Source organism: Curtobacterium oceanosedimentum (assembly GCF_020297365.1).
GTDB lineage: Bacteria > Actinomycetota > Actinomycetes > Actinomycetales > Microbacteriaceae > Curtobacterium.
Genome location: NZ_JAIXIG010000021.1, coordinates 1 through 54,926 on the forward strand (window position 1 = coordinate 1; position 54,926 = coordinate 54,926).

General features: G+C 72.6%; 59 protein-coding genes (1 of these 59 running past the window's edge). 31 read left to right on the forward strand and 28 right to left on the reverse strand.

Features of this window, described 5'->3' with window-relative positions:
• Window positions 1-88 precede the first annotated feature (88 nt).
• The 3 genes from LEL83_RS10590 to LEL83_RS10600 all read left to right on the forward strand — a co-directional run bounded on the left by LEL83_RS10590 (window position 89) and on the right by LEL83_RS10600 (window position 2,622).
• Window positions 89-973: a S26 family signal peptidase gene (locus LEL83_RS10590; protein WP_225558779.1), complete on the forward strand. Its 885-nt coding sequence runs from the start codon at window positions 89-91 to the stop codon at window positions 971-973.
• Entirely contained in the window at window positions 970-1,821 is an 852-nt protein-coding gene (locus LEL83_RS10595; protein WP_225558780.1) for a LamG domain-containing protein, read from the forward strand. The genes LEL83_RS10590 and LEL83_RS10595 overlap by 4 nt, the downstream gene beginning before the upstream one ends.
• 231 nt (window positions 1,822-2,052) lie before the next feature.
• Window positions 2,053-2,622 (forward strand): manganese efflux pump MntP, encoded by a 570-nt coding sequence (locus LEL83_RS10600; RefSeq protein ID WP_198657138.1) that lies wholly within the window; start codon window positions 2,053-2,055, stop codon window positions 2,620-2,622.
• 64 nt (window positions 2,623-2,686) lie between these two features.
• Here the strand turns inward: LEL83_RS10600 and LEL83_RS10605 are convergent, their stop codons facing one another.
• Window positions 2,687-3,010: a DUF4190 domain-containing protein gene (locus tag LEL83_RS10605; RefSeq protein ID WP_198657137.1), complete on the reverse strand. Its 324-nt coding sequence runs from the start codon at window positions 3,008-3,010 to the stop codon at window positions 2,687-2,689.
• A 91-nt stretch (window positions 3,011-3,101) separates the two neighbouring features.
• Here LEL83_RS10605 and LEL83_RS10610 point away from each other — a divergent pair, with 91 nt between their 5' ends.
• The 5 genes from LEL83_RS10610 (at window position 3,102) to LEL83_RS10630 (ending at window position 7,197) form a co-directional block, all read left to right on the forward strand.
• Entirely contained in the window at window positions 3,102-3,458 is a 357-nt protein-coding gene (locus LEL83_RS10610; RefSeq protein ID WP_225558781.1) for a hypothetical protein, read from the forward strand.
• A 112-nt stretch (window positions 3,459-3,570) separates the two neighbouring features.
• Window positions 3,571-4,293, forward strand: coding sequence for an SDR family NAD(P)-dependent oxidoreductase (locus LEL83_RS10615; RefSeq protein ID WP_225558782.1), 723 nt, complete (start codon window positions 3,571-3,573; stop codon window positions 4,291-4,293).
• 97 nt (window positions 4,294-4,390) lie between these two features.
• On the forward strand, window positions 4,391-5,083 hold the full coding sequence (locus LEL83_RS10620; protein WP_225558783.1) for a DUF6766 family protein: 693 nt from the start codon (window positions 4,391-4,393) through the stop codon (window positions 5,081-5,083).
• 129 nt (window positions 5,084-5,212) lie between these two features.
• The gene (locus LEL83_RS10625; RefSeq protein WP_225558784.1) at window positions 5,213-6,556 is read left to right on the forward strand and encodes a sensor histidine kinase; all 1,344 of its coding nucleotides are present in this window, start codon (window positions 5,213-5,215) and stop codon (window positions 6,554-6,556) included.
• The gene (locus LEL83_RS10630) at window positions 6,553-7,197 is read left to right on the forward strand and encodes a response regulator transcription factor (RefSeq protein WP_225558785.1); all 645 of its coding nucleotides are present in this window, start codon (window positions 6,553-6,555) and stop codon (window positions 7,195-7,197) included. The genes LEL83_RS10625 and LEL83_RS10630 overlap by 4 nt, the downstream gene beginning before the upstream one ends.
• Before the next feature lie 82 nt (window positions 7,198-7,279).
• Here the strand turns inward: LEL83_RS10630 and LEL83_RS10635 are convergent, their stop codons facing one another.
• Window positions 7,280-7,708: a MerR family transcriptional regulator gene (locus tag LEL83_RS10635; protein ID WP_225558786.1), complete on the reverse strand. Its 429-nt coding sequence runs from the start codon at window positions 7,706-7,708 to the stop codon at window positions 7,280-7,282.
• A 64-nt stretch (window positions 7,709-7,772) separates the two neighbouring features.
• On the opposite strand from LEL83_RS10635, the gene LEL83_RS10640 reads away from it, so the two are divergent.
• Together LEL83_RS10640 and LEL83_RS10645 are read left to right on the forward strand one after the other, a co-directional pair.
• Entirely contained in the window at window positions 7,773-8,474 is a 702-nt protein-coding gene (locus LEL83_RS10640; protein WP_225558787.1) for an SDR family oxidoreductase, read from the forward strand.
• Between the two features lie 120 nt (window positions 8,475-8,594).
• Complete coding sequence (locus LEL83_RS10645) at window positions 8,595-9,617, forward strand: matrixin family metalloprotease (RefSeq protein WP_225558788.1); 1,023 nt, start codon at window positions 8,595-8,597, stop codon at window positions 9,615-9,617.
• A gap of 76 nt (window positions 9,618-9,693) precedes the next feature.
• Here LEL83_RS10645 and LEL83_RS10650 read toward each other — a convergent pair whose 3' ends face one another.
• On the reverse strand, window positions 9,694-10,344 hold the full coding sequence (locus tag LEL83_RS10650; RefSeq protein ID WP_225558789.1) for an NAD(P)H-binding protein: 651 nt from the start codon (window positions 10,342-10,344) through the stop codon (window positions 9,694-9,696).
• Between the two features lie 197 nt (window positions 10,345-10,541).
• Between LEL83_RS10650 and LEL83_RS10655 the strand changes: the two genes are divergently transcribed.
• Both LEL83_RS10655 and LEL83_RS10660 read left to right on the forward strand, forming a co-directional pair.
• Window positions 10,542-11,027 (forward strand): DUF4126 family protein, encoded by a 486-nt coding sequence (locus tag LEL83_RS10655; protein ID WP_225558790.1) that lies wholly within the window; start codon window positions 10,542-10,544, stop codon window positions 11,025-11,027.
• A gap of 133 nt (window positions 11,028-11,160) precedes the next feature.
• Window positions 11,161-12,132, forward strand: a complete 972-nt coding sequence (locus LEL83_RS10660) for an NAD-dependent epimerase/dehydratase family protein (RefSeq protein ID WP_225558791.1) — start codon at window positions 11,161-11,163, stop codon at window positions 12,130-12,132.
• Window positions 12,133-12,143: 11 nt separating this feature from the next.
• On the opposite strand, the gene LEL83_RS10665 is transcribed toward LEL83_RS10660, so the two are convergent.
• From LEL83_RS10665 to LEL83_RS10680, 4 genes are all read right to left on the reverse strand, one after another.
• Window positions 12,144-13,337 (reverse strand): MFS transporter, encoded by a 1,194-nt coding sequence (locus LEL83_RS10665; RefSeq protein ID WP_225558792.1) that lies wholly within the window; start codon window positions 13,335-13,337, stop codon window positions 12,144-12,146.
• Window positions 13,334-13,591, reverse strand: a complete 258-nt coding sequence (locus LEL83_RS10670) for a hypothetical protein (RefSeq protein WP_225558793.1) — start codon at window positions 13,589-13,591, stop codon at window positions 13,334-13,336. Before LEL83_RS10670 ends, LEL83_RS10665 begins: the two co-directional genes overlap by 4 nt.
• 118 nt (window positions 13,592-13,709) lie before the next feature.
• Window positions 13,710-14,588 (reverse strand): helix-turn-helix transcriptional regulator, encoded by an 879-nt coding sequence (locus LEL83_RS10675; protein ID WP_198657125.1) that lies wholly within the window; start codon window positions 14,586-14,588, stop codon window positions 13,710-13,712.
• Window positions 14,589-14,643: 55 nt separating this feature from the next.
• Window positions 14,644-15,801, reverse strand: coding sequence for a PQQ-dependent sugar dehydrogenase (locus tag LEL83_RS10680; protein WP_225558794.1), 1,158 nt, complete (start codon window positions 15,799-15,801; stop codon window positions 14,644-14,646).
• Window positions 15,802-15,926: 125 nt separating this feature from the next.
• Between LEL83_RS10680 and LEL83_RS10685 the strand changes: the two genes are divergently transcribed.
• Entirely contained in the window at window positions 15,927-16,598 is a 672-nt protein-coding gene (locus LEL83_RS10685) for an SDR family NAD(P)-dependent oxidoreductase (protein ID WP_225558795.1), read from the forward strand.
• Window positions 16,599-16,719: 121 nt separating this feature from the next.
• On the opposite strand, the gene LEL83_RS10690 is transcribed toward LEL83_RS10685, so the two are convergent.
• From LEL83_RS10690 to LEL83_RS10720, 7 genes are all read right to left on the reverse strand, one after another.
• Window positions 16,720-19,539, reverse strand: a complete 2,820-nt coding sequence (locus LEL83_RS10690) for an FtsX-like permease family protein (RefSeq protein WP_225558796.1) — start codon at window positions 19,537-19,539, stop codon at window positions 16,720-16,722.
• A complete protein-coding gene (locus tag LEL83_RS10695; protein ID WP_198657120.1) occupies window positions 19,536-20,264 on the reverse strand; it encodes an ABC transporter ATP-binding protein in 729 nt (242 codons plus the stop codon). Before LEL83_RS10695 ends, LEL83_RS10690 begins: the two co-directional genes overlap by 4 nt.
• Window positions 20,261-20,845 (reverse strand): PadR family transcriptional regulator, encoded by a 585-nt coding sequence (locus LEL83_RS10700; RefSeq protein WP_225558797.1) that lies wholly within the window; start codon window positions 20,843-20,845, stop codon window positions 20,261-20,263. Before LEL83_RS10700 ends, LEL83_RS10695 begins: the two co-directional genes overlap by 4 nt.
• Window positions 20,846-20,995: 150 nt before the next feature.
• Window positions 20,996-21,877 carry an aldo/keto reductase gene (locus tag LEL83_RS10705; RefSeq protein WP_225558798.1) on the reverse strand — a complete coding sequence of 294 codons (882 nt, stop codon included), beginning with the start codon at window positions 21,875-21,877 and terminating at the stop codon, window positions 20,996-20,998.
• 74 nt (window positions 21,878-21,951) lie between these two features.
• Window positions 21,952-22,539, reverse strand: a complete 588-nt coding sequence (locus LEL83_RS10710; RefSeq protein ID WP_225558799.1) for a YdeI/OmpD-associated family protein — start codon at window positions 22,537-22,539, stop codon at window positions 21,952-21,954.
• 86 nt (window positions 22,540-22,625) lie between these two features.
• Entirely contained in the window at window positions 22,626-23,168 is a 543-nt protein-coding gene (locus tag LEL83_RS10715; RefSeq protein WP_225558800.1) for an acyl-CoA thioesterase, read from the reverse strand.
• A 130-nt stretch (window positions 23,169-23,298) separates the two neighbouring features.
• Entirely contained in the window at window positions 23,299-23,532 is a 234-nt protein-coding gene (locus tag LEL83_RS10720; protein ID WP_198657116.1) for a hypothetical protein, read from the reverse strand.
• Between the two features lie 110 nt (window positions 23,533-23,642).
• Here LEL83_RS10720 and LEL83_RS10725 point away from each other — a divergent pair, with 110 nt between their 5' ends.
• A complete protein-coding gene (locus tag LEL83_RS10725) occupies window positions 23,643-24,629 on the forward strand; it encodes an aldo/keto reductase (protein WP_225558801.1) in 987 nt (328 codons plus the stop codon).
• A 164-nt stretch (window positions 24,630-24,793) separates the two neighbouring features.
• On the opposite strand, the gene LEL83_RS10730 is transcribed toward LEL83_RS10725, so the two are convergent.
• From LEL83_RS10730 to LEL83_RS10750, 5 genes are all read right to left on the reverse strand, one after another.
• Window positions 24,794-25,276, reverse strand: a complete 483-nt coding sequence (locus LEL83_RS10730; protein WP_198657114.1) for an FBP domain-containing protein — start codon at window positions 25,274-25,276, stop codon at window positions 24,794-24,796.
• 197 nt (window positions 25,277-25,473) lie between these two features.
• Window positions 25,474-26,178, reverse strand: coding sequence for a class I SAM-dependent methyltransferase (locus LEL83_RS10735; RefSeq protein ID WP_225558802.1), 705 nt, complete (start codon window positions 26,176-26,178; stop codon window positions 25,474-25,476).
• A gap of 31 nt (window positions 26,179-26,209) precedes the next feature.
• Window positions 26,210-27,121, reverse strand: a complete 912-nt coding sequence (locus LEL83_RS10740; RefSeq protein WP_198657112.1) for a helix-turn-helix transcriptional regulator — start codon at window positions 27,119-27,121, stop codon at window positions 26,210-26,212.
• 91 nt (window positions 27,122-27,212) lie between these two features.
• On the reverse strand, window positions 27,213-28,487 hold the full coding sequence (locus LEL83_RS10745) for a hemolysin family protein (RefSeq protein ID WP_225558803.1): 1,275 nt from the start codon (window positions 28,485-28,487) through the stop codon (window positions 27,213-27,215).
• A 144-nt stretch (window positions 28,488-28,631) separates the two neighbouring features.
• Entirely contained in the window at window positions 28,632-29,762 is a 1,131-nt protein-coding gene (locus tag LEL83_RS10750) for a M23 family metallopeptidase (protein WP_225558804.1), read from the reverse strand.
• Between the two features lie 161 nt (window positions 29,763-29,923).
• On the opposite strand from LEL83_RS10750, the gene LEL83_RS10755 reads away from it, so the two are divergent.
• Together LEL83_RS10755 and LEL83_RS10760 are read left to right on the forward strand one after the other, a co-directional pair.
• Window positions 29,924-30,418 carry a hypothetical protein gene (locus LEL83_RS10755; protein WP_198657109.1) on the forward strand — a complete coding sequence of 165 codons (495 nt, stop codon included), beginning with the start codon at window positions 29,924-29,926 and terminating at the stop codon, window positions 30,416-30,418.
• A gap of 177 nt (window positions 30,419-30,595) precedes the next feature.
• On the forward strand, window positions 30,596-32,806 hold the full coding sequence (locus tag LEL83_RS10760; RefSeq protein WP_225558805.1) for an NADP-dependent isocitrate dehydrogenase: 2,211 nt from the start codon (window positions 30,596-30,598) through the stop codon (window positions 32,804-32,806).
• A 121-nt stretch (window positions 32,807-32,927) separates the two neighbouring features.
• Here LEL83_RS10760 and LEL83_RS10765 read toward each other — a convergent pair whose 3' ends face one another.
• Both LEL83_RS10765 and LEL83_RS10770 read right to left on the reverse strand, forming a co-directional pair.
• Window positions 32,928-33,383 (reverse strand): DUF3817 domain-containing protein, encoded by a 456-nt coding sequence (locus LEL83_RS10765; RefSeq protein WP_225558806.1) that lies wholly within the window; start codon window positions 33,381-33,383, stop codon window positions 32,928-32,930.
• Between the two features lie 79 nt (window positions 33,384-33,462).
• A complete protein-coding gene (locus tag LEL83_RS10770; protein WP_225558807.1) occupies window positions 33,463-34,908 on the reverse strand; it encodes a DUF4832 domain-containing protein in 1,446 nt (481 codons plus the stop codon).
• Window positions 34,909-35,049: 141 nt separating this feature from the next.
• Here LEL83_RS10770 and LEL83_RS10775 point away from each other — a divergent pair, with 141 nt between their 5' ends.
• Window positions 35,050-35,826 carry a ThuA domain-containing protein gene (locus tag LEL83_RS10775; RefSeq protein ID WP_225558808.1) on the forward strand — a complete coding sequence of 259 codons (777 nt, stop codon included), beginning with the start codon at window positions 35,050-35,052 and terminating at the stop codon, window positions 35,824-35,826.
• On the forward strand, window positions 35,823-36,980 hold the full coding sequence (locus LEL83_RS10780; RefSeq protein WP_225558809.1) for a GAF domain-containing protein: 1,158 nt from the start codon (window positions 35,823-35,825) through the stop codon (window positions 36,978-36,980). Before LEL83_RS10775 ends, LEL83_RS10780 begins: the two co-directional genes overlap by 4 nt.
• A gap of 29 nt (window positions 36,981-37,009) precedes the next feature.
• Here the strand turns inward: LEL83_RS10780 and LEL83_RS10785 are convergent, their stop codons facing one another.
• A complete protein-coding gene (locus LEL83_RS10785) occupies window positions 37,010-37,453 on the reverse strand; it encodes a hypothetical protein (RefSeq protein ID WP_198657104.1) in 444 nt (147 codons plus the stop codon).
• Between the two features lie 195 nt (window positions 37,454-37,648).
• On the opposite strand from LEL83_RS10785, the gene LEL83_RS10790 reads away from it, so the two are divergent.
• From LEL83_RS10790 to LEL83_RS10825, 8 genes are all read left to right on the forward strand, one after another.
• Window positions 37,649-38,548, forward strand: a complete 900-nt coding sequence (locus tag LEL83_RS10790; RefSeq protein ID WP_198657103.1) for a phosphotransferase — start codon at window positions 37,649-37,651, stop codon at window positions 38,546-38,548.
• A gap of 37 nt (window positions 38,549-38,585) precedes the next feature.
• A complete protein-coding gene (locus tag LEL83_RS10795; RefSeq protein WP_198657102.1) occupies window positions 38,586-39,191 on the forward strand; it encodes a DUF6197 family protein in 606 nt (201 codons plus the stop codon).
• A gap of 208 nt (window positions 39,192-39,399) precedes the next feature.
• Window positions 39,400-40,047 (forward strand): ABC transporter permease, encoded by a 648-nt coding sequence (locus LEL83_RS10800; RefSeq protein ID WP_198657101.1) that lies wholly within the window; start codon window positions 39,400-39,402, stop codon window positions 40,045-40,047.
• On the forward strand, window positions 40,034-41,305 hold the full coding sequence (locus LEL83_RS10805) for an ABC transporter ATP-binding protein (protein WP_198657100.1): 1,272 nt from the start codon (window positions 40,034-40,036) through the stop codon (window positions 41,303-41,305). The genes LEL83_RS10800 and LEL83_RS10805 overlap by 14 nt, the downstream gene beginning before the upstream one ends.
• On the forward strand, window positions 41,302-42,066 hold the full coding sequence (locus tag LEL83_RS10810; protein WP_198657099.1) for an ABC transporter permease: 765 nt from the start codon (window positions 41,302-41,304) through the stop codon (window positions 42,064-42,066). The genes LEL83_RS10805 and LEL83_RS10810 overlap by 4 nt, the downstream gene beginning before the upstream one ends.
• Window positions 42,063-43,079: a glycine betaine ABC transporter substrate-binding protein gene (locus LEL83_RS10815; protein WP_225558810.1), complete on the forward strand. Its 1,017-nt coding sequence runs from the start codon at window positions 42,063-42,065 to the stop codon at window positions 43,077-43,079. The genes LEL83_RS10810 and LEL83_RS10815 overlap by 4 nt, the downstream gene beginning before the upstream one ends.
• A gap of 156 nt (window positions 43,080-43,235) precedes the next feature.
• On the forward strand, window positions 43,236-43,964 hold the full coding sequence (locus tag LEL83_RS10820; protein WP_225558811.1) for an ABC transporter ATP-binding protein: 729 nt from the start codon (window positions 43,236-43,238) through the stop codon (window positions 43,962-43,964).
• Window positions 43,961-45,238, forward strand: coding sequence for an ABC transporter permease (locus LEL83_RS10825; RefSeq protein WP_225558812.1), 1,278 nt, complete (start codon window positions 43,961-43,963; stop codon window positions 45,236-45,238). Before LEL83_RS10820 ends, LEL83_RS10825 begins: the two co-directional genes overlap by 4 nt.
• Before the next feature lie 33 nt (window positions 45,239-45,271).
• On the opposite strand, the gene LEL83_RS10830 is transcribed toward LEL83_RS10825, so the two are convergent.
• The gene (locus LEL83_RS10830; RefSeq protein ID WP_225558813.1) at window positions 45,272-45,547 is read right to left on the reverse strand and encodes a hypothetical protein; all 276 of its coding nucleotides are present in this window, start codon (window positions 45,545-45,547) and stop codon (window positions 45,272-45,274) included.
• Window positions 45,548-45,650: 103 nt separating this feature from the next.
• Between LEL83_RS10830 and LEL83_RS10835 the strand changes: the two genes are divergently transcribed.
• Genes LEL83_RS10835 through LEL83_RS10845 form a run of 3 tightly spaced genes read left to right on the forward strand, consistent with a single transcriptional unit; the run spans window position 45,651 to window position 48,253 of the window.
• Entirely contained in the window at window positions 45,651-46,319 is a 669-nt protein-coding gene (locus LEL83_RS10835) for a hypothetical protein (protein ID WP_198657094.1), read from the forward strand.
• A 39-nt stretch (window positions 46,320-46,358) separates the two neighbouring features.
• A complete protein-coding gene (locus tag LEL83_RS10840) occupies window positions 46,359-47,804 on the forward strand; it encodes a phytoene desaturase family protein (protein WP_225558814.1) in 1,446 nt (481 codons plus the stop codon).
• A 5-nt stretch (window positions 47,805-47,809) separates the two neighbouring features.
• Window positions 47,810-48,253, forward strand: a complete 444-nt coding sequence (locus LEL83_RS10845; protein WP_198657092.1) for an SRPBCC family protein — start codon at window positions 47,810-47,812, stop codon at window positions 48,251-48,253.
• A 133-nt stretch (window positions 48,254-48,386) separates the two neighbouring features.
• Here the strand turns inward: LEL83_RS10845 and LEL83_RS10850 are convergent, their stop codons facing one another.
• Entirely contained in the window at window positions 48,387-49,205 is an 819-nt protein-coding gene (locus tag LEL83_RS10850; protein WP_225558815.1) for a shikimate 5-dehydrogenase, read from the reverse strand.
• Between the two features lie 93 nt (window positions 49,206-49,298).
• Between LEL83_RS10850 and LEL83_RS10855 the strand changes: the two genes are divergently transcribed.
• Window positions 49,299-50,225, forward strand: coding sequence for an NADP-dependent oxidoreductase (locus LEL83_RS10855; RefSeq protein WP_225558816.1), 927 nt, complete (start codon window positions 49,299-49,301; stop codon window positions 50,223-50,225).
• Window positions 50,226-50,276: 51 nt separating this feature from the next.
• Window positions 50,277-51,683, forward strand: coding sequence for an L-serine ammonia-lyase (locus LEL83_RS10860; RefSeq protein WP_225558817.1), 1,407 nt, complete (start codon window positions 50,277-50,279; stop codon window positions 51,681-51,683).
• Window positions 51,684-51,810: 127 nt separating this feature from the next.
• Here LEL83_RS10860 and LEL83_RS10865 read toward each other — a convergent pair whose 3' ends face one another.
• The 4 genes in view from LEL83_RS10865 to LEL83_RS10880 are tightly spaced (each overlapping or abutting the next) and all read right to left on the reverse strand, a layout consistent with a single transcriptional unit that may run on beyond the window.
• On the reverse strand, window positions 51,811-52,647 hold the full coding sequence (locus LEL83_RS10865) for a class II fructose-bisphosphate aldolase (RefSeq protein ID WP_198657089.1): 837 nt from the start codon (window positions 52,645-52,647) through the stop codon (window positions 51,811-51,813).
• A complete protein-coding gene (locus tag LEL83_RS10870; protein ID WP_225558818.1) occupies window positions 52,644-53,642 on the reverse strand; it encodes a 1-phosphofructokinase family hexose kinase in 999 nt (332 codons plus the stop codon). Before LEL83_RS10870 ends, LEL83_RS10865 begins: the two co-directional genes overlap by 4 nt.
• Complete coding sequence (locus LEL83_RS10875; RefSeq protein ID WP_225558819.1) at window positions 53,639-54,760, reverse strand: N-acetylglucosamine-6-phosphate deacetylase; 1,122 nt, start codon at window positions 54,758-54,760, stop codon at window positions 53,639-53,641. Before LEL83_RS10875 ends, LEL83_RS10870 begins: the two co-directional genes overlap by 4 nt.
• A protein-coding gene (locus tag LEL83_RS10880) for an ROK family protein (RefSeq protein ID WP_225558820.1) crosses the window boundary here: on the reverse strand, window positions 54,757-54,926 show its 3' portion. 736 nt of this gene lie beyond the right edge of the window; only the last 170 of its 906 coding nucleotides appear in the window; its start codon lies off the right edge, out of view; its stop codon occupies window positions 54,757-54,759. Before LEL83_RS10880 ends, LEL83_RS10875 begins: the two co-directional genes overlap by 4 nt.

Below are 54,926 nucleotides of genomic sequence, written 5' to 3' on the forward strand. Positions count from 1 at the left end.
GTGGCGACGCTCGACCGACCCCCCTCCGGCCGAGCGTCGCCACCCCCGTACGACCCACACCGATCCATCCCGAACGACGGAGCAGCAGATGAGCCAGACGGCAGTGGTCCCGCTCAGCGGCACGCTCGACCGCCCGGCCCTCCGTGGGCGTCCGGTCTCCCACGCCGAGTCCGTCCTCGCCTGGTCGGTCGCCCTGGTCGCCGCGCTGCTGCTCACCGCCGCCTTCCTGTTCCTCTCCGCCGGGGGCCGCTGGTTCGTCGTCGAGACGCCCTCGATGGGCGTGGCCGCCCCGGTCGGCACCCTCGTCCTCGACCTGCCCGTCGACGTCGCCACCCTCGAGGTCGGTGACATCGTCACCTTCGAGACCGCCGCCAACCCGGACGTCGTCTACACCCACCGCATCGTCTCGATCGACGCCGACGGCGGCCTGCACACCCGCGGCGACATCAACGGCGCCACCGACCCGTGGACCCTCACCCAGGACGACGTGATCGGCGCCCCCGCTCTGCTGGTGCCGCACATCGGCTGGCTCTTCCGCGCCGCCCCGATCCTGCTCATCGGCACGCTGATCATCCTGACCCTGACCAGCGCGTTCACCGACCGGGTGACGCGGACCTGCCTGCGCATCGCGGGTGGCGCCCTCACCACCGCATACGCGGGCTTCGTCCTCAAGCCCTTCGTCAACGTCACGACCATCACGAACACGTCGAGCCCGGACGGCGTCGACGCGACCGTCGTCTCGTCCGGCATCTTCCCCGTGCGCGTGGACGCCGTCGGCGGCAACACGGTGCACCTGGAGGACGGCCAGGTCGGTTCGGTCGTGATCCACGAACTCTCCGAGAACGGGCACTACCAGCTGATGTCGAACATCGACCTCGACCCGGTCGGCTGGATCGCCCTCATCGCGCTCTGCGCGGTCCCGCTCGTGGCGTGCCTGGTCGTCGGCCGCGTCGAGGCGGTGCGTCCCTCGTGATCCGCCGACTGCGTGACGGCCGCGTCGTCGCCCTCCTGCTCGTGCTGGCCCTGGCCGTCGTCGTCCTGCTCAACCAGTTCGCGCCGACCCGCTCCGCCTTCGCTGCCCGCGTGACGAACACCACGAACAGCGCCGCGACCGCGCCGTACTTCACCTGCACGGGCGCCGTCGGCGCCGACACCGCGAACGCCCTGTTCGCCTACCGCCTGACCGAGGCCTCGGGCGCCAGGACCGCCACCGACTGGTCGGGACGCGGTGCGAACGGCACCTACCAGGGCACCATGACGGCCACCACGCCGAACCCGAACGCCTGCCCGCGCGACGCCGGCAGCGCCTACGCGCTGAACGGGTCGACGAGCTTCGTCTCCACGCCCCGCTCCTACGCCAACCCGACGACGTTCAGCGAGGAGGTCTGGTTCCGCACCACCGTTGCCGGCGGCATGCTCGTGGGGTTCGGCAGCAGCCAGACCGGTGCGTCGGGTCAGCACGACCGGAAGCTCTACCTCACCACCACGGGGCAGCTCGCCTTCGGTTCCTACAACGGCACCACACAGGTCCTCACCTCGCCGAAGGCCGTCAACGACGGCGCGTGGCACCACGCCGTGTCGACGATGTCGCCCACCAACGGGATGCGCCTGTACGTGGACGGCACCCTCGTCGCCTCGAACGCCGCCTTCAAGAGCCCCGAGAACTTCACCGGGTACTTCCGGATCGGCTACGACGTGGTCAGCGGGTGGCCGGGTGCGACGAGCAACCCGTACTTCACCGGTTCGATGCGCTACGCCGCCGTCTACGGCACCGAGCTGACGGCCAGCCAGGTGGCCGCGCACGCGGCCGCCGGGTCCTGACGCACCAGACCGTCGGACGGGAGGCCCGTGGCCGCGCCCGCCCCCGGCCTCCCGTCCGTCCCCTGGACGGGTCGAGCACGCGGGCCGGGACGGCGGACCGGGCCCACCAACCCGCGGATTCGGGGCGACGAATCCCCCTGATCAGGCCTTTTCGTCCTCCGCGGCGTGCCAGGATCGTCAGGTCTCGAGACGTCGGCGTCTCCTCCTGACCGTCTCGAAAGGCGCCGCCCCATGTCGTTCTGGGCCCTGTTCCTCATCGCCCTCGGTGTCTCCGCCGACGCGTTCGCCGTCGCCCTCGGCAAGGGCCTGCACATGAAGCGCTTCGACGTGCGGCACGCGCTCGTCATCGCCGTCACGTTCGGCGTGTTCCAGGCGTTGATGCCCCTGCTCGGGTGGCTGCTCGGCTCGGCGTTCGCGCAGTACATCGCCGCGTTCGACCACTGGATCGCGTTCGGCTTGCTCGCCCTGATCGGCGGGAAGATGCTCTGGGAGGCGTTCTCGGCGCACGAGGACACCGAGCAGGACACCGACCGGCTGCCCGTCCGGCAACTGCTCGTCCTCGCGGTCGCGACGAGCATCGACGCCCTGGCCGTCGGCGTCACGTTGGCGTTCCTGCCGGTGTCGATCGGCGGCGCGGTGCTGCTCATCGGCATCACCACCGCGGTGCTGTCGTTCGTCGGGGTCGTCGTCGGGCGCCGGGTCGGTGCCCGGTTCGGCAAGCCCGCCGAGATCGCCGGTGGCGTGGTCCTCATCCTGATCGGCGTCAACATCGTGCTCGAGCACACCGGCGTCATCGGCTGACGCCCCGCAACGACCGGAGGCCCGTGGCGATCGCCACGGGCCTCCGATGCGTTGCGGACGGGGCTCAGTACCCGCCGGTGGTGCTCGCGGGGGCGTTCGCCACGACCGCGATCAGGAAGATCACCCAGATGATGCCGAACACGATGGAGAGCGCGCTGATGATGACGCCGGCCAGGGCCAGGCCGCGGCCACGCTCCCCCGTCTTCTTGATCTGCGAGAGCGCGATGATCGAGACCACGAGGCCGGCGATGTTCACCACGAAGGCGAGGATGAAGCCGACGATCGCCATCACGTTGAAGCGGTCGGATGCCTGCTGCGCGCCGTAGGGCTGGCCAGCGGCGTAGGGGTTCGGGTTCTGCTGGTGGTGCTGGGGCGTGCCGTCGGTCATGGCGCCGCGTCCTCTCTGGTCGTGGATGTCTGCACAGGAAACGTACAGGACGGAAGGGTCGCGCGGTCACCCGTGATGGGATCATCAGGCCATGGGATGGCTGCGTCGACACCTGCTGCACGGTGGCCGGTACGACGAACGTGACCGGCGTGACCAGCTCCGGCGGTACGTGGTCCGAGGCGACCGGCTCGTCGCGTTCCTCGGCGATCACGGCGATCCGCACGTCGAGCGCGTGCGGGCGCGTGTGGACCAGGCGCGTGGGCTGCTCGAACACGGATGGGACCGTGCGGACCTGCTGGCGGCCGCCGTGCCCGTGTCGGCACCGTGGCCGAGCGGCAAGGGGCGCGATGCGGGGGCGCCGGCTCCGGAGTACGCCGACCAGGCGGACGGGCTGATCGCGGACCTGAACGCCGTGGCGATCGAGCTGCGGGCCGTCGCGGAGGCGTGACGGCGACGTCCGCAACCGGGAGGCCCGTGGCGGGCCCGCACCGCGCCTCCCGTCCGCCCGGTGCCGGTGCACCTGCCGGACCCGCGTCCGCCACCCGGCGCATGATGGGCGGATGGCACGTATCCTCGTCACCGGATCCACCGACGGCCTCGGGCGGGGAACCGCCGAATCGCTGCTCCGCAGCGGACACGACGTCGTCGTCCACGCGCGCAACCGAGCCCGCGCCGAGGCGGTCGCCGACCTGGTGGAGCGCGGCGCCGAACTCGTCGTCGCCGACCTGGCGGACCGCGACGCGGTGATCGCCACCGCTCGAGAGCTCGACGCCGGCACCCCGCTCGACGCCGTCGTGCACAACGCCGGGGTGATCTCGGGCCGCTCCCTGGTGCCGGTCAACGTCGTGGCGCCGTACCTGTTCACCGCGTTGCTGCGCTCGCCGGAGCGGCACGTGTACCTGAGCAGCGGGATGCACCGGGGCGGCCGCCCGCGCCTGGACACCGTCGACTGGACCGGCGCTTCCGAGACGAACTCGTACTCCGACACGAAGCTGTTCGTGACGGCGCTCGCCGCCGAGGTGCCGCTCCGACGCCCGGGCGTGCTGAGCAACGCCGTCGACCCGGGCTGGGTGGCGACCAAGATGGGCGGGGCCGGCGCGCCGGACGACTTCGAGCTCGGACACCGCACGCAGGAGATGATCGCGACCGACCCGGACCAAACCGTGACAGGTGGTTACTGGTTCCACGGAGAGCGGCAGGAACCGCACCCGGCGGTCGCCGACCAGCGGTTCCGCACCGACCTGCTCGACGCGCTCGCCGAGGCCACCGGCATCACGCTCTGAGTCGCTGACGGAACCGCCGCGACCGGTCGGGTGCTCCTGCGAAGGCGTTCGTCGCGCCCGGACGAGGATGGCGTCGAGACGACGAACGGAGGACCCGGTGACCCTCGGCCTGCACAACGGATCGAGCGGGTGGCAGCGCGTGCGACGGCACGGCCTGCTCCTCGCGAACGTCGCTGTCTTCGTCGTGTGCTTCGTCGGCATGGTGTTCGCCGGGTGGCGGGTGTCCGCGGCGGACGCCCTCCAGCACGGCGAGGCGGCCGTGTCGCTCTGGGGCTTCCTGACGAGCGGTGACTTCGCCGAGGCCACCTTCGAGAACTGGGAGAGCGAGTTCCTGCAGATGGGCGCGTACATCGTGTTCACGGTGTTCCTGTTCCAGAAGGGGTCGAGCGAGTCCGAGCCCCTGGACGAACAGAGCCCGCAGGACGAGGACCCCCGCGAGCACGCCGACGACCCGAAGGCCCCGTGGCCGGTGCGCCGGGGCGGGATCGTGCTCGTGATGTACGAGAACTCCCTGCTGATCCTGTTCGCGGTGCTCTTCCTCGGCAGTGTCGTCGGGCACGTGATCGGCGGCGCTGCGGCCTACAACGAGGAGCAACTCGAGCACGGCGACCGCGTGGTCTCGGCGTGGGGCTACCTGGGCACGAGCCAGTTCTGGTTCGAGTCGATGCAGAACTGGCAGTCGGAGTTCCTGGTCATCTCGGTGATGGTCATCGCCACCGTGTCCCTGCGGCAACGAGGGTCGAGCCAGTCGAAGCCCGTGGCGGCACCGACGGAACAGACCCGCGCCTGAGCGGACCCGGCTGACGACGATCGCGGGGTTTCCCCACCGACCACGGGGGGCAGCACCGGTGTGCGGGCGGACCCCCGCGGCGAGGCTGGTGTCGGGCAATAAGCTCGTCACCGACACGAAGAGGTCCGCATGTACACCGCCGTCGCCACCACGGGCGAACCCACCACCGTCCCCCGGTTCCGACCCCTCCGCGCCGTCGTCGACGGCAGCACCTGGCGGGCCTTCGCGTTCCACGCCGCGCACCTGCCGATCGCGATCGGTGCGCTGGCCTGGTTCGTCATCGTGCTCTCGGTCGGCATCCCGGTGTCGCTCACCTGGGTCGGGCTGGTGGTGGCCGCGTTCCTGCTGAGCGGGTCGCACTGGTTCGCCGCGCTCACACGCCGGATGTCGGCATCGCTGCTCGGGCAGACCGTCGTCGCGCCGGCTCGGCCCCGTCGCGGGTCGTCGGCGCTCGGCAGCGCCTTCGCACGGCTGGCGGACGGCCCCACGTGGCGGGCGTTCGCGTACCTGCTGGTCGGGTTCGTGCTGACCACGATCACGTTCACCGCCTCGACCACGGTGCTGCTGACCGGCGTCGGGGCGGTGACGCACGTCACCTGGGGGCACTTCCTGCCGGCGCAGGAGGGCGTGGACGGTGAGCTCCACCGCGGCGTGCAGTTCCTCGGTGTCTTCGTCGACACCCCGCCGCTGCAGCTCGCGTTCGCCGTGCTCGGTCTGCTCATCGTGCTGTTCCTCTGGCCCGCCGTGAACCACGGCCTCGCCGCGCTGCAGCGTGTCGTGATCCGCGCCCTGCTCGGTGCGACCGCCCGCGACCTGCGTCTGCGCCAGGTGACGGCCTCGCGCGACGCCGCCGTGCTCGACGCCGACACCACCCTGCGGCGCATCGAGCGCGAGCTGCACGACGGCACCCAGGCGCGACTCGTCGGGCTGGCGATGACCCTCGGCGATGCCCGGGACCGCCTGCAGACCGGCGCCGACACCGAGACGGTCACCGCCCTGGTCGACCGGGCGCACGCCTCGACGAAGGAGGCCCTGGTCGAGCTCCGTGCCCTGGCCAGCGGCATCCACCCGCCCGTGCTCGACGCGGGGCTCGAGGCCGCGCTGACCTCGGCGTGCGCACGGACCCCGTTCCCGGTCGCGCTGTCGGTCGACCTGCCGGTGCGGCCGTCCCGGGTCGTCGAGGGCATCGCCTACTTCGGGGTGCTCGAACTGCTGACGAACGTGGCGAAGCACGCGTCGGCCACCACGACCGCGGTGCGGGTCGGCATGCTCGGCGGCGACCTGCTCGTCGAGGTCGAGGACGACGGCCTCGGTGGCGCGCACGTCGCCCTCGGCACGCCCGACGGTCACGGCACCGGGCTGGCCGGTGTGCTCGAGCGCCTGCGCGCCGTCGACGGCGACCTGCAGGTGGAGAGCCCGGTCGGCGGGCCCACCCGGGTCCGCATGCGCGTGCCGAGCGGGGCCACGCGGTGAGGATCGTCGTCGCCGACGACAACACGATCGTGCGCGAGGGGTTGACGTCGCTGCTCCGCGGTCGCGGGCACGAGGTCGTACCGGTGTCGGACGGCGACGCCGCCGTGGTCGCGGCGGCGAGCGGCGAGGTGGACGTCGTGGTGATGGACATCCGCATGCCGCCCACCCACACCGACGAGGGCGTGCGGGCCGCCGTCCGGGTCAAGGCCGCCCGGCCCGCGGTGGGGGTGCTCTTGTTCTCGCAGTACGCCGAGGCACAGTGGGCCCGCGCCCTGCTCGACGTCGCGACGGTGGGCGTCGGCTACCTGCTCAAGGACCGGGTCGCCGAGGTCGGCACGTTCATCGACTCGCTGCACCAGGTCGCCGCCGGCAACGTCGTGCTCGACCCCGAGGTCGCGGCCGCGCTGGTGCAGGCGCCGCGCACCGTCGCCGGTCCGCTCGACCAGCTCACCGCCCGCGAGACGGACGTGCTGCGGCTGATGGCCGAGGGACGGTCGAACGCCGCGATCGCGGAGACGCTGTTCCTGTCCGGCGGCACGGTCGAGAAGCACGTCACCGCCGTGTTCACGAAGCTCGGGCTCGAGGCGACGCCGAACGAGAACCGCCGGGTGCTCGCGGTCCTGCGGTTCCTGGCGGACTGATCCGGGCCCTGGACGGTCCCGAGGCGGACGGGAGGCCCGTGGCGGGCCGCCGGTGCGCCTCCCGTCCGTCCCCGCGTGCGTCTCAGGCCGCGACCGGCTCCGCCGGTCGGTCGCGGAGCGCCGGGCAGTGCTCGGCCGTGGGGTGCTCGGTGATCGCGATGACCTCGTCCAGTCGCCCGCGCACCGCCTGGAGTTCGGCGAGCTGCGCCGTGATCCGGTCGCGCTCGGCGAGCAGCAGGGCGAACGACTCCGGCGTCGACTCGCCACGGTCGACGCACGGCAGCAGCTGCACGATGGTGCGGCTGGCCAGCCCCGCGGCGAACAGCTGCTGCACGAGCTGCACCCGCTCGACGGCCGCTGCGGTGTAGACGCGCTGTCCACTCGCGGTGCGGTCGGCCGCGAGCATCCCCTGTTCCTCGTAGTACCGCAGCGAGCGGACGCTGACACCTGTCTCCGCCGCGAGGTCGCCGATGCGCACGTCGTGCTCCGATCCGGGGCTTGCCCCTGACATCCATGTGAGGTCCTACCGTAGCCGAGCCGCCGCGGGAGATGCCCGCGCGGCAGGAGGAGACACCATGGACATCGCCGGATCGGTCGCACTCGTGACGGGCTCGAACCGCGGCATCGGTCGCCGCTTCGCCCTGGAGTTGCTCGAGCGCGGGGCCACCAAGGTCTACGCCACCGCCCGCCGCCCGGAGCTCGTCGACCTGGAGGGCGTCGTGACCCTGCCCCTCGACATCACCGACCAGGCGTCCGTCGACGCCGCGGCCGCGGCCGCCGGTGACGTCACGCTGCTCGTGAACAACGCGGGCGTCTCGTCGCAGGGCTCGCTGCTCACCGACGACCTGGCCAGCGCCCGGCACGCCGTCGACACGCACCTGTGGGGCACCCTGGCGATGATCCGCGCCTTCGCCCCGGTCATCGAGCGCAACGGCGGCGGCGCGGTCGTCAACGTGCTCTCGGCGCTCTCGTGGTTCGCCGCCCCCGGAGCGGGCGGGTACGCGGCGGCGAAGGCCGCGGAGTGGAACATGACGAACGCCGTGCGTCCGGAGCTCCTCGCCCGCGGGATCAGCGTGCAGGGCCTGCACCTGGGCGCGGCCGACACCGACATGATGGCCGGCTACGACGGCCCGATGCTCGACCCCGCCGACGTCGCACGCGCCGCGCTGGACGGCGTCGAGCGCGGCGCGAGCGAGGTGCTGGCGGACGACTGGAGCCGGCTGGTCAAGGACTCGCTGGCCCACGAGCCGGAGTGGCTCGCCGCCCGGCTCGGCTGATCCCGCCCCGACCTGGGGGTGTGTCCCGACAGCGCAGGCCTGGACCGGGTGGGTGGTCATCGGTCAGCATGGACCCGGATCAGGAACGGCCGGCACCGCGCCCGCCGCTGGAAGGGAACCATGCGTGCTGTCAGGAACGCGCTCACCGTCGTCGGGGTCGTCACGATCGTCGCCGGCCTCACCGTCACGGCCGCTCCGGCGCAGGCGGCGACCGCGGGAGCCGGCACCAGCTGCGCCCCCGGGACGCTGTCGGTGCAGGCGCTGGCGAGCGGGTGCACCACCACGTCCGGGACCGTCGTCACGCCCGACGGACGGACCTTCGCGATCCCCGCACCGGGTGAGAGCGTGATGGCGAGCAGCAGCTCGGCCCCGGGGGCGCGCGAGCTGCCCGACGTCGTCGTGGCGAACAACGGGTCGGCGGGCGTCGCGGTGCGCGTCGACGAGGAGTGGAGCGGGTCGGCTCCGGCCGTGGAGCAGGAGCGTGCGGAGCACAGCGCTGCGGCGACGTCGGGTGCGGCAGCGTCGGCTGCTTCGTCCGCTGCAGCCGCGGCGCCGGCCGCCACGACCGCCGCCAGCACGAAGTGCACGAGCGCGGCGTGGGAGCCGACCGGCTACCGCTGGGCGAGCACCGTCAAGTGGTACTACAACGAGTCCGGCCAGAAGTCGACGTACGCCAAGAAGGCCCTGCGCAAGGGGGCGAACGCCTGGACGGGCACGATCTCGGCGTGCGACCGCACCGTGACGTCGACGGCGAGCAACACCTACCTGCGCCTCGCGACGCAGAAGCCGAACCTGACCGACCAGGGCGGCTGCTCGCGGAACAACGGCTACAACGTGATGGGCTGGGGCAAGCTGCCGAGCGGCGTGCTCGGCGTGACCTGCGTCTGGTTCGACGGCAACGGTACGGCCCGTGAGGCCGACCAGCGCTACGCCACCGGCTTCCGGTGGAGCTCGACGGAGACCTGCTCCGGCTCCCGGTTCGACACCCAGGTCGTGGCGACGCACGAGTGGGGCCACCTGTACGGCCTCGACCACGTGCAGACCGGGACCGGCCAGGTCATGGAGCCGTCCGGCGGGTACTGCCAGCTCAGCTCGCGCACGCTCGGCCGTGGCGACATGACGGGCATCGACTCGCTCTACTGACCCGGCGCACGCAACAGGCCCGGCCCCTCCGGAACGAGGGACCGGGCCTGTGGTGTCTGCTGGCCGTCGGCGGCGGTCAGGAGGCGTCGGCGCGCAGGAAGTCCGCGACGGGCGTCGAGCCCCCGTTGAACCGGAACGTGTTGCCCGCGGTGCCCGGGGTCTCGACCACGTCGGCGACCACGTGTGCGACGTCACCTCGGGACACCTCGGTCGCCGAACCGTCCCAGTCCACGGAACCCGTCGGGTCGTCGTCGGTCAGGGTGCTCGGGGCGACGATCGTCCACTGCAGTCCGGAGTCGCGGAGCACGGCGTCGGCGATCATCTTCGACTGCGCGTACGCGAAGAAGTCCTGGTCCTGCGGCACCCCGTGGTCGAGCTGCGAGCCGGCCCACGACACCATCACGTACCGGTCCACACCGGCCTGCTGCGCCCCCTGCACCGAGAGCACCGCGGCGTCGCGGTCGATGGCCCAGGTGCGGTCGGCGGAACCGCCACCGGCACCGGCCGACCACACCACCGCGTCGTGCCCGCGCACCAGGTCGGCGAAGTCGGACAGGGACTGCTGCTGGATGTCCGCCACGCGGGGTTCGCCGCCGTGGGCACGGACCTCGTCGGACTGGTCGGCGTCCCGGATGACCGAGGTGACCGAGTGGCCGCGGTCACTGAGGATGCGGGTTGCCAGGAGTGCGACCTTGCCGTGGCCGCCGAAGACGATGACGTTGCTCATGCGCCGGACGGTACTCGCGGCGGCTCGGTGCCCGGGGCACGCGGCGTGGCGGCGCGGGGCGCGCGGTGTGGCGGCGCGGGGCGCGCGGCGCGGCGGGCCTGGCGCGCACGGCGTGGTGGCCCCGGGCGGCGGCGCGGTTCCTCGGTGTCCCCGCGGCTCGCGTGCGTACGGTCGGGGTCACCACGACAGGAGACACGATGAGCAAGAACAACGAGCAGCACACCCTGGTCCGCACCCTGGCACTCGGCATCCTGAGCGGCGGCCGCAGCGCCACCCCGCTCGCCGTCCTGGCACTCAACCACGACCGGTCCGCGCTGAAGGGCTCGTGGCAGCAGTGGAAGGTCTTCGCCACCCCGCTCGGTCGCGGCCTGCTCGTCGCGTCCGCCATCGGGGAGCTCATCGGCGACAAGCTGCCGAAGACCCCGAACCGCATCTCGCCCACCGGTCTGATCGGCCGTGTCGCCTCCGGTGCGCTCGCCGGTGCCGCCCTCGGCACGACCGGCAAGCGTGACCTGCGCATCGAGGGCGCGATCCTCGGCGGCGTCGGCGCGATCGTCGGCAGCTTCGTCGGCTGGGCCGCGCGCAAGGCCGTCGGCGCCACCGGGCTGCCCGACCCCGTCGTGGCGCTCGCCGAGGACGCGGCCACCGTGGCCGGCTCGGTGAAGGTCATCGCCGCCGACTGACCGCAGGCGTTCTGCCCGCGCTCGCCCCGCGCGTGCGCTGCGCGTGGCTTTCGTGAGCAGGAATGGTCGGGTCGGTCCGCCGCACCCGACCATTCCTGCTCACCATCTGCGGGGCCGGGCCTACGGTGGCCCCATGCACATCGTCGTCATCGGAGCCACCGGCCACATCGGGACCTTCCTCGTCCCCCGTCTCGTCCGTGCCGGACACCGGGTCACGGCCCTCAGCCGCGGGACGAGCACGCCGTACGCAGACGCCCCCGAGTGGCAGCAGGTCGAGCGGGTGACCGCCGACCGCGAGCAGGAGGACCGCGACGGTAGCTTCGGCGACCGCATAGCCGCACTCGGAGCGGACGCCGTCGTCGACCTCGTCTGCTTCACCGTCGACTCCGCGCGCTCCCTGGTCGAGGCACTCCGCGGCAGCGGTACGCACCTGGTGCACTGCGGTTCGATCTGGCGAGCGGGAGCCTCGCACGTGCTCCCGATCACCGAGGAGAACGCGACCCCGCCGACGGGCGAGTACGGCGTGCAGAAGGACGCCATCGCCCGGATGCTCGAAGAGGAAACCGCCTCAGGGGGTTTGTCCACGACCTCACTGCACCCCGGCCACATCAGCGGTCCGGGCTGGATCCCGATCGGTCCGCTCGGCAACCTCGACACCTCGGTGCTGGCCAGGCTGTCCGCCGGTGGAGCCGTCGAGGTCCCCGGGCTCGGAGCCGAGTCGATGGCCCACGTGCACGCCGACGACGTCGCGCAGGCGTTCCAGCTCGCGGTCGAACACCGCGACGCGGCCGACGGGCAGGCCTTCTTCATCACGGCTCCGACGGCGCTCACCGCGCGCGGGTACGCCCACCTGGCAGCGTCGTGGTTCGGCCAGGAGGCCCGGCTCGACTCCGTCACGTGGGACCGGTTCCGCGAGACCACGGCTCCGGAACACGCGGACGCCAGCTGGGAGCACCTGTCGCGCAGCCAGGTGTTCAGCACCGAGAAGGCGACGCGACTGCTCGGCTACGCGCCCGCGTTCACCGCCGAGGAGACCGTGTTGGACGCCGTGCGCTGGCTCGTCGAGCACGGAGAACTCGAACTGCCGAACCCACTCGTCGTCTGACGCCGCCGCGGTCAGCGCGGCGCAGACCCGACCACGAGCCCACGGTCCCGGTGCACGACCCAGACCGTCGCAGCGAACCCGGTCAGCACCGCAGCACCGACCGTGACCGCCGTCCAACCACCGGCGTTCCACAGCACCGACGCCAGCGCCGAGCCGATCGCGCCACCGACGAAGTTCGCGGTGACGAAGGCCGTGTTGAGCCGGCTCCGCGCCGCCGGGTCGACCGAGAAGAGCCGGGTCTGGTTGAGCACGTTCGCCGCCTGCACCGCGACGTCGAGCAGGAGCACGGCGAGCAGCACCACGACGATCGATCGCGCACCGATGCCGGCCACGACCAGGGACACGAGCAGGAGCACGATCGCTCCCCCGGTGACCGGCACCGACAGGCCGCGGTCGTGCAGTCGTCCCACCCGCTGCGCCGCCACGGCGCCCGCGAGCCCCACCAGACCGACCAGCCCGATGCCGCTGGTGGAGAAGTCGTAGGGGGCGCTGCTCAGCAGGAACGTCAGCGCGGTCCAGAACATCGTGAACACGGCGAACACCGACGAGCTGATCACCAGCGTGACCCGCACGGTCCGGTGGGTCCGGACGGCGCGGAACACCGACAGGACGAGCTGCGGGTAGGGCACCCTGTCGCGGGCTCTGAGCTCCGGGACGGCCCGCCGCAGCAGCACGGCGAGGACGACCGCGACGACGGCGGCGAGCACGAAGATCGCACGCCACCCGAACGTATCAGCGACCACGCCGCTGATCGTCCGCGACACCAGGATGCCGGTGAGCACCCCGGACGCGATCGTGCCGACCACGCGTCCGCGCTGTGCGGGGTCGGCGAGGTCCCCGGCCAGCGGGATGAGGAGCTGCCCGGCGACCGTGGTGAGCCCGACCAGTGCCAGGGCGACCAGGAGCGTCGTGAACGTCGGGGCGATCGCGGCGAGCACCAGCGCGACGGCGGAGGCGACGAGCACCCACGGGATGAGCCGTCGGCGATCGAGGACGTCCCCGAGCGGCACGACGAGCAGGATGCCGAGGGCGTAGCCGACCTGGGTCAGCGTGACGAGCAGCCCGGCGAGCGACGCCGACGTGCCGAGCGACGATGCGATGTCGTCGAGCAGCGGTTGCGACCAGTACAGGTTGCCGACCGCCGCTCCCCCGGCGACGGCGAACAACAGGGTCCTGCCGGTCGACATCTCGTGATGCGTGGTCATGCGTCGATCGCTCCTCCGTCCGGGACGTCCAGCTTCTGCCGTCGCCGGAAGAGCGCACCCAGGTGCCACGGACCTGGGACGAGCCGCACGGCCGCCTCGGCTCGGACGCGTTCCTCGAGCTCGCGGTCACGGGTGAGCTCGTGGATCTCCTGCTCCGCACGCAGCCGGAACCGCAGGCGCTGCAGGAGACCGAGCGGTGCCGCGGAGGCGGCGTTCCGCAGGGACTCGGTGTCGTTCATGCGCTGATCACTCACTTCGTTCTCGTGACTGTGGACACCCGGCACGGCGCGTGACGCGAGTGGTGACGGCCGGGAGGCGCGGTGCGGGCCCGCCCCGCGCCTCCCGGCCGTCGAGCGGTCGCGACCACCTGCGTCAGGCGAGCTGGCGCGCCCGCTCCGCGATGCCCTCGGTCGCCGCCCACGAGGCCAGTACCCGCAGGGCGTCCGCGGTCGGGCTGCCCGGCGTCGCCGGGTAGATGGTGAGCGCGAGCCCCGGGTCCTCGGCGAGTTCGAGCGTCTGGAAGTGCAGTTCGAGCGGCCCGACGACGCGGTGCCGGAACGACTTCACGCCGGCGTAGTGGCGCCGGACGTCGTGCGCCGCCCAGAGGTCGCGGAAGTCATCGCTCCGCATCGACAGCTCGCCGATCAGCGCCGCGAGGTCCTTGTCGTTCGGCGTGCGGCCCGCTTCGCGGCGCAGGATCGCGACGTTGATCCGGGCTGCCCGCTGCCAGTCCTGGTAGAAGTCCCGCGCCCGCGGGTCGAGGAAGATGAAGCGCGAGAAGTTCATCGGCCGTGCCGGCGCCGTGACCATGTCCGAGTGCATCGCGAAGCCGAGTGCGTTCGCGGCGACGATGTCCTGCCGGGTGTTGATGATGATCGCCGGGGCGTCCGTGACGACGTCGAGCAGGTACTGCAGCTCGGGTCGGACCGCCGCGACGGGCACGACGCGACCGGCCCGGCGCGGCGTCTCGTTCTGGTGCCGCGACAGGTCGCGCAGGTGCTCCTGCTCGGCGGGGTCGAGCTGCAGGGCCCGGCCGATGGCGTCGAGCACGCTGTCCGAGACCCCCTGCAGGTTGCCGCGCTCGAGCCGCGTGTAGTAGTCGATGCTGACGCCGGCCAGGCGCGCGACCTCTTCACGACGCAGCCCGGTGACGCGGCGCCGCGTGCCGAAGGTCTCGACGCCGGCCTGCTCGGGGGTGATGCGGGCGCGACGGCTGGAGAGGAAGTCGCGCGCTTCGTCGCGGTGGTTCATGCCGTCACCGTACGGCGCGGCGTCCGGCGGGAGCGAGGGGCTGTGGGAACCCCTCTCACGTGCGGGTGATCGGCACCGAGACGATCCGGTCGTCGCCCTCCGACGGGGTCCCGCGGCCGTCGGTGTTGTTCGTCACGAACCACAGGGTGTCCGACGGGCCCTCGAGCACCGTGCGGATGCGACCGAAGTCGCCGGCGAAGTACTCGGTCGCCGTGTCGGGTTCGTCGGCGGGGACCGCGCGGAGGACCCGGCCCTGCAGGTTCGCGATGAAGACCGTGTCGTCGACGACGGTGAGCCCGCTCGGGGACGCCTCGTCGGTGGACCACTGCTGCACGGGGTCGACGAAGCCCTGGTCCTCGCCGCCGGTGCCCTCGACCTCGGGCCAGCCGTAGTTCGACCCGGGCTCGATGACGTTGAGCTCGTCGTGCGCGTCCTCACCGAACTCCGACGCGAACATCGTGCCGTCCGACGACCACCCCATGCCCTGCACGTTGCGGTGCCCGAGGCTCCACACCGGCGACCCCTCGATCGGGTTGTCCTCGGGGACCTCGCCGTCCGGGGTGAGCCGCAGGATCTTGCCCGCGAGCGATCCCTCGTCCTGCGCGTCCGTGCTCGCGCCGGCGTCCCCGACGCTCGCGTAGAGCATGTCGTCGGGACCGAACGCGATCCGGCCGCCGTCGTGGAACGTGTTCTTCGGCAGCCCGTCGATGATCGTCGTCGCGTCGCCGAGCGCCCACGACCCGGCGCTCCCGGTCAGCTCGTACCGCTGGATGCGGTTGCCGTCGTCGGCCGTGGAGTACACGAACAGGTCGTCGTCGTGCAGCGCGAGCCCGAGCAGCCCGCCCTCGCCGCCGTGGCTGACGCCGTCGACGGTGCCGACCTGGCGGGTGGTGCCGTCGGACCGCAGCTCGAGCACCCGGGCCGAGTCGCGCTCGCTGACCAGCGCGTCGCCGTCGTCACCCGTCAGGACCACCGACCATGGGGCCTCCAGGCCGGTGACCACGTCGCTGGTGTCACCGTCGAGCCCTACCTGACCGGCCGACAGGTCGGCGGGGGCGGTCGCGCGCGCCGACGGCGAGCCGCCCCGGTCGGATCCGTCCTGCTCCGTTCCGCCACCGCTCGAGCAGCCGGTGAGGGCCAGGGCGGCGACGGCGGCGATGCCGGCCGCCGACCAGAGGCGGCGGCTGCGGGGCGTTCCGGCGGGTGTGTCCACGATGATCCTCCCGGGTCGTGGGTCGATCACACTCGCTGTGTTCGGGAAACGCCTGAGGGACCGCGGTGCCCGGCTTGGTTCAGTGGGCGACGGTCGGCACCACGTCGTCCCGGAAGGACCAGCACATGACCACCATCGCCATCGTCGGGGCCGGCAAGGGCCTCGGCCTCGCCGTCGCCGAGCGCTTCGCCCGTGAGGGCTTCGCCGTCGCCCTCATCTCCCGCAACCAGGACCGCCTGGACGGCCTCGCGGCAGAGCTGCGCGAGCGCGGCCACACCGCCGCCGGGTTCGCCGCGAACGTGCGCGACGGGGACTCCCTGCGCGCCGCACTCGAACGCGCCACCGAGCAGCTCGGCCCCATCGAGGTGCTGCAGTACAGCCCGCTCCCCGCCAAGGAGTACATGCGTCCCGTGCTCGAGACCACGGCGGAGGACCTGGTCGGTCCGATCGAGTTCTCGGTCTACGGCTCGGTCAACGCCGTCCGCCAGGTGCTCCCCGGCATGCGCGCGATCGGCCACGGCACGATCCTGTTCGTCAACGGCGGCAGCGCGGTCCGTCCGGGCGCTCGCGTCACCGGAACGTCCGTCGCCTTCGCCGGCGAGAGCGCCTACGCCCAGCTGCTCCACGATGCCGTCCGTGACGAGGACGTGCACGTCGGCCAGCTCATCATCCCGTTCGGCATCGACGACGGACAGCCCGAGCACTCCGGGGAGTCCATCGCCGACCGCCTGTGGACGATCCACACCGAGCGCGGCGACTTCCGCACGTACGCGGAGCCGCTGCCCGAGCTCGGGTGAGCGTGGCGCTCGCCGCTTCGTGAGCAGGAATGGTCGGGTCCGACGCAGCGACCCGACCATTCCTGCTCACGATGTGACGGACGGGAGGCCCGTGGCGATGCCGCCACGCGCCTCCCGTCCGTCAGTGCGCCCGTCGCACCGCCACGCGCCGCCGACCCCTCGAGGTCAGCCACGCCCCGGCCGTCACCACGAGGGGCAGGCCGATCGCGAGCAGCGCCAGCACCGGCCAGTCCGGCACGAACGGCAGGTGGTTCACCGCATCCGGGCCCTGGGCGAACCGCAGGGTCAGGGCGCGGATGGGCAGCAGGCCGAGCAGCGTCCCGATCACCGAGCCGACCGTCGCCAGGATCGCCGCCTGCCAGGTGGACACCCCGCGTCGGAGTCGCGGGGCGGCACCGATCGCGTCGAGCACCTCGTCGTCCCGCCGCCCGTCGGACCGCGCGAGACCGATCGCCACCGTCGTCGCACCGATCGTCACGGCGGCAGCCAGGGCCAGCACGATCGCCCGGACCAGCGCGCCGTGGTCGACCGGACCGGTCTCGTAGATGAACGACGGGCCGCCCCACCGGTCACGGTCGTCGCCGCCGAAGCTCTGCCACGCCGAGCTCAGCTCGTCCCACTGGGCCGGCTGGATGTCGTGGGGCAGCGTCGTGACGAGCATGCCGTCCACCGCGGGCACGTCGTAGCGCTCGGCGGTGGCCTTCGTCATGAACACGCCGACCTGGATCCGCGGGGTCTGGACGTCGAGCACGGCCGGGATCGTCACGCTCGTGTCTGGCCGGGTCCGCTCGGTGATGGTCGGGCTCTCCCACGTGCGGTCGTGGAAGGTGTCGATGCGGACCGTGCCGTCGTGGGCGTACTCGGGCCACAGCGAGATCGCCCGGCCGCCCTCCAACGCGTCCCGGACGGCTGCGGACGGCCGGTGCCCGGTGAGCACGGCGTAGTCGTCGACCGTGCCCGTCCAGACGTGCGGGGTCGAGGTGTAGGTCGGGTCCAGGTAGGTCGAGCACGTCGTGGTGTCGTTCGTCGGGCAGTCGTACGGCGTCCAACGGTGCGCCACCGTGATGGTCGAGGGGGTGTCACCGAGCGAGTCGTTCGTGACGCCGAGCACCCGGATGCGGTCCTGGTCGAACACGCCGGCGACGACCTTCGCCGCGTGCGCGGTGAGTGCGGCGTCGTGCTGCCCGGCCGACCCCTCCTCGGTCATGGCCTGCACCTCGGACGTGGCGACGCCGACGGCCGTCGTGTACTCGTACCCGCGGACGTACTGCGCGTGGCTCGAGGCGCTCCAGGTGATCACGACCGACGCGACGAACACGACGCTCATCACGCTCGCGAGCACGGGGACCGTCCGCACCGGGTTCCGGCGGGCGTCGCGGGCGGCCAGGCGCGCGGACAGTCCGGCGCGTGCGGTCAGTCGCGTGACGAGGGCGAGCAGCCACGGCGAGCAGATCGCGATGCCGAGCTGCATCAGGCACGGCCCGATCGCGACGCCGGCACCGACGGCCCACGCCCAGTGGTCCTGCTGCACCCGTCGGTCGTTCAGCATGAGCACGCCGACCCCGCAGGCCAGCGTCATCACGGCGCCGAGGACCACGAGCAACGGTCCCCAGATGCGCCGACGACGACGGGCCGGACGGCTGACGGGCACCGGACGGAGCGAGCCCCGCAGTGCCGCGAGCACGTTGATCCGGGTCGCCGACCGTGCCGCGACGAGCGCGGAGACGAGTCCGGCGAGCACCCCGGCGGCGGCGATGGACAGCAGCAGGAGCGGCGGCACGTGCAGCCCGGGGAAGGACACCACGTTGCCGTTGTCGACCAGGCGGAACGCGAGCACGCCGAGCCCGGTGCCGACGGCGACCCCGAGGACCGCTCCGACGACCCCGAGCACGAGCCCGGACCCTGCGACGACGGCGCGGACGAACCGCTTGTCCCCGCCGACGCTCGTGACGATGGCGTACGAACGGGTGTCGGCGCGGGTGCCGACCAGGAACGCGGCCCCGGCGAGCAGGGCGACCTCGAACATGGCGAAGACGCCGAACAACGCCATCGCCCCGAGGTACCAACCGACCGAGAACCCCTGCCCGGCACCGGCCAACCGGGCGTCCGGCGGGTCGAGCACCACGGGTCGTGACTGCACGACGATGCCGTGCGCGTTGAGCTGCCGGATCTCCGACCAGGTGGGCGGATCGGTCGGCAGGTAGACGGTGACGTCGGAGAGTCCGGCGTCGTCGGTCGTGTCGGTCGTCGCCAGCGTCGTGCCCCACGGCAGGAACACGCCCTGCGCGTCGGGGTCGGCACCGAGGTCGACCATGGTGCCGGTGATCGTGAAGCGCTTGGTGACCGGGTCGGTCAGGTCCACGGTGTCGCCGATCCGGGCGCCGAGCCGCTCGAGGGTCGCGGGGGTGACCATCAGCTGCCCGCGCGCGGTCGGCGTGGCGCCATCGAGCACGCGCCAGTGCCCCTCGAGGGACGGGTCCCAGGCGCTGCCCTCGACCGCGGTCAACCCGACCGGTCCCCCCGACCCCTGCACGACGACCGGCGTGCTGCCGATCGGGATCGACAGTGCGCCGTCGGGTACGTGGGCCAGGACGTTCGCGAAGGGCGAGTCCTCGTCCGACTCCGTGACGGGGCTGTTCCGCTCCGAGTCCGTGAACTCCCACTGCACCGGGTCCTGCACCATGCCGGGCAGGTCCGGGCCAGACACGCGCATCTGCGCCCGTGCCTGGCCGAGGTCGTAGTCCAGCCGCTCGGTGACCGTGGCCTGCGTCGACTGCACCACGACGGCCACGGCCGCGAACCCCGCCGTGGGGATGCCGATGAGGGCGACGATCAGGGCCGCCCGCCCCGTCTTCGCGAACGCCAGTCGACGCCCCAGTCGGAGCGCCGGTCTCAGGGCGAACGGCGTCCGGCCGGTCCCGGCACGCCGACCCCGGCTCACGAGGCGGTCCGGTCCGTCAGCGCCGCCTCGACGCCCGAGTACACGGTCTCGTCGACCACCCGACCGTCGCGCAGGAACACGATCCGGTCCGCCCAGGCAGCGTGCCGGGCGTCGTGGGTCACCAGGAGCGCACCGGCCCCTGCGTCGACGTGCCGCCGGAGCATGCGGAGCACGACCTCGCCGGTCTGCGAGTCGAGGGCGCCGGTCGGTTCGTCAGCGAGCACGAGCCGGCGCTCGCCGACCACCCCACGGGCGATCGCGACGCGCTGCTGCTGCCCGCCCGACAGGTCGTCGGGGTAGGCGTCGGCGCGGTGCGACAGCTCGACGTTGTCGAGTGCGAGCTCCGCGGCACGGCGGGCCTGCGACGCCTTCCAGCCGTCGAGCTCGAGCGGCAGCGCCACGTTCTCGACCGCGGTCAGCGAGGGGATGAGGTTGAAGTCCTGGAACACGAACCCGACGAGTCGGCGACGCAGGGCCGCGAGTTCCCGGGCGGGACGGTCGGCCACGTAGTCACCGTCGATGAGCACCTCGCCGCTCGTCGGCGGCAGCAGGGTGCCGGCGCAGGCGAGCAGCGTCGACTTGCCCGAGCCGGAGGTGCCCATCACGGCCACCATCTCGCCGCGCTCGACCCGCAGGTCGATGCCGGCCAGGGCCGTGACGGCCTTCGCACCGGAGCCGTAGTGCACGCTCACGGCGTCGAGCTGCAGGAGCGGGGCGGCGGTCACCGTGCGCTCCGGGCAGCGGCAGCGGCAGCGGCCGCGTCGGCACTGGCAGGCGCCGCAGGGTGCTCGTCCGGCCGGTACCGCGCGACACTCGACTCCACGTGGTCGAGCCAACGCACCTCGGCCTCGGCCTGGAACACCATCGACTCGAGCACGAGCGACCACGCCAGGTCGGTTGCCGGGTCCGTCGTGCGCTTCAGCCGGGTCAGGTCCTGCAGGTTCCGGATCGCCGCTCCGCGCTGCACCTGGACGAGCCGGGCGACGTCGACGCCGGGGACCGTGACGGCCAGGGCGAACTTGATCGCCAGCTCGTCACGACCGCGCTTCGCCGGTACGGGCTCGCTGAACCAGCGCGCCACTTCCTCGCGACCCGCGTCGGTCGCCGTGTAGACGACGTGGCCGTCGTCGTCGGCGTCGCCGCGGGCCACGAGGCCGTCGCGTTCCAGGCGGTCGAGGGTCGTGTAGACCTGGCCGATGTTCAGCGGCCAGCTCCCGCCGGTGCGGTGCTCGAACTCCCCCCGGAGCTGGTACCCGTATCCGGGTCCCCCCACCAGCAGCGCGAGTACGCCCATCCGAACGCTCATGACACTCCCCCGTCTCGTCCTCCTGGACATACTGAGTATGCACATACCCGGTATGTGGGCGCAAGCAGGGATCCGGTCAGCAAAGGAACGAACGGGAGGCGCGGTGCCAGCTGGCACCGCGCCTCCCGTCCGTCTGCTGGTCGCGTCGGGTCAGTGACCCAGCTTCGCGAGCTCCTCGAACTCGTCGTCGGTCAGCTCGACCGTCGCACCCGCGAGGTTGTCCTCCAGGTGCGCGACGCTCGACGTGCCGGGGATCGGCAGCATCACCGGGGAGCGCTTGAGCAGCCAGGCGAGCGCGAGCTGTGCCGGGGTGGCGCCCTTGCGCTCGGCGATCTCGGTCAGCGGCGAGTCCTCGCCGGTCAGACCACCGGTGGCCAAGGGGAACCACGGGATGAAGCCGATGCCCTGCTCCTCGGACCAGTCGAGCAGTTCCTCGGCGTCGCGCTTCTGCAGGTTGTACAGGTTCTGGACGGAGACGATCGTGGCGATCTCCTGCGCGGCCTTGACCTCGTCGACGGAGACCTCGGACAGGCCGATGTGGCGGATCTTGCCCTCGTCCTGCAGCTTCTTCAGCTCGCCGACCTGGTCCTCGAGCGGGACCTTCGGGTCGATGCGGTGCAGCTGGAACAGGTCGATGCGCTCGAGGCCGAGGCGGCGGAGACTCATCTCGGCCTCCTGCCGCAGGTACTCCGGGCGGCCGACCGGCGGCCACTCGTTCGGGCCGGTGCGGGTCAGGCCGGCCTTCGTGGCGATGACGACGTCGTCGCCGTAGGGGTGCAGGGCCTCCTTGAGGAGGTCCTCGGCGACGTAGGGGCCGTACGAGTCGGCGGTGTCGAAGAAGTTCACGCCGAGCTCGACCGCACGCTTGAGGACGCGGATCGCCTCGTCGTGGTCCTTCGGCGGTCCCCAGACGCCGGGGCCGGTGAGCTGCATGGTGCCGTAGCCGAGGCGGTTGACCTCGAGGTCGCCGCCGATGCGGAAGGTGCCGGAGGACGCGGCCGGACGGTTCGTGGTGTCAGTGCCTGTGGTCATGACCCCGGTCTACGCCGGGTGCGTGGCTGCTCTCTGAGCGGGTGTCCCCCGACGGCTTGCCGTGCTCGCAGGTTCTACGGACGGGCGGGCCGCGGGTACGGGGTCTCGCCGCGTTCGAGCCCGCCGACGAGCTTGGTGAGTCGGTTCGTCCGCACCGTGGCGTTCGGGGCGGTGGTGATCCGGTGCAGGACGGCGTACCGGTTCGTGGCGTCGAGCTCGGCGAACAGCGCCGCCGCCGCGGGCGCAGCGTCGAGGGCGGCCTGCAGGTCCTCGGGCACGGTGGCGGTCGCCGCTCCGGCGTAGGCGCGGTCCCACCGGCCGTCGGCCTTGGCGCGTTCGATCTCGGCGTGCCCGCGCTCCCGCATCCGGCCGTCGGCGATCAGGGTCGCGACCAGGCCGAGGTTCCGCTGCGACCACAGCGAGGCCTTCCTCCGTGGGGTGAAGCGCTGGCGGAACGTCGTCGCATCGCGGCCGCGCCGCTGGCCGTCGATCCAGCCGGAGCACAGCGCCTCGTCGAGGGCGGTGTCGTAGGTCAGGGCCGTCGGGTCCGTCACGCCCTTCTTGGCGAGGACGAGCCAGACGCCGTCGGAGTCGTCCTCGTGGTCGTCGAGCCAGGCGCGCCAGGCCGCGGGATCGGGCAGCACGAGGTCGACGACGTCCATGCGGTCATCGTAGAGCGGACGGCGGACGGCGGACGGCGGACGGCGGACGCGGTCGCACGGTCGCCGACGGACGGTCCGCGGCCGGGTCAGCCCGCGCTGCTGCTGATCCGGGTCGCCGCCGCCCACTCGTGCACCCAGTCCGGCACCGTCAGGTCGCGGTCCGGCGCACCCGCTGCCGCGAGCAGGTCCGCCGTCGGGACCGTCCCGCCCGAACGCCGCAGGAACCGGGCCTGCACCACGGCCCGCGCCACCACGGCACCGCCGCGCTCGAACGTCTGCTCGAGGTACACCGCACGCTCGTCGACCCCGAGCACGCGGGTGCGCAGGTCGAACCGCTGCCCCAGCGTCAGGGAGCGCTTGTACGTGATCGTCTGCGCCGACACCACCGGGTACCAGCCGTGCTCGGACAGGGCAGTCCAGTAGCCGGAGCGGAGCATCAGGTCGAGGCGGCCGAGGTCGAGCATCGACAGGTACTTGCCGTTGTTGACGTGCCGCAGCGGATCGAGGTCCGTGGGGACGACCCGGAACGGCGTCCGCACCTCGTCCCACAGCGAGGCCCGCCGCCCGCCGAGCCGACGACGCAGACGCACGCGCACCTGCAGCAGGAACAGTCGGAGGTACAGGTTCACGGGACGATCACACCAGTGCTCCGCGGGTCCGGGCCAGCGGGTTGGAGGAACCGCACCAGGTGCGAGCGGGCCGTACGGCCGTCGACGCACTGCTCCCGACAAGCACCGGGACGCCCAGCCAAGAGGTCGATCAGCCGGGGAACGCGCCGCCAGCACCGGTCACGCCCGGGTGGGCGGACTTGGCGAGGCCCTCGGTGACGGCGTGCGCTGCTTCTGCGTCGGCGCGCGCACGGCCGCCGGCCGCCGGGTCACCGGCGTCCAGGTGGTCGAGTGCGCGCCGTCGACGGCGGTTCTGCACCTCGAGCACGGTGAGCAGTGCCGCGATGACGACGACCACGGCGATGACGGTCCACACGACGGTCATGATCTTCCCCCAGACCGGGGCCCCTGCCCCGTCACCGGCAGCGTAGCGCGGCCGAGGCGGGTACAGCCAGTGCCTCCCGACGGACCGCCGCCCGGGAGTAGACCTGCAGCATGCAGACACGCAAGCTCGCAGACCTCGAGGTCGGACCGATCGGCCTCGGAACCATGGGCATGAGCGCCTTCTACACGGGCGCCGGTACCGACGACGACGAGTCGATCCGCACCATCCACCGCGCGATCGACCTCGGCGTCACCCTGTTCGACACCGCCGAGGCGTACGGCCCCTACACGAACGAGGAACTCCTGCGCCGTGCGCTCGAGGGTCGCCGTGACGACGTCGTCATCGCGACGAAGTTCGGGTTGTACACACACGAGGCCGGCGAGGAGACGCCGCCGCAGCAGCGCGGGATCTCCAGCCAGCCCGAGTCCGTGCGCGAGGCCCTCGAGGGCTCGCTCCGCCGACTCGGCACCGACCACATCGACCTGTACTACCAGCACCGCGTCGACCCCGCGGTGCCGATCGAGGACGTCATCGGTCAGCTCGCCGGCTTCGTGCAGGAGGGCAAGATCCGCCACATCGGGATGTCCGAGGCGAGTGCCGCGACGATCCGCCGGGCACACGCTGTCCACCCGATCACGGCCCTGCAGAGCGAGTACTCGCTGTGGACGCGCGACCCCGAGGGCGACGTGCTCGACACCCTGCGCGAGCTCGGCATCGGCCTGGTGCCGTACTCGCCGCTCGGCCGCGGGTTCCTGACCGGTGCCATCACGAAGCCGTCAGACCTGGACGCCGACGACTTCCGTCTGGCGAACCCGCGGTTCCAGCAGGAGGCGTTCGCGCAGAACATGCGCATCGTCGACGCCGTCAAGGAGATCGCGGCCGAGGTCGGCGCCACCCCCGCGCAGGTCTCGCTCGCCTGGCTGCTGGCCCAGGGCGACGACGTCGTCCCGATCCCCGGCACGAAGCGCGTCTCGCGCCTCGAGGAGAACGTCGGCGCAGCCGAGGTGGCCCTCACGGCGGACCAGCTGGCGCGCCTGTCGGCGCTGCCCGTCCCGACCGGTGACCGCTACCCCGACATGTCGACCATCGGCCGGTAGACGCGACCGGTTGACGGCCGGGAGGCCCGGTGCCAGCTGGCACCGGGCCTCCCGTCCGTCGTCGGTCGCGTCTGCGGACGCGAGACGCCGGCGTCAGCACGAGACGCCTCCGGATCCGGCGGCGTCTCGCTGACTCGGCGGCGTCTTCCGAGGACGCCGGCGTCTCAGACCTCGGCGGCGAAGGACGCGGCGCGGAGCTGCAGGTCCTCGATGCGCTGCAGGCGCGCGGCCTCGACGTCGTAGCCCTCGTACGCCGGCGGCGGCAGCTTCCGGACGTTCCGCGAGCACTGGAAGTCCTGGCACACCAGGGTGCCGACCGTGTTGCCGTTCCGGCCGGCCGGGCCCGACCGCTTCGCGCTGTAGAAGGCGACGTCGTTCGGTAGCTTCACGTCCTGGCACCACGAGCACTGCGCGCGGGAACGGGGCGAGGCCTCGGCCTGCCGGAACAGGATGCCGACCAGCTCGCCGTCCAGGGTCGGCACGACGGCGTACGCACGCCGGCCGATCTTCGGGTCGCGCCAGCCGAGGTAGTCGAGCGCGTCCCAGTCGAGGGTCTCGAAGCCGGCGGGCAGGGTGAGGTCGGACACCTCCTTGCGCGAGGCGTTGACGAAGGACGTGCGGATGGTCTTCTCCACGATGGGGAGCATGGGTGATCGCTTTCGTACGGACCCGGGGCGTGCGGACGCACACCGCACCGGGCAGAGGAGGTCAGGGTTCGACGAGGGCGGCCGCGCCCGAGGGCACGACCGAGGGCCTCACGCCCTGATGTCGGCGATACGGGCGCCGACCACCTCCTGGAAGCTCACCCGATCAGCCTACGACCAGGTGTCAAGCCCGGCTGCGGTCAGTTCGGCGTCGCCGTGACCAGGACGAGCGAGCCCTCGTACGTCGGGCGGATCCGGAGCGACCCGTGCCGTCGGTCCCACTCCCCTGACTCCAACGCGGTCCGGAGCGCGGCCACCGACCGTCGGACGGTCACCTCGTCGACCAGGCCCCACGCCGGATCCGCCCGGCGCACATCGGGGTCGAGCAGGCGTTCGGGGCGGGCGTAGTACGCCTCGGAGAACCCGTCCACGCACGTGAACGGGATCGGCAGCGGGGTGCTGGTCACCGTGTCGTCGCCGAGCGCATCGGCGAACCGCGGCAGTGCCGGGTGGCGACGGGCGTCGGAGGCGAGTACCTCGGGGGCGTACTCGGCGAGCCAGGAGCGCTCGATCCGGTCGGGGTCGAACGTCACGATCACGATCGGACCCCGGGTGACCCGGCGGACCTCGGCGAGGCCGCGTTCCAGGTCGTCCCACTCGGGCACCGAGAAGGTCGTCACCGCGGCGTCGAAGGTGTCGTCGGCGAAGGGCAGGTCCTGGGCGGGCGCCACCGCCGTCACCTCGCGGTCGCTCGGCGCGTACGACCCGCCGACGCCGGTGCCGATGTCGAGCACGCTCCGGGCGTCACCGACGGCCTTCGCGACCGCGCGGGCGAACGCGGGTTCGGCCCGCCGGTACCGCCGGTGGTCGGTGTCGCCGGCCGAGCCGTCCGTCGTCCTCGTCACGTCTCCACCTCCCGGACGGCCAGCGGCGGGGTCAGTCGACCGACTCGGACGCGGACTCCGACTCGCGCAGGGCCGCGTACTGCTCGACCCGCTCCGTCGCCGCCCAGCTGCCGAGCAACGCGAGCGACCGCTCCGACTCGCTGCCCGGTTCCGCGGAGTACGAGAACATCGTCAGCCCGGGGTCTCCCACCAGCTCGAGCGCCTCGTAGGCCAGCTGCAGGTCGCCGACGACCGGGTGGTCGATCCGCTTCCTGCCGGTCCGCTGCACCCGGACGTCGTGCGCGGCCCACCAGCCACGGAACTCCTCGCTGCGGGTGGACAGCTCCCCCACCAGGGTGATCAGGCCGGGCTCGCAGGGGTTCGACACCGCAGCGGCCCGCAGGACGGCGACGGCGTCCTTCGCGGTCTGCGCCCACTCGGGGAAGAAGTCGTGGGCAGCGGGGTCGAGGAAGATGAAGCGGGCGGTGTTCACCGGGCGCCCGGGGCCGGCGAACATCGGGGCGTACAGGGCACGACCGAGCTCGTTCGTCGCGACGACGTCCCCGCGCTCGTTCCGGACCCACGCCGGTGCCCCGGTGATCGCGTCGAGCAGGCGCTGCACGCCGGGTCGGACCCGGGTGGGCACGTCCCGGTGCATCACCTTGACGCCGGAGTTCGCCAGCCGGGCGAGGTCGGTCAGGTGCACACGCTCGTCCTCGTCGAGCTGCAGCGCGGTCGCGAGGCCGTCGAGCACGCTGTCGGAGACACCCTTGAGCGAGCCGCGTTCGAGCCGCGTGTAGTAGTCGACGCTGACGCCGGCGAGCATGGCGACCTCGTGTCGACGCAGCCCGGGGACCCGCCGCACCCCGCCGCCGAACGACGGCATGCCGACCTGCTCGGGGGTGAGCCGCGCCCGCCGGCTGGACAGGAAGTCGCGGATCTCGTTGCGCACGTCGATACCCATGGGGAGAGCGTACGTGTCGTGGCCGAGCGTGCGAGCCGGACCGGGGATGGACGGGAGGCCCGTGGCGGGCGCCGCCACGGGCCTCCCGTCCTCAGACGGTCGCGTCCGTCGAGATCCGCACGCGCGCGACGCGGTGACCGTCCATGGCGGTCACCTCGAGGCGGTGGTCGCCCGCCGTCACCACGTCACCGACCTCGGGGATGCGGTCGAGGTGCACCTGCACGAGCCCGCCGACCGTCTCGTAGTCGCCGTCCGGCAGCGCCGGGCCGCCGTCGGCGACCAGGTCCTCGAGCACGGTGGCCCCGTCGACGCCGTCGAGGTCCGGTGCCGGCCCGTCGTGCTCGGCGGTGTCCCACTCGTCGCGGATGCGGCCGACGAGGTCCTCGAGCAGGGCCTCGAGCGTGACCATCCCGGCGCTGCCGCCGTACTCGTCGACGACCAGGGCGATCTGGTGCCCGTCGGTGCGCATGTCGGCGATCGCGCTCGACAGCGACTTCGTCTCGGGCAGGGCGAGCACCGGCCGCACGAGCGTGGCCACGGGAGCCGCGGGGTCGGTCGGACGGAGCAGGTCGCGCAGGTGCACGAAGCCCGTGACCTCATCGCGCCCGCCCGAGGTGACGAGGTACCGGGTGTGCCCGGCGTCGATCGCGTGGTCGGTGGCCTCGGCGACGGTCAGCCCGGCGTCGATGGTGGACACGTCGTACCAGGGGCGCATCGACTCGCGCAGGATCCGTCCGCCGGCGTCCAGGGCACTGCGGGCGATCCGGCGGCCCTGCTCGTCGACGCCGGTGTGCTCGTCGACCAGGCCGCGGAGCTCCTCGGTGCTCATCGACTCGCTGCGGGCGTCCGGGTCGCCGCCGAGCAGGCGCACGACGGTGTCGGTCGACCTCGACAGCAGCCAGATCACCGGCCGCATGAGCACGGCGAAGCGTTCGAGCGTCGGGGCGACGGCCATCGAGAAGCCCTCGGCGCGCTGCAGGGCGAGTCGCTTCGGCACGAGCTCGCCGAACACGAGCGACAGGTACGCGATGACCAGGGTCATCAGCACGAGCGCGACGGCCTCGGCCGCACCCTGGTCGAGCCCGAGGCCCCGGAACAGCGGCGCGACGTCGGGTGCGATCGAGGACGCACCGTACGCGGCGGAGAAGAACCCGGCGACCGTCACGCCGATCTGCACGGCGGAGAGGAACCGGTTCGGGTCGCGGCCGAGCTCGGCGACCCGCAGGCCACGGGGACCCCGGCGCTCGAGCTGCTGCAACTGCGACTCCCGGAGGGAGACGAGTGCGATCTCGGCGGCGGCGAACACCCCGCCGACCAGCACGAAGAGGATGACGAGCCCGAAGGCGATCCAGGTGTCAGCGCCCATCAGCGGGCAGCCGCCTCGGATCGACGACGGGCGGGCGGTCTGTGGTGATCGTCCATGCCTGTGAGTCTGCACAGGTCAGCTGGGACGACACCGCGACGGTGCTCGACGCGGACTGTGCGTCTCGCGTCGGTGTCGGGCGGACCGCTAGAGCGTGAGCGAGCGACCGATGCGGGCCTCGAGCCACGCCTCGGGGTCGATCGGGGTGACGCCGTCCATCAGGACCTCGAGGTGCAGGTGGGCACCGGTCGAGACACCGGACGACCCGACGAGGCCGATGAACTGGCCCGCCCCGACCTGGTCGCCGACCTTGAGCGGGGACGACCCGGGGATCATGTGCCCGTAGAGCGTGGAGACCTGGCGACCGTCGACGACGTGGTCGATGATGACGGCGTTGCCGTACGAGAAGTACGTGCCGGACACCCGGACGGTCCCGGCGGCGACCGCGCCGATCGGCGTGCCCATGCCCGGCGTGAAGTCGAGGCCCTGGTGCAGCGACGAGCACGCGCCACACGGTGCCGCTCGGTAGCCGAAGCCCGAGCTCATCTGCACCGGCCCGGGGAACGGGGAGCGCACGTCACCGCCGAACGACACCGCGCCGTCGGCCTCGTCTGCGGTCGCGTTGCTCGCCGTCGACGATGCGGTCACGGTCTTGGGGGCGCCGCCGCCGACGGTGAAGCCGTCGCGGTCGAACCCGCTGGCGGTGACGGCCTGGGTGACGGCGTAGTCCTGCGTGCGGACGATCGGGGCGATGGTGGAGGTGGCCATCGCCGTGCCGGCGCTGGCGTGTGCGGGCATCGCCGACGCCGCGAACATCGCGATGGCGGCGGCGGCGCTGGTGAGCGTGATGCGCCCGGCGCGGCCCGACCGGGAGGCCCGGGGTGCGGAGCCGGGGCGGGGAGCACGCGGAGCGGGGCGGCGGACGACGCGCTGGATGCGGCTGTCGACGTGCTCGGTGGTGGCGCGGGCTGCCGTGGCGCGGCGGCCGGCCGGCGTGGTGCTCGCGGTGGTGGAGGCCGTCGAGGCGACGACGACGGCGGGCTTCGCGGCCTTCGCCACGCGTGCCGGCTTCGCGGTCTTCGCCACGCGCGCGGGCTTCGCCGGCTTCGCAGCCTTCGCCGCGACCGGGGCTGCGGCGGGCCTGGGTGCCTTCGCGGCGCGGGCCGGCTTGGTGGGCTTCGCTGCCTTCGCGGCGCGCTCGGCCTCGAGGGCAGCGCGACGGGACAGGTGCACCACCGGGGTCGCCGGGTGCTGATCGGGTTCGGGTGCAGTCGTCATGGCCGCCAACCATTCTGCACGACTCTGTCGAGTTGTACAGGGGTTCTCGTGATCTTTTCGTTACCGAATGTGCTGGGAGGGTCCTGACGACCCCCGCGGGCACCGTTCCCCGGCTCGTCCCCGTCGGTAGGTTCGACGGGAGCGACGGAAGGACCCGCACCATGGCCCGATCGCCGCGTGAGCGGTACGGAACGGTCGACCTGGCGTCGGCCGACGTCGTGCTGGCCGGCACCCAGGAGCTCCTGCCGGTGCTCCGTGCCGCAGCGGTCCGCGCCGGCATCGACGCCGGTCGGATGCGCGTGGTCGGCGTGGACGACCTGCCCGACCCCGGCGAGACGTGGGACGCGGCGCTCGCCGTCATCGCGATCCGCCGACCGGGTGACGACCCCGCCTTCCACCGCGCGCAGGAGGCAGCCGAACTCATCGCGCCGCTGCTCGTGCCGCACGCGGTCCGCATCGTCGTCACGGTGTCCGGGCTCACCCGGCTCGCTCCGAAGCTCGAGCGCACCCTGACCTCCGAGGTGCTGCACCAGATCGACGCGGCGTCGGCGCCGTCCGGCTTCCGGCGCCCGTTCCGTCCGCTCCGCATGCGCCTGGGTCTGGCCGGACTGCGGGCAGCCGGGGTGCGGGTGTTCCGCATCGCGATCGGCGACTGAGGGCCGGTCGGCCGCCCTGCCGGTGCCCCGCGCGTGGTGCGCCGACGTGCCGGGGCCGATCCGCGCCTCCAGGCCGTCGGCCGCGCGTCGGAGGCGCGATGTATCTTGATGTCGAGACATCCTGCGCCACGAGTACCGTGGTCGTACCGACGGTCGAACAAGGGAGTACCCGCCAGCATGGCCAAGATCATCTACACCCTCACCGACGAGGCACCGTTCCTCGCCACCCACTCGTTCCTCCCGGTCATCCAGGCCTTCGCCGGCACCGCGGGTGTCGACGTCGAGACCCGCGACATCTCGCTCGCCGGCCGGATCATCGCCCAGTTCCCGGAGCGGCTCACCGACGAGCAGCGCCTGGACGACGCCCTCGCCGAGCTCGGCGACCTGGCGAAGACCCCCGAGGCGAACATCATCAAGCTGCCGAACATCTCGGCGTCGATCCCCCAGCTCAAGGTCGCCATCGCCGAGCTGCAGGCGCAGGGCTACGACCTGCCCGACTACCCGGACGAGGCCACGACCGACGAGCAGCGCGACGTCCGCGCCCGCTACGACCGCGTCAAGGGCAGCGCCGTGAACCCGGTGCTGCGCGAGGGCAACTCCGACCGCCGTGCTCCCCTGTCGGTGAAGAACTACGCCCGGAAGCACCCGCACCGCATGGGCGCCTGGTCGCGTGACTCGAAGACGAACGTCAGCACCATGGGCGTCGACGACTTCCGGTCGAACGAGCAGTCCTGGATCGCCCCCGCCGACGACGTCCTGACGATCACGTTCGTGGCGGAGGACGGCACCGAGCAGGTCCTCAAGCAGTCCATCCCCGTGCTGCAGGGCGAGGTCGTCGACGGCACCGTGCTGCACGTCGCCGCGCTCGAGACGTTCCTGCGCGAGCAGATCGCCGAGGCGAAGCGCCAGGACGTCCTGTTCTCGGTGCACCTGAAGGCCACGATGATGAAGGTCTCCGACCCGATCATCTTCGGGCACGTCATCAGGGCGTTCTTCCCGTCGGTGTTCGAGCGCTACGGTGCCGACCTCGCCGCAGCGGGCCTGACCCCGAACGACGGCCTCGGCTCGATCCTCGCGGGGCTGTCCGCGCTGCCGAACGGCGCCGAGATCGAGCGTGCCTTCACGCAGGGCATCGCCGACGGTCCCGAGCTCGCCATGGTCGACTCGGACAAGGGCATCACGAACCTGCACGTGCCGAGCGACGTCATCGTCGACGCCTCGATGCCCGCGATGATCCGCACCTCGGGGCACATGTGGGGTCCGGACGGCGACGAGCACGACACCCTCGCCGTCATCCCCGACTCGAGCTACGCCGGCATCTACCAGGCCGTGCTCGACGACTGCCGCGCCAACGGTGCCTTCGACCCGGCGACCATGGGCTCGGTGCCGAACGTCGGCCTGATGGCGCAGAAGGCCGAGGAGTACGGCTCGCACGACAAGACGTTCGAGATCCCCGGTGCCGGCACGGTCCGCGTGACCACCGCAGCCGGCGACGTCGTCATCGAGCACCGCGTGGAGCCCGGCGACATCTGGCGTGCCTGCCAGACCAAGGACGTCGCCGTGCGCGACTGGGTGAAGCTCGCCGTCACCCGCGCCCGTGCCTCGGCTACGCCCGCCGTGTTCTGGCTCGACGAGACCCGCGCGCACGACGCCAACCTGATCGGGCTCGTCCGCACGTACCTGGGCGAGCACGACACCGAGGGCCTGCAGATCGAGATCCTGTCGCCCGAGGACGCCATGCGCTTCTCGCTCGAGCGCATCCGCCGTGGCGAGGACACCATCTCGGTCACGGGCAACGTCCTGCGCGACTACCTGACCGACCTGTTCCCGATCATGGAGCTCGGCACCTCGGCCAAGATGCTCTCCGTCGTCCCGCTGCTCGGCGGCGGCGGCCTGTTCGAGACCGGTGCGGGTGGTTCCGCGCCGAAGCACGTGCAGCAGCTCGTGCAGCAGAACTACCTGCGCTGGGACAGCCTGGGCGAGTTCCTCGCACTGGCGGTCAGCCTCGAGCACCTGGCCGGTGTGACGGGCAACGAGCGGGCGAAGATCCTGGGCGAGACCCTCGACCGTGCGACCGGCACCTTCCTCGAGCAGGACAAGTCCCCCGGCCGCAAGCTCGGCTCGATCGACAACCGCGGCAGCCACTTCTACCTGGCGAAGTACTGGGCCGAGGAACTCGCCGCGCAGACGCAGGACACCGAGCTCGCAGCGGCGTTCGCGGACCTCGCGGCGAAGCTCGGCGAGCAGGAGCGGACCATCGTCGACGAGCTCGTGTCGGTGCAGGGTCACCCGGCCGACATCGGTGGCTACTACCGCCCCGACGACGCCAAGACGAGCGCAGTCATGCGCCCGTCGGCGACGCTGAACACGGCGCTCGCAGCGCTGTAGCAGCGCGCAACGCGGGACGGGAGGCCCGGTGCCAGCTGGCACCGGGCCTCCCGTCGTTCCGTGGTCGCGCTCACGAAGTGGCGCGAGGGGACCCGGGGAGACCCGGGGGACGCGCAGGGGGTCAGCCGCGGGACGGGACGGGCGGACCCACGACGAGCAGCACCACGAAGACCAGGGCGACGGCCACGACACCGACGCCGACCGCGAGCGCGGGGTGCCGCACCACGACGAACAGCAGGCGGTCCCACGCGCCCGACCGGGCGTCCGGCGAGCGGCGCCAGCCACCGTCGAGCATGCCTCGGCGGGCGACCGCGACCTCGAACGGCACGGTGGCGTAGGGCACGACGGCACTGGCCCAGCCGAGCACGAGGGCGCCGGACGACCACCGCTGGTTCACCGCGACGACCGTGGTCAGGACCAGGTACGCGAGGAACACGAAGCCGTGCACCCCGCCGCCGATCCGCACCCCCCAGTCGCCGGCGTCGAGTCCGTACTTGAGCACCATCCCGACGATGAGCATGGTCCAGGTCACGAGTTCGGCGACCGCGGCGGCGCGGAACAGGGAGCGGGGAGTCATGGCGTCCATGGTGGCGGACCTGGTTGGCAGACAGCAGGGCGCCCCGGGCCGGACGACCCGGGGCGCCCTGCACGTCCGGTCAGTGCTGCACGACCACCGTCTGGCCGAGGCGGTTCACGCCCGTGCTCGCGTCCCAGGTTCCGGTGTTGGCCGTCTGGATCGCGAAGGCGGGGTCCGCGGCGACGGAGGACTCCGGCGCGGGCAGGGCGAGTGCGACGCTCCAGCTGCCGTCCGGCACGTCGGTCAACGCGGCCCGGACGGTCACGGTCTGCCCCGGCTGCCAGGACGACGCGTCGGCGTCCACCGGCACGGTCACGCGACGGTCGCCGTCGGTCAGGACGAGCTGCACCGGGCGGCTGTTGTACGGCGCCGCCCAGCCGTCGTTCCGCACCGACACCGCCACCGACGGCTCGGCACCGGACGTCACGGTGCTCGAGGTCATCGTGAAGCGGTAGCCGAGCTTCTTCGCGGCGTCGGTCATGCCGGCCGTGCCCCAGCTCGCCAGGACGTCCTTGTTGTAGTCGAGGTTGAGGTAGCTGTAGTGGTACTTCGCCATCTCGGCCGAGGCGGACGGGTACTCGGACCGCGGCGCGTTCACGGCGCAGGTCTCACCGCCGACCGGGACGTACCGCGAGTCGGCCGCCAGGTAGTCCTGGTCGAGCGAGAGCGGGTTGCTCAGGAACGTGCCGAAGTCGTCCGGTGAGGCGAGGAAGCAGTCGTGGTGGTGACCGATGCGCGACGCCGCGGAACCGTCGTGCGCCTGCGCCGGGGTGAGGGCCCCGGCGGTGCCGGACGGGGTGCGGAGCGCGTCCTGCTTCATCTGCATGGTGCGGACCTGGACCGAGCGGCTCGACGGCAGCGCGGCGAGTTCCGCCTCGAGCACCTGGCGCCGGGCGTCCTTGTCCGCCTCGGTCAGCACGCCCGGGTTCGCCGGGTCGCTGGCGAAGTGGTCGGTGTAGTACCCCTCGCCCCAGAGCCCGATGAAGCCCCCCTGCAGGGTCGGGATGACGTCGGCGTTCCGGCGGAGCGTCGGGGTGAGCTGCTCGATGTGCGCGAGCACGGTCGGCAGGTCGGCGTCGCCGTAGGGCGCGGTGTACGGACCTGCCCCGCCCTGCACGTACGCGAAGCGGGTGATCACGCCGACCCCGGCTGCGCGGGCGGTGTCGTAGTCCTGCTGCAGGAGCGCCAGCCAGGCCGGGCTGAGCTGTCGCTGCTGGGCGAACGCCTCCATGTAGAACACCCGGACGACCTGCGTGACGCCCTCGGCCCGGTAGCCCCGGAGCGTGGCGGCGTCGAGCGGGGTGTAGCCGGTGCCGTCGGCGCGGTAGTGCGTCTCGGTGGTGTGGTCGAACCCGCGTGACGGGTTCGGGATGACCGCGTCGCTCGCCGTGTAGGTCACGGTCGAGGTGGACACGGTGCGTGGCTGGTGGTCGTGGCCGGCGGGCGACGACGCCCACGCGGTGGTCGGTACGGCGAGTGCCAGCACCGCCGCGAGTGCGACGGTGGAGATGGTCCGGTGCTGCATCGGTCGAGCCCCTGTCCTCGGCGCGGACGGTGATCGGTGCCCCCTGGCGCCGCCGCCCTGCGCGGATGTGATCCGAAGGTAGGTCAAACGATCAGAAAACGCCAGAGCCTGCGCGATCTGATCACGGGTAGCGTGGACGACATGTCAGCGCCGACCGAGAACCGTCCCCTGAACATCGTCGTCTGGAACGAGAACGTGCACGAGACCCGCGGTGACGCGACGGTCGTCGGGCACTACCCCGACGGCATGCACACCGTGATCGCCGAGGCCCTCCGGCAGCTGCACCCCGGGGCCGACGTCTCCACCGCCACCCTGCAGGAGCCCGACCACGGCATCACCGCCGAGCGGCTCGCCACGACCGACGTCCTGTTCTGGTGGGGCCACGCCGCCCACGACGAGGTCAGCGACGCCGTCGTCGACCTGGTCGTCGACGCCGTGCACGCCGGGATGGGCCTGGTCGTGCTGCACTCGGGCCACTACTCCAAGCCGTTCAAGCGGCTCATGGGCACGACCTGCTCGCTGAAGTGGCGGAACGACGGCGAGCGGGAACTCGTCTGGACCGTGGCGCCCGAGCACCCGATCGCCGCCGGTGTGCCGCACCCGATCGTCATCGACCGGCAGGAGATGTACGGCGAGTACTTCGACATCCCGCGCCCCGACGAGGAGGTCTTCCTGTCGACCTTCGCCGGCGGCGAGGTGTTCCGCTCCGGTGTCGCCTACCGCCGCGGCCTCGGCAGGGTCTTCTACTTCTCGCCCGGCGACCAGGAGTACCCCGTCTACCACCACCCGGACATCCAGCGGGTGCTCGCCAACGCCGCGGGCTGGGCCGCTCCCGTGTCCCCTCGACGCGAGCTCACGGCCGACCCCCACCCGCGGGACTGGTTCCTGACGGAGGGTGCGGGTAGACAGGACGGGTGACCAACCATCTCGACGGTGCGGACCGCCGCACCGCGCTGGTCGAAGCGCTCGCCGTCCTGGGGTCAGGCCCAGAGGAGCGCTTCGACCGCATCACCCGCATGACCCACGAGGCCTTCGGGGTGCCGCTCACGTTCCTCAACCTCGTCCACAGCAACCTCGTCACCACCCAGTCGACCTTCGGCTGGCACCAGGGATCGAGCGTCCCGGCGAGCGAGCAGTTCTGTGCGACGACGGTGCTCACACCGGAACCCATGGTGATCCCGGACACGACCCTCGACGAGCGTTTCGCGCACACCGCCGCCGTGGCGGAGCACGGCATCCGGTTCTACGCCGGTGCGCCGCTGACCATGGTCGACGGCACCCGGGTCGGGACGCTCTGCATCATGGACGCGGCGCCGCGCGTGTTCTCGGACGAGGACGTCGCGCTCCTGCAGGACCTGGCGCGGTGGGCGGAGCGTGAGCTCGGCCACGCGATCGACCGCGGTCGGGTCCGACGCGTGCTCGACGGGCTCGTGCCGGCACCGGTCGACCTGCCCGGGTACACCCTCGATGCCCTCGTCGCCCAGCAGGACGACGGCGGCGGTGACGTCGCCGACTGGCGGGTCGCGCCCGACGGCGCCCTGCACGTCACCGTCGGCCGGGTCTCCGCCGCCCGCCCCGCCGCCGGCCTGCTCGCCGCCGGGGTGCACGGTGCCGTCGCCGCGCGCACGGCGACCGCAGTGCAGGACGCCGTCGCCGGCCTGGAGGCGCAGCTCACCGCCGACCTGTCCGTCGCGTCCGCCGTCGGCTCGCTCTTCCACCTGCGGCTCGACCCGGCGACGGGGCACGTCGACTTCGGTGACGCCGGGCACGGCCTGACGGTGCTCGTCCGTGCGGACGGGTCCACCAGCTCGCTGCACTCGCTCGACCTGCCGCTGGGGTTGCAGCCCGCGGCGATCCCGCGGTCGCCCGGTGCGATAGACCTCGCGCCGGGAGACCGGCTGGCGGTGTGCACCCCGGGTGCCCTCACGCTCGAGGGGCTCCGGCACCTGGACGACCTCGCCGCACTGGTGCGTGACGAACCGGACGGCGCCGCCGCGGTCGCGCGGGTGCGCGAGCTGGTGCCCGAGGGAGCGGCCGTCGACGTCACCGTGGTGGTGCTCACCCGGCGCTGAGCGCAATCGGCGGTGTGCACCCGCGGGGATCAGGAGCGGAAGCGGTCCTGACGGCTCCGCGGGGCCCCGGTGAGGGCGACCACGAGCAGGGTGGCGAGCAGGGCGAACCCGGCGAGCTCGATGCCGAGCCCGGCGAGCTGCCAGTACGCGCTGCCGACGCGCTGCGGCTGCGTGATCGACTCCGGCCACCAGCCGTCGATCAGCGGGAACGACCCGGGGAACGGGTCGAGGCCGAACACCACCAGGCCGCCGAGCAGGAGCACGACGCCGACCGCGGCCATCGCCCCGCGCGAACGGCCGAGCATGCGGACCACCAGGGCGGCGGCCATGCCGGCCAGCCCCACGACGGCGAGCGCGAACGCGATGACCACGACCGTCTGCGGCGCGAGCGCCACCCAGTCGAGCACCGCGATGGGCAGCAGCAGCCAGCGTCCGGTCCGTGCCCAGCGTGCGGGGTTCCGCCATGCGTCCATGGCCGAGACCGTAGGGCACCTGGCCGAGCGCGGGCCGAACGCCGTGTCGCGGTGCCGACGTGGCGGGCCCTGGGAGTGACGCGGGTCCCCCCAGGGAAACACCCACGTCACCTCGTCTCGAGGATACTCAGGAAGCTCTCGGCCCGACGGCCCCAGTTCGCGGGCATGTGTCCGGCGGCCCACTAGCCTGTCGCGATGGCCACCCCGTCCGCCGAGGTCGACGTCGACGTCCCCCTCGTCCGCTCCCTGCTGCGCGACCAGCACCCCGACCTGGCCGGCCTGCCGCTGCGGGTGGTCGCGAACGGCTGGGACAACGTGGTGCTGCGGCTCGGCGACGACCTGGCCGTCCGTGCCCCGCGTCGGGCGCTCGCCGCACGGCTCGTCGAGCACGAGCAGCGCTGGTTGCCGGGGATCGCCGCCCGGGTCGCCCCGGTGGTGCCGGTGCCCGTGCCGGTGCGCGTCGGACGTCCCGCGCTCGGCTACCCGTGGTCGTGGAGCGTCGTGCGGTGGCTGCCGGGTGAGCCGGTCGGCGCGCGTGCCGCCGGGGTCCGGGTCGCCGAGGCGCTGGCGGACTTCGTCGAGCTGCTGCACGTCCCCGCGCCCGGGGACGCACCGGCGAACCCGTTCCGGGCGGTGCCGCTCGCGGCGCGGAGCGACGCCGTCCTGACGCGACTCGTCACTGCCGACGTGCCGCGAGCCCGTGAACTGGCCGCGGTCTGGCGGACCGCGGCGGCGTTGCCGACGCACGCCGGGCCTCCCGTCTGGGTGCACGGCGACCTGCACCCGTTCAACCTGCTCGTCGACCGGTCGCCGGACGGCGACGAACGCCTGTCGGCGGTCGTCGACTTCGGCGACGTCACCGCGGGGGACCCCGCCGTCGACCTCGCGAGTGCCTGGCTGACGCTCGACCGGGAGGCACGTCACGTGTTCCGCGACCGGGTCACCGCCCCGGACACCACCTGGGGGCGCGCCCGCGGGTGGGTGGTCGCGATGGCCTCCGCCCTGGCGACGGCCGACGAGCCGGCGTTCCGGAGCGTCGCCCGACGGAGCATCGACGCGGTGCTGGACGACGACGACCCGCCGGGGCTATCGTGACCGCACCATCCGTGCACAGCTGATCGGAGGGGCCACCATGACCCTCGAGCTCCGCGCCCCGCACGACGTCGCCACCGACGCCTCCCCCGCCCCCGCCCGTCCGGACCGACGCGGCCTGCGCGGTGTCCTCGACCGGGTCGCCGAACGCCGTGCCGCGCGTCGCGCGCGACGGGTCGACGACCGGCTCCGCGAACTCGACGAGCTCGTGCACCTGCTGTCCGACGCCCGCGCGGTCGTCGAGCGCGGGTGGATCCAGCACGCCTGGTTCGCCTACGTCGACGAGCACGGCCGGGAACGCACCGCCACGAGTGCCGCCGCGGTGGACGTGCAGGGGCGGCCGCTCGTCGGCGCGTGCCTGGTCGGCGCGGTGGTCTCGGCGGCCGGCGGGCCGCACGCGGTGCACGGACCCCGGGTCCAGCAGGCGCTCGACGTCGTCTGGCACGCCCTCGCCCGCGACGAGGGCGAGCCCGTGCTCTGGTGCCCGGCGCCGGACATCCGGATGGGGCGCGTGCGTGACCTGACGAGCTGGAACGACGCCGGGAGCCGCACCGCACCCGAGGTGGGGGCGCTGCTGCTGACGGCGGAGCGGGTGGCGGTGCACGAGTCGGCGCGCCTGCAGGAGCTCCGGGTGGCGCGTGCGTAGCCGGTCCACCTGAACGATCGTTACCGTTCTCCCAGGGTCACCGTGGTGAACAGCCGCTGACCGGGGGTTACCGTGTGAGCGTCTGACAGGGGAACGTTCCCCTCGGCCGATCCGCGTTGTACAACCCGTGCGGGTGCTGCGTAGCTTTGGCGCAGCTCGTGCCCCGATCCGTGGGCAGTTCGGCCGACCGGAGAGGGAGCGCTCACCCGTGTTCCAGTACGTCGTGGAGCGATGGAGCCAAATCTGGTTCGCATCGTGGCAGCACTTCTCACTGGTCGTCCAGTGCACGGTGCTCGCCACGGTCATCGCCGTGGTGATCGCCACACTCGTCTACCGCAGTCCCCGCCTGACCTCGGTCGCGAACGGGGTGTCGGCCATCGGCCTCACGCTGCCGTCCTTCGCCGTGATCGGTCTGCTCATCGTGCCGCTCGGCTTCGGGGTCCTGCCGTCCGTCGTGACGGTCGTGTTCTTCGCCGCGCTGCCGATCCTGCGCAACGCGGTCGTCGGCCTCGCCGAGATCCCGCCCACCGTGGTCGAGTCCGCCCGCGGCATCGGCATGAGCCGGTTCCGCACCCTGCTGCAGGTCGAGCTGCCGATGGCGTGGCCGATCATCCTGAGCGGCGTACGTGTCTCCGCGCAGATGGTGATGGGCATCGCTGCCATCGCCGCGTACGCCCTGGGCCCCGGCCTCGGCGGCTTCATCTTCTCCGGCCTGTCGCGCCTGGGCGGCGCCAACGCCTTGTCCTCCGTCGTGGTCGGTGTGGTGGGCGTCGTCCTGCTCGCCCTCGTCCTCGACCTGCTCCTCATCGGCCTCGGCCGCCTGACCATCTCGAGAGGTATCCGTGTCCAGCACTGACTCCGCCACCACCACCGCGCCCGACGGCGACGTCACCGGGCGCAGCATCCTGCTCGACGAGGTCACCAAGCGGTACCCGGGCCAGTCGAAGCCGGCCGTCGACGGCATCACGCTCGAGATCCCGGCCGGCAAGATCGTCATGCTCGTCGGCCCGTCCGGCTGCGGCAAGACGACGACGCTCAAGATGATCAACCGCCTGATCGAGCCCACCGAGGGTCGGATCGTCGTCGGTGACGACGACGTGACCGGCATCGACGGTGACGAGCTGCGCCGCCGCATGGGCTACGTGATCCAGGCCGGCGGGCTCTTCCCGCACATGACCGTCGCGGCGAACATCGCGATCGTGCCGAAGATGCTCGGCTGGTCGAAGGAGAAGATCGCGGCCCGCGTCGACGAGCTGCTCGACCTGGTCTCGCTCGACCCCGACACCTACCGCGATCGGTTCCCCCGCGAGCTGTCCGGCGGCCAGCAGCAGCGAGTCGGCGTCGCCCGGGCGCTCGCCGCGGACCCGCCCGTCCTGCTCATGGACGAGCCGTTCGGCGCCGTCGACCCGATCACGCGGCAGCGCCTGCAGGACGAGCTCCTGCGCATCCAGGAGGAACTGCACAAGACGATCGTCATCGTCACGCACGACTTCGACGAGGCCGTGAAGCTCGGCGACTGGATCGTCATCTTCACCGAGGGCGCGCACATCGTGCAGTACGACACCCCCGAGCGCATCCTGGCCGAGCCGGCGAACGAGTTCGTCGAGAACTTCATCGGCTCCGGTGCCGGCCTCAAGCAGCTCACGCTGAACCGCGTGCGCGACGTCGAGGTCGAGTCGGCCGTGACGTGCTCACCCGGCGAAGAGGTCAAGGCCGTGCTGCAGCGGATGAACGAGGCCGGTGGGCACCAGCACGCCGTCGTCGTCGACCACCGCCAGCGCCCGATCGGGTGGCCGTCGCGTCGCCAGCTCGAGCGCCTCGACCGCATCCCCGACGGCGTGGAGTCGAACCTGCCCGTGGTGGGCGAGGCCGCGACCCTCAACGACGCGCTCGACACCATGCTCGTCTCGAGTGCGGGTGCCGCGCTCGTGACCGGCCGTCGCGACGCGTTCCGCGGGGTCATCACCGTCGAGACCGTCATGGAGGCGATCACCCGCTCGCGCACGGCCGCCGCCGGTGACCAGGCCTACACGCCGGTCGGCACGAACACGAACCAGATCGAGACGCTGCCCGCGTCACCGGCAGCGACCATGCCCACGGGGGAAGACCTGTGAGTGCAGTCGCCGCTGCCGGCCCCGCCACGGGTACCAGCACCTCGTGGAAGGGCCTGCTGTTCCAGCCGATCGCGATCCTGGTCGTCCTGGCCGGGTTCGCGGTCTGGCTCGCCACGGCGGACCTGACCCCGACGGAGCGGACGACGCTCAACCCGGCGGACATCCTGGCCCTGACCGGCCAGCACCTCGTGCTGACCCTGCAGTCGACGGTCCTGGTGCTCGTGATCGGCATCCCGCTCGGCATCGTGCTCACGCGCGGGCCGCTGCGCCGGGCCAGCCCGTACGTGCTCGCCGTCGCGAACTTCGGGCAGGCGGCCCCCGCCGTCGGCCTCATCGTGCTGCTCGCCGCGTGGCTCGGGCTGAACAGCTGGTCGGCGGTCGTCGCCCTCGTGCTCTACGCGATCCTGCCGGTGCTCCGGAACACCATGATCGGCGTGCAGAGCGTGGACGCCCGCCTGGTCGAGGCCGGGCGGGGCATGGGCATGAGCGCGTTCAGCGTGCTCGTGCGCGTGGAGCTGCCGCTCGCGGTCCCGGTCATGCTCTCCGGCATCCGCACGGCACTCGTGCTGCTCGTCGGCACCGCGAGCCTGGCGACCTTCGTCGGTGCCGGCGGCCTCGGGCTGCTCATCACCACCGGGGTCAACCTGTTCCTGCCGAAGGTGCTCGTGTCCGGGGCGCTCCTGGTCGCCCTGCTCGCCCTCTCCATCGACTGGATCGGCCGCGTGGTCGAGACGGTCGCACGACCGAAGGGACTCCGATGACCCGCCGTACCCGCCGCGCCCGCACCCGGGTCGGAGCCGCGGCGTTCGTCGCCGGCACCACCGCCCTCGTCCTGACCGGCTGCGGTCTGCAGCCCGCGACCTCGTTCGTCCCGGAGGCCCAGCCCGGCTCCATCGAGCGCATCGACGACCTGCCGGCCGACGCCCACATCACCGTGACGTCGAAGAACTTCACCGAGCAGCTCGTGCTCGGCAAGATCGCCGTGCTCGCCGCCAAGGCCGCCGGGTTCGACGTCACCGACGAGACGAACGTGCCCGGCAGCGTCGCGGTCCGCGAGCTCATGACCTCGCACAGCGCCGACTTCACGTACGAGTACACCGGCACCGCCTGGCTGACCTTCATGGGCCACGCCGAGGGGATCCCGGACAAGACCGAGCAGTGGACGGCGGTGAAGCAGGAGGACGCCGCCAACGGGCTGACCTGGCTCGAGCCCGCGCCGATGAACAACACCTACGCCTTCGCCGTCCGCGACGAGGCCGTCAAGGAGCTCGGGAACGTCACGACGCTCTCCGACGTCACGAAGCTGCCGGTCGACCAGCGCACGTTCTGCGTCGAGTCCGAGTTCAACTCGCGTGCCGACGGCTTCAAGCCGATGCTCGAGAAGTACGGGTTGGAGCTCGGCGGGTCCGGCGCGAACGGGGTGCCGAGCAGCAACGTCAGCATCCTCGACACCGGCACGGTCTACACGGCCACCGATCGCGGCAAGTGCAACTTCGGCGAGGTCTTCACCACCGACGGCCGCATCAAGTCGCTCGGCCTGACCGTGCTCGAGGACGATAAGGGGTTCTTCCCCGCGTACAACGTCGCTCCGGTGCTCGACTCGGACACCCTGCAGGAGTACCCGCAGCTCGAGGGGATCTACGACCAGATCTCGCCGAAGCTCACGGACGCCGTGCTGCAGGAGCTGAACCGCCAGGTCGACGTCGAGGGGCGTGAGCCGGCCGACGTCGCCTTCGACTGGATGGTGGAGGAGGGCTTCATCACGAAGCCCTGACCCCTCGCGACGCGCGCGCGACCGGACGGGAGGGACGGTGCCAGCTGGCACCGTCCCTCCCGTCCGTCCCGGTGCCGCCACCGCCGCCACCAGAACGTCACCCGATCGTGAGCGACCGCAGCCCACCGGCGCGCGCCGGTTCACTACGGTGAACCCATGACCACTCCCGTGCTCGAGGCCCGTGGCCTCGCCAGGACCTACGGCCGTGGCGCGACGCGCTTCGACGCGCTCAAGGGGGTGTCGCTCGCGGTGCACCAGGGCGAGAGCCTGGCGATCGTCGGCAAGTCCGGCTCCGGCAAGTCGACGCTGATGCACCTGCTCGCGCTGCTCGACGCGCCGTCGGCGGGTCAGGTGCTGCTCGACGGCACCGACGCGGCCACGCTCGGCGCACGGCAGGTCAACCGCACCCGCAACAGCACCTTCGGGTTCGTGTTCCAGCAGTTCTTCCTGACGCCGAAGACCTCGGTGCTCGAGAACGTCGTGCTCCCGCTCACGATCGCCGGGGTCCCCCGTGCCGAGCGGAAGCGCCGGGGGATGGCGGCGCTCGACGCCCTCGGTCTGGCCGACAAGGCGAAGAACGACGCCAACGACCTGTCCGGCGGGCAGAAGCAGCGCGTGGTCATCGCCCGGGCACTGGTCGGCGAGCCGAGCGTCATCTTCGCCGACGAGCCGACCGGCAACCTCGACACGAACACCGGGCAGGCGGTCGAGGACCTGCTGTTCGGCCTGCAGCGCGAGCGGGGGATCACGCTGGTGGTGGTCACCCACGACGACGAGCTCGCCGCGCGCTGCGACCGCAGCGTGCACGTCCGGGACGGCCTGATCGTCGACGGCTCCGACGACGTGGTCGACGCGTCGGCCACCCACGGAAGGCACTCCGCATGAACGTCCTCGACCTCCTGCGGGCCGCGGTCGCGAACACCTTCCGCTCGAAGCTCCGCACCACCCTGACCGTCATCGCGATCTTCATCGGCGCCTTCACGATCACGCTCACCTCGGCGATCGGCACCGGCGTCAGCAACTACATCAACAGCCAGGTCTCGTCGATCGGCGACGACGGGGTGCTCGTCGTCACGAAGGCCGTCGACGGCAGCTCGACCGACAGCGGCCCCGCCGAGTACGACCCGGAGGCCTCCGGGCAGAGCGTCGACCGCGGGCCGGCGTCGTTCGCGTACCTGTCGGAGTCCGATGTCGACGCGATCGAGCAGACCGACGGCATCCGGAGCCTCCGTCCGGCGGTCGCCCTCGCGCCGAAGTACGCCGAGTACCGCGACGAGGGCAAGTACGTCGTCCCGCTGACCGGCAACGCCGGGGAACTCGACGCCGACCTGGCCAGCGGCGAGCAACTCGACGACGAGACCGACCGCAACCAGGTGATGCTGCCGACGGACCACCTGGAGAACCTGGGCCTCGGCAGCGCCTCCGCTGCCGTCGGCAAGGAGCTCACCTTCGCCGTCGACGACTACCAGGGTGAGGAGCACACCCTCACCGCCACGGTCGTCGGCGTGCAGAACGAGTCGCTGTTCGGCGCCGGCGCCGGGGCGAACGCCGCGCTGACCGACGCCATGCAGGCCGCGCAGGAGACCGGCAAACCGGACTCGATCGCCACCTCGTACGCCAGCGTCACCGCGACCCTCGACCCCGGTGCCTCGGCGACGACGGTCAAGCAGACCCTGGCCGACGACGGCTTCACCGGCCAGACCATCGAGGACCAGCTCGGCCAGTTCCAGACCGTGATCGCCGGCATCGTGGGCGTCCTCAACGCCTTCGCCGTCATCGCGCTCGTCGCGGCCGGCTTCGGGATCATCAACACCCTGCTCATGAGCGTGCAGGAGCGCACGCGCGAGATCGGCCTGATGAAGGCGATGGGCATGGGCGGCGGGAAGGTCTACACGCTGTTCTCGCTCGAGGCGGTGTTCATCGGGTTCCTCGGCAGCGCCATCGGGGCCCTCGCCGCGATCCTGCTCGGCACCGGGATCTCGAACGTGCTGGCGGACACCCTGCTGCAGGACCTGCCGGGGCTGCAGATCATGCAGTTCGCCCCGGGATCGGTCGCGACGATCATCCTCGTGGTGATGTTCATCGCGTTCCTGGCGGGCACCCTGCCGGCGCGGCGGGCGGCCCGGCAGAACCCGATCGAGGCGCTCCGGTACGAGTGACGGCGGCGGCGCCGGTGTCGGTGCACGCCGGCGTCAGGCGCCGTGCACCGCGCGCTGCCACACGGCGAACGCCCCGCCGACCACGGCGAGGACGACGAACAGGATCCACACGGCCAGCGCCACCAGGTTGAGCAGGATCCCCCAGCCGGCCCGACCGCGGGCGAACGGCTCCCGGCCGCGCGACGCGATCCCCAGGCACAGGCCGACCACCGGCGCGAGGAAGGTCCAGCCGGCCAGGAGCGAGCAGATGCCGAGGACGAGGCTCGCCGTGCCGCGCCCGGTGCGGGGGGATTCCGAGGTGGTGACCATGCACCCGACGCTACGGGCGCGGACCGGGCGGGTCGTCCCTCCCGGGCGTGATCCGGCGTCCACCCGCAGACGGACGGACACCGGTCGCCGGTACTGTCGGAGCATGGCCCTGTTCGGACGACGCAACCACGACGTGCGCGATCGACCCATCAGCCAGGTCGAACTGAAGCGGGCGGTGGACGAGGGGTTCCTCATCGCGCAGGCCGCGGTCACCATCGCCGTGGCGAACCGCATCATCACGAACGCCCTGCGCGACCAGGGGTACTTCGACCACGCGCTCATCGCCCAGGCCGCTCGCGAGGAACTGCACCGCATGGCCGAGGAACAGCGGGGCGACGCCGCCCGGATGCGCGAGATCCGGTCGCGGTCGAGCAAGCAGGGGGGCCGTTCCCGGCACCAGCACGACTACCGGCGCGGCGACGACCTGAAGCTCCGGATGCGCGAGGCCACCTACGAGCAGCTCGCCACGATGCTCGACAAGCGTCGGGACGACCAGCACTTCGTCGACCGGGTCGTGCTGCAGGCCCGGGCCCGCGCCTGGGACGACATCGGCACCACCGTCGTCGGACGCCTCGGGTGGGCCCAGCGACCGGCAGACGACTACGAGGTCGGCCGTGACGACCGGTTGCAGCAGATGCTCGACGAGGACTTCGCCGCCCTGCTCGCCGAGCACCCCGTCGGCTCGACCGCGATCGACGCCGACGAGCCGGACGACGCCGACGGCGACCAGGACGAGTCCGACCCCGCCGACCCGGACACCGCCCGCCCCTGACCGGTACCACGCGCAGTCGCGAGTCCCTAGGCTCGGTGCATGGTTGATGCGGTGGTCGTCGGAGCAGGACCGAACGGGCTCGCTGCGGCGGTGACGCTCGCCCGGGCCGGCCTGTCGGTCGAGGTCGTCGAGCGGAACGACACGATCGGCGGTGGTGCCCGCACGGCCGAGCTCACCCTGCCCGGGTTCCTGCACGACGTCTGCTCCGCCGTGCACCCGATGGCACTGCAGTCCGAGTTCTTCCGGCTGTTCCGCATGGAGGAGCGCATCGAGCTCCGCCTGCCCGAGGTGCAGTACGGCCACCCGCTCGACGGCGGCCGTGCGGGCATCGCGTACCAGGACATCGACCGCACCGCCGAGGGGCTCGGCGTGGACGGGGCGGCCTTCCGCCACCTGATGGCACCGCTGTCCCGGCACGCCGACCAGGTCGCCGACTTCGCGACCGACGCCCTGCTGCACGTCCCGCGCCATCCGCTCACCGTCCTGCAGTTCGGCCTGCGCGCCCTGGAGCAGGGCAGCAGCGCGTGGAACCTGCGCTTCCGCGGGGACACCGCGCCGGCGATGGTGTCCGGTGTCGCCGCGCACTCGATCCAGCACCTGCCCTCGCTGTCCACCGCCGCCGCGGCGCTCTCGCTCGGCTCGTACGCGCACGCCCGCGGGTGGCCGGTGCCGATCGGCGGCAGCCAGGCGATCGTCGACGCGCTCGCCGCCGACCTCGTCGCGCACGGCGGTCGCATCGTCACCGGGCACGAGGTCCGGTCGCTCGGTGACCTGACCCCCGCCAAGGCGGTGCTGTTCGACACGAGCGTGCCCGGCATGCTGCAGATCGCGGGGGAGCAGATCCCCACGCCCAAGCGCGGGGCACTCCGACGCTTCCGGTTCGGCAACGCGGCGGCCAAGGTCGACTTCGCGCTGTCCGACGCGGTGCCGTGGACGAACGACGACCTGCGCCGGGCCGGGACGGTGCACATCGGTGGCACGCGCGCCGAGATCGCCGATGCCGAACGCGCCGTCGCGCAGGGGCAGCACGCCGAGCGTCCGTACGTCCTCGGGGCCGAGCCGACGGTGGTGGACCCGTCGCGCGCACCAGAGGGCAAGCACGTGTTCTGGGCCTACGCGCACGTCCCCGCCGGGTCGGACGTCGACCCGACCGAGGTCGTCACGCGGCAGATCGAGCGCTTCGCGCCCGGGTTCCGCGACACCGTCCTGGCGTCGAGCTCCCGCACCGCCGTGCAGATGGGCGAGTACAACCCGAACTACGTCGGTGGCGACATCGCCGCCGGCGCCGCGAGCTTCTGGCAGCTCGTCAAGCGCCCCGTCCTGTCGAGCGACCCGTGGCGGATGGGCGGCGGCATGTACCTGTGCTCCGAGTCCTCCGCGCCCGGCCCCGGTGTGCACGGCATGGCCGGCTGGCACGCCGCGAAGAGCGCCCTGCGGCACACCTTCGGCTTGCCGGAGGACGTCGACCTCACCCCGGAAGGCTGATCACCATGGCGAAGAACGTCCGCATCTTCCACTGCTCCCCCGAGGCCGTCTTCGACGTCCTCCGCGACGGCTGGCTCTACCCGACGTGGGTGGTCGGTGCCTCGCGGATGCGTGGTGCGGACCCGGGATGGCCGGCCGTGGGCACCCGGATCCACCACTCGTTCGGCGTCTGGCCGTTCGTCATCAACGACACCACGACCGTCCTGGAGCGTGACGAGCCCCGGCGGCTGGTCATCCAGGCGCGTGGGTGGCCGGTCGGTGAGGCCCGGGTCGAGGTCGAGGTCGAACCGCACCCGCGCGGCTGCCGCGTGACCCTGCGGGAGAACCCGGTCGAGGGCCCCGGATCGCTCGTCCCCGGCTTCATCGCGCAGCCGGGCATCTGGTTCCGCAACCGCGAGAGCATCCGCCGGCTCAGCTGGGTCGCGGCCGGGCGCGCGGCGAACGCCTGAGACGTCCCCACGAGACGGCCGGGAGGCCCGTGGCGGCGCCGCCACGTCCCTCCCGTCACGGCCGTCGTGCCGCTGGCGCGTCACGCCGGAACCGGCGGGTGGGGCCCACCTCCCGGCCGACACCGGGTCCCGGCTACTCGGCGCGCGAGAAGGCGCTGGCGCGCGCCACCTGGTCGTCCGTCAGCGCGACACCCGTGTAGCGCTCGAACTGACGGGCCGCCTGCAGGGCGATGACCTCGGCGCCGGTGACGACGTGCTTGCCGGCGTCTCGGCCCGCCCGCACGAGCGGGGTCTCGGACGGGAACGCGACCACGTCGAAGACGGTGTGCGCGGCCTCGATCCGTTCCGGCGTGAAGGCGAGCGCGTCCTGCCGGTCGCCGCGCATGCCGAGCGGCGTGACGTTCACGACGACGTCGGTCTCCCCCGCCTCGCGTTCCTCGGCGACCCACCCGTAGCCGTACTGCTCGGCGAGCGCCGGACCGGTCTGCTCGTTGCGGGCGACCACCGTCAGCTGCTCGAAGCCCGCGCCCCGGAACGCCGCGGTGACCGCCTTCGCCATCCCGCCGGAACCGCGGAGCAGCACGCGGGACGACGGGTCGACGCCGTGCGAGCCGAGCAGCGCGGCGACCGCCTCGTAGTCGGTGTTCGACGCCGTGAGCACCCCGTCGTCGTTCACGACCGCGTTGACGGACTGGATCGCCGCCGCCGACTCCTCGATGTGGTCGACGAGCGGGATGATCGCCTCCTTGAACGGCATCGACACGGAACAGCCGCGGATGCCGAGCGCGCGGATGCCGGTGACGGCGCCGGGCAGGTCGGTCGTCGTGAACGCCTTGTACAGGAAGTTGAGACCGAGCTCGTCGTACAGGAAGTTGTGGAACCGGGTGCCGATGTTGCTCGGGCGGGCGGCCAGTGACATGCAGACCTGCATGTCCTTGTTCAGGATGGGCATGGCGACAGTCTCCCACTGCCGCGTTCCCCGCGGGTGTGCGGATGGAGCGGTCCACGCGGACCAGTCTTGGAGCGCGGGGTAGCGTCGGACGTGATGACTGCCATCCCGGAGACCATGCGCGCTGTCCGATTCGACGAGTGGGGCGACCGCTCCGTGCTGCACGTCGCCGAGGTGCCCGTGCCCGAGGTGACGCCCGGCCGGGTGCTCGTCCGGGTCCGCGCTGCCGGCATCAACCCCGGTGAGTCCGCCATCCGCCAGGGTCTGGTCGGCGGCGACGTGCCGTCGGGGCAGGGCACGGACTTCGCGGGCATCGTCGTGGCCGTCGGGCCCGAGGTCGACGGGGTCGACGAGGGCGAAGAGGTCATCGGGTGGTCGTGGGACCGTGCGAGCCACGCCGAGTACGTCTCGGTGCCGGCCGGCCAGGTGGTGCAGAAGCCGCGCCTGCTCGACTGGACCGTCGCGGGCGGGCTCGACGTGATCGCCACCACTGCGGCCGCGGCAGTCCGGGCCGTCGACCCGCGCGTCGGTGAGACCGTCGTGGTCTCCGGTGCCGCCGGTGGCGTGGGCGGCTTCGTCACGCAGATGCTGACGAACGAGGGCATCGACGTGATCGCGATCGCGTCCGAGGCGAACCACGAGTGGCTCCGCTCCAAGCACGCCCGACCCGTCGCGTACGGCGAGGGGCTGCAGGAGCGCATCGCCGAACTCGCGACGAACGGCGTCGACGCCGTGATCGACACGTACGGGCCGGAGTACGTCCGGCTCGGGATCGCCCTGGGTGTGCCCGCCGACCGCATCGAGACGATCATCGCGTTCGACGAGGCGGCCGAGGTCGGGGCGAAGGCCTCCGGCAGCGCCGACACGGCCGACCCCGAGATCCTCGGCGCGCTCGCCATGCAGGTCGCCAGCGGCGCGATCGAGGTGCCGATCGCCGCCACCTACCCGCTCGAGCGCGTGCAGGATGCCTACGAGGAGCTCGAGCAGCGGCACACGCGCGGCAAGATCGTGCTCGTCCCCTGACCGATCGGCAGCGCTGAGGCCCGACCCGTCCAGACGGGTTAGTGTGGCCGCGTGCCGGTCTCCGTCTTCGATCTGTTCAGCATCGGTGTCGGCCCCTCGAGCTCGCACACGGTCGGGCCGATGCGGGCTGGTGCCGAGTTCGCCGCGCTCGTCCGCGGCCTGCCGGTCGACACCGTGGTCGTCGACCTGTACGGCTCGCTCGCCTCGACCGGGCAGGGGCACGGCACCCTCGGTGCGGTCGTCGCCGGACTCATGGGGTCCCACCCCGAGACGGTGGACCCCGACGCGATGGCCACTGCGCTCGACGCCCTGCAGCGTGACGGTGTGCTGCAGCTCGACGGCGGCGCCCGCGTGCCCTTCCGCCTGACCGACATCGTCCTGCACCCCCTGACGATGCTGCCGCGGCACCCGAACGCCATGCGGCTGCGCGCCCGTGACGCCGCCGGGATGGATCTGGCCGACGAGACCTACTACTCGATCGGCGGTGGGTTCATCACGCGGGACGAGGCCACCGAACCCGCGGTGGACGCGCCCTCCGCCGTCGCCGGTGCCGCGATCCCGGTCGACGACGCGGTGCCGTTCCCGTTCTCGAGCGGCGCCGAGCTGCTCGCCGCCTGCACGGGCTCGGGTCTGCCGATCAGCGGCGTCGCGCTCGCCAACGAGGCCGTCCACCGTCCGGAGTCCGAGGTCCGGTCGGGCCTGCTCGGCATCCACGCCGTGATGGAGTCCTGCGTCGAGCGCTCCGTCCGGCGCGACGGCTGCCTGCCCGGCGGGCTCGACGTCCGACGGCGGGCCGCGACCTGGCACGAGCAGCTCACGCGCGAGGACCCCGACCACGACCCGCTGTTCGCGATGGAGTGGGTGAACCTGGTCGCCATGGCCGTCAACGAGGAGAACGCCACCGGTGGGCGGGTCGTCACCGCACCGACGAACGGGGCCGCCGGCATCATCCCCGCGGTCGTGTACTACGCGCTCACCTACGTGCCGGCGGTCGCCGGGGCGTCCTCGGCGGAGCGTGACGACGCCGTCGTGCGGTTCCTGCTGACGGCGGGGGCGATCGGCTCGATCTACAAGGAACGCGCCTCGATCTCCGGAGCCGAGGTCGGGTGCCAGGGCGAGGTCGGATCCGCGGCGTCGATGGCCGCGGCCGGCCTGGCCGAGGTGCTCGGCGGCACCCCCGAGCAGGTCGAGAACGCCGCCGAGATCGCGATGGAGCACAACCTCGGGTTGACGTGCGACCCGATCGGTGGCCTGGTGCAGATCCCGTGCATCGAACGCAACGCGATCGCCGCGAACAAGGCGATCAACGCCGCGCGGATGGCCCTGCGGGGCGACGGGGTGCACCACGTGTCGCTCGACCAGGTCGTCGAGACGATGCGGCAGACCGGGGCCGACATGTCGTCGAAGTACAAGGAGACCGCGATGGGCGGGCTCGCGGTGAACGTCCCGCTCTGCTGAGGCCTTCGGGCTCGGCGCCGCAGCAGTCGGCGCGGGCGCGGGCGTGCGTGCTGCCTGTGCCGTCGCCGCAGCAGTCGGCGCGGGCGTGCGTGCTGCCCGTGCCGTCGCCGCAGCCGCGCCGTCGGTGTCAGCCGTGCAGGAGCGTCAGGAGGCGTGCCGTCTCCGAGGCCACGGCGTCCCGCCCGGCCCCCACGTACTTGCGCGGGTCGACGACGTCCGGACGCTCGTCGAGCACGGAGCGCAGCGCCTGGGTGAACAGGCCGTTCAGGTGCGTCGAGATGTTGATCTTCGTCATCCCGGCCCGGACCGCGCCGCGCAGTTCGTCGTCGGACAACCCGGACGACCCGTGCAGCACGAGCGGCACGGGCACCGCGGCCCGCAGGCGCTCGACGAGGGCACGGTCCACCGCGGCCTCGCGCGTCTGCATGGCGTGCGAGGTCCCGACGGCGACGGCCAGCGCGTCGACCCCGGTGTCCGCCACGAATGCCGCGGCGTCGGTCGGGTCGGTCCGCACGCCGGGCGCGTGCACGCCGTCCTTGCCGCCGACCTCGCCGAGCTCCGCCTCGATCGCGATCCCCGCGTCGTGGCACCGCTCGGCGAGCGCGCGCGTGGCGGCCACGTTGGCGGCGAAGTCCAGGTGGGAGCCGTCGTACATGACCGAGTCGACGCCCAGGTCGATGCCCGCGGCGACGAGGTCCGGGTCCTCGATGTGGTCGAGGTGCACGAGGACGTCGACGTCGGCGGCCCGGGCCACGGCCTGGGTCGCGGTCGTGATGGGCGCGAGTCCGCCGTGGTAGCGGACGCAGTTCTCGCTGATCTGCAGGACGACCGGCAGGCCCGCCGACTCGGCGCCGGCGACGATGGCCTCGGCGTGCTCGAGCAGGACGACGTTGAAGGCGCCGACCCCGCGGTGGGCGGTGCGGGCGGTGTCGAGCAGACCCGTGAGGGCGAGGTCGGTGATCATGCGGGGGTCCTCGTTCGGTCGGAGGTGGGGGCGGGTGGTCCGGACAGGAAGCGGTGCACGTCGGCCGGGTCGACCTCGCCGGCCACCGGCTGCAGGACGGCGGCGGCACCGTGCGCGGCGGCGGACCGGAGGGCGCGGAGCAGGGTGGCGTCGTCGAGGGGTGTGCCGCCGTCGCGCGCCGTGTCGTCCTGCTCGTGGAGCGCCGTGTCGTCCTCGTCGGTCACGAGGGCGCGGACGAGCCCGGCGGTCGCCGCGTCTCCCGCTCCAGTCGGGTTGCCGGAGACGCCCGGGACCGCGGGGACCTCGAGCACGTGCTCCGCGGTGTGGGCGGCGATGCCGTCCGATCCCCGCGAGACCACGACGACGGCCGCTCCGAGAGCGAGCAGGTGCAGCGCGCCCGTCCGCTCGTCGTCGGTGCCGGTGGCGGCGAGCAGTTCCTCGCGGTTCGGCTTGCAGACGGTGACGCCGGCGACCGCGGCCGCCAGGAGCGCCGGGCCGGAGCAGTCGACCACCGTGCGGACGCCGCGCGCACGGGCGGCCGTCACCCAGCGCGCGACCACGGCGGGATCGGTGCCGCCCGGCAGCGAACCGGACACGACGAGCACGTCGGCGCCGTCGAGCAGCTCGTCGACGGCCGCGGCGACCGCGTCCCACTCGAGGGGGCTGAGCGCGGGTCCGGGTTCGCCGAACATCGTCGGGTGGGCCGCGTCGTCGACCACCGTGACCGTCGTCCGGGTCTCCCCCGCGACGGCGACGTCGGTGTGTGCGAGCCCGAGGGCGCCGAGCGCCTCCGCGATCCACCGGCCCGCGGTGCCCCCGAGCGGCAGGACGGCTCGGGTCGGGACGTCGAGGGCGTCAAGGACCCGACCGACGTTCAGCCCCTTGCCGCCCGGGCGCCGCTGCACCTCGAGCACGCGCTGGGTCTCGCCGATGCGCTGCTCGGCGACCCGGTAGGTCACGTCGACCGCGGGGTTCGGGGTGACGACGAGGATCACGCGGTCACCTCCGTCGGCAGGTCGTGCACGTCGCCGGTCACCGGGTCCAGGACCAGCAGATCGGCGGGTGTGCCGACCGTGAACGGCGCCGGCATCCCGAGCAGGGCGGCCGCGCGTCCGGCCGAGGCGGCGACGACCTCGGGCAGCGGTGTGCCCGCGGCCACGAGCCGACGGACGGCGTCGGCGACGGTGATCGTGCTCCCCGCCAGCGACGAGCCGTCGCTGAGCACGGCGATCCCGTCGCGGACCGACACCGCGGAACCGGCCACCGTGTGCTCGCCGTCCGCGCAGCCGGTCGCCGACATCGCGTCGGAGACCAGGACGGTGCGGCCGGGGGCGCTCCGCTGGACGAGCGCGACCGTCGCGGGGTCGAGGTGGTGCCCGTCGACGATGCACTCGAGCAGCACGCGGTCGTCGGTCAGGGCGACCCCGACCGGTCCGGGCGCGCGGTGGTGCAGCGGCGGCATGCCGTTGAACAGGTGGGTGACCAGCGAGGCGCCGGCGTCGATCGCGCGGCGGGTCTGGTCGGCGGTGGCGTCGGTGTGGCCGATCGCGACGACCACCCCCGCGGCGGTGAGGCGTGCGACGGCGTCGAGGGCGCCCGGCAGCTCGGGTGCGAGCGTGACGATGCGGAGCGCACCGCCGGCTGCCTCGCAGTAGGCGTCCACCTCGGCCGGCGCCGGTGCGTGCAGGAGGTCGGCTCGGTGGGCACCACGTCGGGCCGGAGCGAGCCACGGCCCCTCGAGGTGCAGTCCGGCGAGCGTGCCGTCCGCCACGAGCGGCCGGAGCCGTGCGAGTGCGGCGGCGGTGTCCGTCGGCGTTCCGGTGGCGACCGAGGCGACGAGCGCGCTGGTCCCCCGTGAGCGGTGGTGCGCGACCGCGGTCCGGGCACCGTCGACGGAGCAGGTGGCGAAGTCGTGGCCCAGCGCACCGTGGGCGTGCAGGTCCACGAAGCCGGGGACGACGGTGCCGTCGAGGGTGCGCACCGTGTCGGTCGGTGGTGGCGTCCCCCGCCCGACGGCCTGGACGGTGTCGTCGTCCTCGTCGACCACGAGCCAGCCGTCGTGCACGTCGTCGGTGGCGGTCAGGATGCGCGGGGCGCGGACGAGCGTGGTCACACCAGCACCCCGGTCTCGAGCAGGTGCCGTGCGAGCGCGTCGGCGCCGATCGCACCGGCGGCGTCACCGTGCTGCGCCGCGACGACGGCCGGCACGCGCACGCCGACGAGGCGTTCGGTCAGGCGGGCACGGAGCCCGTCGAAGAGCAGGTCGCCGGCCAGGGCGA

Excerpts from the sequence above, each read along its gene's own strand:
- LEL83_RS10590 (WP_225558779.1), top strand. The coding sequence starts at position 89 with ATGAGCCAGACGGCAGTGGTCCCGCTCAGCGGCACGCTCGACCGCCCG.
- LEL83_RS10600 (WP_198657138.1), top strand. The coding sequence starts at position 2,053 with ATGTCGTTCTGGGCCCTGTTCCTCATCGCCCTCGGTGTCTCCGCCGAC.
- LEL83_RS10605 (WP_198657137.1), bottom strand. The coding sequence starts at position 3,010 with ATGACCGACGGCACGCCCCAGCACCACCAGCAGAACCCGAACCCCTAC.
- LEL83_RS10610 (WP_225558781.1), top strand. The coding sequence starts at position 3,102 with ATGGGATGGCTGCGTCGACACCTGCTGCACGGTGGCCGGTACGACGAA.
- LEL83_RS10615 (WP_225558782.1), top strand. The coding sequence starts at position 3,571 with ATGGCACGTATCCTCGTCACCGGATCCACCGACGGCCTCGGGCGGGGA.
- LEL83_RS10625 (WP_225558784.1), top strand. The coding sequence starts at position 5,213 with ATGTACACCGCCGTCGCCACCACGGGCGAACCCACCACCGTCCCCCGG.
- LEL83_RS10635 (WP_225558786.1), bottom strand. The coding sequence starts at position 7,708 with ATGTCAGGGGCAAGCCCCGGATCGGAGCACGACGTGCGCATCGGCGAC.
- LEL83_RS10640 (WP_225558787.1), top strand. The coding sequence starts at position 7,773 with ATGGACATCGCCGGATCGGTCGCACTCGTGACGGGCTCGAACCGCGGC.
- LEL83_RS10645 (WP_225558788.1), top strand. The coding sequence starts at position 8,595 with ATGCGTGCTGTCAGGAACGCGCTCACCGTCGTCGGGGTCGTCACGATC.
- LEL83_RS10650 (WP_225558789.1), bottom strand. The coding sequence starts at position 10,344 with ATGAGCAACGTCATCGTCTTCGGCGGCCACGGCAAGGTCGCACTCCTG.
- LEL83_RS10655 (WP_225558790.1), top strand. The coding sequence starts at position 10,542 with ATGAGCAAGAACAACGAGCAGCACACCCTGGTCCGCACCCTGGCACTC.
- LEL83_RS10660 (WP_225558791.1), top strand. The coding sequence starts at position 11,161 with ATGCACATCGTCGTCATCGGAGCCACCGGCCACATCGGGACCTTCCTC.
- LEL83_RS10665 (WP_225558792.1), bottom strand. The coding sequence starts at position 13,337 with ATGACCACGCATCACGAGATGTCGACCGGCAGGACCCTGTTGTTCGCC.
- LEL83_RS10675 (WP_198657125.1), bottom strand. The coding sequence starts at position 14,588 with ATGAACCACCGCGACGAAGCGCGCGACTTCCTCTCCAGCCGTCGCGCC.
- LEL83_RS10685 (WP_225558795.1), top strand. The coding sequence starts at position 15,927 with ATGACCACCATCGCCATCGTCGGGGCCGGCAAGGGCCTCGGCCTCGCC.
- LEL83_RS10700 (WP_225558797.1), bottom strand. The coding sequence starts at position 20,845 with ATGAGCGTTCGGATGGGCGTACTCGCGCTGCTGGTGGGGGGACCCGGA.
- LEL83_RS10705 (WP_225558798.1), bottom strand. The coding sequence starts at position 21,877 with ATGACCACAGGCACTGACACCACGAACCGTCCGGCCGCGTCCTCCGGC.
- LEL83_RS10710 (WP_225558799.1), bottom strand. The coding sequence starts at position 22,539 with ATGGACGTCGTCGACCTCGTGCTGCCCGATCCCGCGGCCTGGCGCGCC.
- LEL83_RS10720 (WP_198657116.1), bottom strand. The coding sequence starts at position 23,532 with ATGACCGTCGTGTGGACCGTCATCGCCGTGGTCGTCGTCATCGCGGCA.
- LEL83_RS10725 (WP_225558801.1), top strand. The coding sequence starts at position 23,643 with ATGCAGACACGCAAGCTCGCAGACCTCGAGGTCGGACCGATCGGCCTC.
- LEL83_RS10730 (WP_198657114.1), bottom strand. The coding sequence starts at position 25,276 with ATGCTCCCCATCGTGGAGAAGACCATCCGCACGTCCTTCGTCAACGCC.
- LEL83_RS10740 (WP_198657112.1), bottom strand. The coding sequence starts at position 27,121 with ATGGGTATCGACGTGCGCAACGAGATCCGCGACTTCCTGTCCAGCCGG.
- LEL83_RS10745 (WP_225558803.1), bottom strand. The coding sequence starts at position 28,487 with ATGGGCGCTGACACCTGGATCGCCTTCGGGCTCGTCATCCTCTTCGTG.
- LEL83_RS10750 (WP_225558804.1), bottom strand. The coding sequence starts at position 29,762 with ATGACGACTGCACCCGAACCCGATCAGCACCCGGCGACCCCGGTGGTG.
- LEL83_RS10755 (WP_198657109.1), top strand. The coding sequence starts at position 29,924 with ATGGCCCGATCGCCGCGTGAGCGGTACGGAACGGTCGACCTGGCGTCG.
- LEL83_RS10760 (WP_225558805.1), top strand. The coding sequence starts at position 30,596 with ATGGCCAAGATCATCTACACCCTCACCGACGAGGCACCGTTCCTCGCC.
- LEL83_RS10765 (WP_225558806.1), bottom strand. The coding sequence starts at position 33,383 with ATGACTCCCCGCTCCCTGTTCCGCGCCGCCGCGGTCGCCGAACTCGTG.
- LEL83_RS10770 (WP_225558807.1), bottom strand. The coding sequence starts at position 34,908 with ATGCAGCACCGGACCATCTCCACCGTCGCACTCGCGGCGGTGCTGGCA.
- LEL83_RS10775 (WP_225558808.1), top strand. The coding sequence starts at position 35,050 with ATGTCAGCGCCGACCGAGAACCGTCCCCTGAACATCGTCGTCTGGAAC.
- LEL83_RS10785 (WP_198657104.1), bottom strand. The coding sequence starts at position 37,453 with ATGGACGCATGGCGGAACCCCGCACGCTGGGCACGGACCGGACGCTGG.
- LEL83_RS10790 (WP_198657103.1), top strand. The coding sequence starts at position 37,649 with ATGGCCACCCCGTCCGCCGAGGTCGACGTCGACGTCCCCCTCGTCCGC.
- LEL83_RS10795 (WP_198657102.1), top strand. The coding sequence starts at position 38,586 with ATGACCCTCGAGCTCCGCGCCCCGCACGACGTCGCCACCGACGCCTCC.
- LEL83_RS10815 (WP_225558810.1), top strand. The coding sequence starts at position 42,063 with ATGACCCGCCGTACCCGCCGCGCCCGCACCCGGGTCGGAGCCGCGGCG.
- LEL83_RS10820 (WP_225558811.1), top strand. The coding sequence starts at position 43,236 with ATGACCACTCCCGTGCTCGAGGCCCGTGGCCTCGCCAGGACCTACGGC.
- LEL83_RS10825 (WP_225558812.1), top strand. The coding sequence starts at position 43,961 with ATGAACGTCCTCGACCTCCTGCGGGCCGCGGTCGCGAACACCTTCCGC.
- LEL83_RS10830 (WP_225558813.1), bottom strand. The coding sequence starts at position 45,547 with ATGGTCACCACCTCGGAATCCCCCCGCACCGGGCGCGGCACGGCGAGC.
- LEL83_RS10835 (WP_198657094.1), top strand. The coding sequence starts at position 45,651 with ATGGCCCTGTTCGGACGACGCAACCACGACGTGCGCGATCGACCCATC.
- LEL83_RS10840 (WP_225558814.1), top strand. The coding sequence starts at position 46,359 with ATGGTTGATGCGGTGGTCGTCGGAGCAGGACCGAACGGGCTCGCTGCG.
- LEL83_RS10845 (WP_198657092.1), top strand. The coding sequence starts at position 47,810 with ATGGCGAAGAACGTCCGCATCTTCCACTGCTCCCCCGAGGCCGTCTTC.
- LEL83_RS10850 (WP_225558815.1), bottom strand. The coding sequence starts at position 49,205 with ATGCCCATCCTGAACAAGGACATGCAGGTCTGCATGTCACTGGCCGCC.
- LEL83_RS10855 (WP_225558816.1), top strand. The coding sequence starts at position 49,299 with ATGACTGCCATCCCGGAGACCATGCGCGCTGTCCGATTCGACGAGTGG.
- LEL83_RS10865 (WP_198657089.1), bottom strand. The coding sequence starts at position 52,647 with ATGATCACCGACCTCGCCCTCACGGGTCTGCTCGACACCGCCCGCACC.